The sequence below is a fragment of the Variovorax sp. J31P207 genome (assembly GCF_030316965.1).
In the GTDB taxonomy this organism is placed as follows: domain Bacteria; phylum Pseudomonadota; class Gammaproteobacteria; order Burkholderiales; family Burkholderiaceae_C; genus Variovorax; species Variovorax ginsengisoli_B.
The window spans coordinates 601,652-656,657 of the sequence record NZ_JASZYN010000003.1 but is presented as its reverse complement, the minus strand read 5'-3'; the positions used below and the strand labels follow the sequence as shown (position 1 = coordinate 656,657).

General features: G+C 69.2%; 55 protein-coding genes (2 of these 55 cut by a window edge). 17 read left to right on the top strand and 38 right to left on the bottom strand.

Annotation, left to right across the window (positions count from 1 at the left end; genetic code table 11):
* From QTI68_RS14420 to QTI68_RS14395, 6 genes are all read right to left on the bottom strand, one after another.
* Window positions 1-794: the 5' portion of a branched-chain amino acid ABC transporter permease gene (locus QTI68_RS14420; RefSeq protein WP_286522224.1), read on the bottom strand. It extends 79 nt beyond the left edge of the window; only the first 794 of its 873 coding nucleotides appear in the window; its start codon is at window positions 792-794; its stop codon lies off the left edge, out of view.
* A gap of 41 nt (window positions 795-835) precedes the next feature.
* Window positions 836-1,552, bottom strand: coding sequence for an ABC transporter ATP-binding protein (locus tag QTI68_RS14415; RefSeq protein WP_286522223.1), 717 nt, complete (start codon window positions 1,550-1,552; stop codon window positions 836-838).
* Entirely contained in the window at window positions 1,536-2,333 is a 798-nt protein-coding gene (locus QTI68_RS14410) for an ABC transporter ATP-binding protein (protein WP_286522222.1), read from the bottom strand. The genes QTI68_RS14415 and QTI68_RS14410 overlap by 17 nt, the downstream gene beginning before the upstream one ends.
* Window positions 2,330-3,538, bottom strand: a complete 1,209-nt coding sequence (locus QTI68_RS14405) for an ABC transporter substrate-binding protein (RefSeq protein ID WP_286522221.1) — start codon at window positions 3,536-3,538, stop codon at window positions 2,330-2,332. The genes QTI68_RS14410 and QTI68_RS14405 overlap by 4 nt, the downstream gene beginning before the upstream one ends.
* Before the next feature lie 85 nt (window positions 3,539-3,623).
* A complete protein-coding gene (locus QTI68_RS14400) occupies window positions 3,624-5,174 on the bottom strand; it encodes an AMP-binding protein (protein WP_286522220.1) in 1,551 nt (516 codons plus the stop codon).
* A gap of 10 nt (window positions 5,175-5,184) precedes the next feature.
* The gene (locus QTI68_RS14395) at window positions 5,185-5,967 is read right to left on the bottom strand and encodes a crotonase/enoyl-CoA hydratase family protein (protein WP_286522219.1); all 783 of its coding nucleotides are present in this window, start codon (window positions 5,965-5,967) and stop codon (window positions 5,185-5,187) included.
* Window positions 5,968-6,041: 74 nt separating this feature from the next.
* On the opposite strand from QTI68_RS14395, the gene QTI68_RS14390 reads away from it, so the two are divergent.
* Window positions 6,042-6,848, top strand: a complete 807-nt coding sequence (locus tag QTI68_RS14390; protein WP_286522218.1) for a PaaX family transcriptional regulator — start codon at window positions 6,042-6,044, stop codon at window positions 6,846-6,848.
* 16 nt (window positions 6,849-6,864) lie between these two features.
* On the opposite strand, the gene QTI68_RS14385 is transcribed toward QTI68_RS14390, so the two are convergent.
* The 10 genes from QTI68_RS14385 to QTI68_RS14340 are packed head-to-tail and all read right to left on the bottom strand — an operon-like array spanning window position 6,865 to window position 15,949.
* Window positions 6,865-7,872 carry an aldo/keto reductase gene (locus tag QTI68_RS14385; RefSeq protein WP_286522217.1) on the bottom strand — a complete coding sequence of 336 codons (1,008 nt, stop codon included), beginning with the start codon at window positions 7,870-7,872 and terminating at the stop codon, window positions 6,865-6,867.
* Window positions 7,873-7,880: 8 nt separating this feature from the next.
* Window positions 7,881-8,837, bottom strand: coding sequence for a Gfo/Idh/MocA family oxidoreductase (locus QTI68_RS14380; RefSeq protein ID WP_286522216.1), 957 nt, complete (start codon window positions 8,835-8,837; stop codon window positions 7,881-7,883).
* On the bottom strand, window positions 8,834-9,688 hold the full coding sequence (locus tag QTI68_RS14375; protein WP_286522215.1) for a class III extradiol dioxygenase subunit beta: 855 nt from the start codon (window positions 9,686-9,688) through the stop codon (window positions 8,834-8,836). Before QTI68_RS14375 ends, QTI68_RS14380 begins: the two co-directional genes overlap by 4 nt.
* Window position 9,689: 1 nt before the next feature.
* Window positions 9,690-10,130 carry a protocatechuate 4,5-dioxygenase subunit alpha gene (ligA, locus tag QTI68_RS14370; RefSeq protein ID WP_286522214.1) on the bottom strand — a complete coding sequence of 147 codons (441 nt, stop codon included), beginning with the start codon at window positions 10,128-10,130 and terminating at the stop codon, window positions 9,690-9,692.
* Complete coding sequence (locus QTI68_RS14365; RefSeq protein WP_286522213.1) at window positions 10,130-11,047, bottom strand: amidohydrolase family protein; 918 nt, start codon at window positions 11,045-11,047, stop codon at window positions 10,130-10,132. Before QTI68_RS14365 ends, ligA begins: the two co-directional genes overlap by 1 nt.
* Before the next feature lie 4 nt (window positions 11,048-11,051).
* Entirely contained in the window at window positions 11,052-12,044 is a 993-nt protein-coding gene (locus QTI68_RS14360; protein WP_286522212.1) for a Bug family tripartite tricarboxylate transporter substrate binding protein, read from the bottom strand.
* A 30-nt stretch (window positions 12,045-12,074) separates the two neighbouring features.
* Window positions 12,075-12,758, bottom strand: a complete 684-nt coding sequence (gene ligK, locus QTI68_RS14355) for a 4-carboxy-4-hydroxy-2-oxoadipate aldolase/oxaloacetate decarboxylase (RefSeq protein ID WP_286522211.1) — start codon at window positions 12,756-12,758, stop codon at window positions 12,075-12,077.
* 20 nt (window positions 12,759-12,778) lie between these two features.
* Complete coding sequence (locus QTI68_RS14350; RefSeq protein ID WP_286522210.1) at window positions 12,779-13,807, bottom strand: amidohydrolase family protein; 1,029 nt, start codon at window positions 13,805-13,807, stop codon at window positions 12,779-12,781.
* Between the two features lie 43 nt (window positions 13,808-13,850).
* Window positions 13,851-15,230 (bottom strand): MFS transporter, encoded by a 1,380-nt coding sequence (locus QTI68_RS14345; protein WP_286522209.1) that lies wholly within the window; start codon window positions 15,228-15,230, stop codon window positions 13,851-13,853.
* Complete coding sequence (locus QTI68_RS14340) at window positions 15,227-15,949, bottom strand: substrate-binding domain-containing protein (RefSeq protein WP_286522208.1); 723 nt, start codon at window positions 15,947-15,949, stop codon at window positions 15,227-15,229. Before QTI68_RS14340 ends, QTI68_RS14345 begins: the two co-directional genes overlap by 4 nt.
* Window positions 15,950-16,090: 141 nt before the next feature.
* On the opposite strand from QTI68_RS14340, the gene QTI68_RS14335 reads away from it, so the two are divergent.
* On the top strand, window positions 16,091-16,999 hold the full coding sequence (locus QTI68_RS14335; protein ID WP_286522207.1) for a LysR substrate-binding domain-containing protein: 909 nt from the start codon (window positions 16,091-16,093) through the stop codon (window positions 16,997-16,999).
* A gap of 81 nt (window positions 17,000-17,080) precedes the next feature.
* Here QTI68_RS14335 and QTI68_RS14330 read toward each other — a convergent pair whose 3' ends face one another.
* The 17 genes from QTI68_RS14330 to QTI68_RS14250 all read right to left on the bottom strand — a co-directional run bounded on the left by QTI68_RS14330 (window position 17,081) and on the right by QTI68_RS14250 (window position 35,230).
* The gene (locus tag QTI68_RS14330) at window positions 17,081-17,983 is read right to left on the bottom strand and encodes an NAD(P)-dependent oxidoreductase (protein WP_286522206.1); all 903 of its coding nucleotides are present in this window, start codon (window positions 17,981-17,983) and stop codon (window positions 17,081-17,083) included.
* A 20-nt stretch (window positions 17,984-18,003) separates the two neighbouring features.
* Window positions 18,004-18,990 carry a Bug family tripartite tricarboxylate transporter substrate binding protein gene (locus QTI68_RS14325; RefSeq protein ID WP_286522205.1) on the bottom strand — a complete coding sequence of 329 codons (987 nt, stop codon included), beginning with the start codon at window positions 18,988-18,990 and terminating at the stop codon, window positions 18,004-18,006.
* Window positions 18,991-19,054: 64 nt separating this feature from the next.
* Window positions 19,055-19,918, bottom strand: coding sequence for an isocitrate lyase/PEP mutase family protein (locus QTI68_RS14320; protein ID WP_286522204.1), 864 nt, complete (start codon window positions 19,916-19,918; stop codon window positions 19,055-19,057).
* On the bottom strand, window positions 19,908-21,338 hold the full coding sequence (locus tag QTI68_RS14315; RefSeq protein ID WP_286522203.1) for an FAD-dependent oxidoreductase: 1,431 nt from the start codon (window positions 21,336-21,338) through the stop codon (window positions 19,908-19,910). Before QTI68_RS14315 ends, QTI68_RS14320 begins: the two co-directional genes overlap by 11 nt.
* A complete protein-coding gene (locus QTI68_RS14310) occupies window positions 21,335-21,949 on the bottom strand; it encodes a cysteine hydrolase family protein (protein ID WP_286522202.1) in 615 nt (204 codons plus the stop codon). The genes QTI68_RS14315 and QTI68_RS14310 overlap by 4 nt, the downstream gene beginning before the upstream one ends.
* Window positions 21,946-24,000, bottom strand: a complete 2,055-nt coding sequence (locus QTI68_RS14305) for a hydantoinase/oxoprolinase family protein (protein WP_286522201.1) — start codon at window positions 23,998-24,000, stop codon at window positions 21,946-21,948. The genes QTI68_RS14310 and QTI68_RS14305 overlap by 4 nt, the downstream gene beginning before the upstream one ends.
* Window positions 23,997-25,697 carry a hydantoinase B/oxoprolinase family protein gene (locus QTI68_RS14300; RefSeq protein ID WP_286522200.1) on the bottom strand — a complete coding sequence of 567 codons (1,701 nt, stop codon included), beginning with the start codon at window positions 25,695-25,697 and terminating at the stop codon, window positions 23,997-23,999. The genes QTI68_RS14305 and QTI68_RS14300 overlap by 4 nt, the downstream gene beginning before the upstream one ends.
* Complete coding sequence (locus tag QTI68_RS14295; protein ID WP_286522199.1) at window positions 25,694-26,191, bottom strand: LeuD/DmdB family oxidoreductase small subunit; 498 nt, start codon at window positions 26,189-26,191, stop codon at window positions 25,694-25,696. Before QTI68_RS14295 ends, QTI68_RS14300 begins: the two co-directional genes overlap by 4 nt.
* Window positions 26,188-27,477, bottom strand: a complete 1,290-nt coding sequence (locus QTI68_RS14290; RefSeq protein ID WP_286522198.1) for a 3-isopropylmalate dehydratase large subunit — start codon at window positions 27,475-27,477, stop codon at window positions 26,188-26,190. The genes QTI68_RS14295 and QTI68_RS14290 overlap by 4 nt, the downstream gene beginning before the upstream one ends.
* Window positions 27,474-28,427 (bottom strand): tripartite tricarboxylate transporter substrate binding protein, encoded by a 954-nt coding sequence (locus tag QTI68_RS14285; protein ID WP_286522197.1) that lies wholly within the window; start codon window positions 28,425-28,427, stop codon window positions 27,474-27,476. Before QTI68_RS14285 ends, QTI68_RS14290 begins: the two co-directional genes overlap by 4 nt.
* Window positions 28,428-28,452: 25 nt before the next feature.
* Window positions 28,453-29,163: an ABC transporter ATP-binding protein gene (locus QTI68_RS14280; protein WP_286522196.1), complete on the bottom strand. Its 711-nt coding sequence runs from the start codon at window positions 29,161-29,163 to the stop codon at window positions 28,453-28,455.
* Complete coding sequence (locus QTI68_RS14275) at window positions 29,160-29,927, bottom strand: ABC transporter ATP-binding protein (protein WP_286522195.1); 768 nt, start codon at window positions 29,925-29,927, stop codon at window positions 29,160-29,162. Before QTI68_RS14275 ends, QTI68_RS14280 begins: the two co-directional genes overlap by 4 nt.
* Window positions 29,920-30,900: a branched-chain amino acid ABC transporter permease gene (locus QTI68_RS14270; RefSeq protein ID WP_286522194.1), complete on the bottom strand. Its 981-nt coding sequence runs from the start codon at window positions 30,898-30,900 to the stop codon at window positions 29,920-29,922. The genes QTI68_RS14275 and QTI68_RS14270 overlap by 8 nt, the downstream gene beginning before the upstream one ends.
* The gene (locus QTI68_RS14265) at window positions 30,897-31,769 is read right to left on the bottom strand and encodes a branched-chain amino acid ABC transporter permease (protein WP_286506771.1); all 873 of its coding nucleotides are present in this window, start codon (window positions 31,767-31,769) and stop codon (window positions 30,897-30,899) included. Before QTI68_RS14265 ends, QTI68_RS14270 begins: the two co-directional genes overlap by 4 nt.
* Window positions 31,770-31,837: 68 nt before the next feature.
* The gene (locus QTI68_RS14260) at window positions 31,838-33,058 is read right to left on the bottom strand and encodes an ABC transporter substrate-binding protein (RefSeq protein WP_286522193.1); all 1,221 of its coding nucleotides are present in this window, start codon (window positions 33,056-33,058) and stop codon (window positions 31,838-31,840) included.
* Window positions 33,059-33,075: 17 nt separating this feature from the next.
* A complete protein-coding gene (locus QTI68_RS14255) occupies window positions 33,076-33,858 on the bottom strand; it encodes a GntR family transcriptional regulator (protein WP_286522284.1) in 783 nt (260 codons plus the stop codon).
* 340 nt (window positions 33,859-34,198) lie between these two features.
* Window positions 34,199-35,230: a LacI family DNA-binding transcriptional regulator gene (locus QTI68_RS14250; protein ID WP_286522192.1), complete on the bottom strand. Its 1,032-nt coding sequence runs from the start codon at window positions 35,228-35,230 to the stop codon at window positions 34,199-34,201.
* 135 nt (window positions 35,231-35,365) lie between these two features.
* Here QTI68_RS14250 and QTI68_RS14245 point away from each other — a divergent pair, with 135 nt between their 5' ends.
* Genes QTI68_RS14245 through QTI68_RS14220 form a run of 6 tightly spaced genes read left to right on the top strand, consistent with a single transcriptional unit; the run spans window position 35,366 to window position 40,323 of the window.
* On the top strand, window positions 35,366-36,232 hold the full coding sequence (locus QTI68_RS14245; RefSeq protein ID WP_286522191.1) for a dioxygenase family protein: 867 nt from the start codon (window positions 35,366-35,368) through the stop codon (window positions 36,230-36,232).
* A gap of 42 nt (window positions 36,233-36,274) precedes the next feature.
* Window positions 36,275-37,039: an SDR family NAD(P)-dependent oxidoreductase gene (locus QTI68_RS14240; protein WP_286522190.1), complete on the top strand. Its 765-nt coding sequence runs from the start codon at window positions 36,275-36,277 to the stop codon at window positions 37,037-37,039.
* Window positions 37,036-37,923 (top strand): beta-keto acid cleavage family enzyme, encoded by an 888-nt coding sequence (locus tag QTI68_RS14235; RefSeq protein WP_286522189.1) that lies wholly within the window; start codon window positions 37,036-37,038, stop codon window positions 37,921-37,923. Before QTI68_RS14240 ends, QTI68_RS14235 begins: the two co-directional genes overlap by 4 nt.
* Window positions 37,920-38,918, top strand: a complete 999-nt coding sequence (locus QTI68_RS14230) for a quinone oxidoreductase family protein (RefSeq protein ID WP_286522188.1) — start codon at window positions 37,920-37,922, stop codon at window positions 38,916-38,918. The genes QTI68_RS14235 and QTI68_RS14230 overlap by 4 nt, the downstream gene beginning before the upstream one ends.
* A gap of 11 nt (window positions 38,919-38,929) precedes the next feature.
* Window positions 38,930-39,286 (top strand): cupin domain-containing protein, encoded by a 357-nt coding sequence (locus QTI68_RS14225; protein WP_286522187.1) that lies wholly within the window; start codon window positions 38,930-38,932, stop codon window positions 39,284-39,286.
* A 56-nt stretch (window positions 39,287-39,342) separates the two neighbouring features.
* Window positions 39,343-40,323, top strand: coding sequence for a tripartite tricarboxylate transporter substrate binding protein (locus QTI68_RS14220; RefSeq protein WP_286522186.1), 981 nt, complete (start codon window positions 39,343-39,345; stop codon window positions 40,321-40,323).
* 164 nt (window positions 40,324-40,487) lie between these two features.
* Here QTI68_RS14220 and QTI68_RS14215 read toward each other — a convergent pair whose 3' ends face one another.
* The 3 genes from QTI68_RS14215 to QTI68_RS14205 are packed head-to-tail and all read right to left on the bottom strand — an operon-like array spanning window position 40,488 to window position 42,837.
* Window positions 40,488-41,339, bottom strand: a complete 852-nt coding sequence (locus tag QTI68_RS14215) for a fumarylacetoacetate hydrolase family protein (protein WP_286522185.1) — start codon at window positions 41,337-41,339, stop codon at window positions 40,488-40,490.
* 20 nt (window positions 41,340-41,359) lie between these two features.
* Complete coding sequence (locus QTI68_RS14210; protein ID WP_286522184.1) at window positions 41,360-42,106, bottom strand: SDR family NAD(P)-dependent oxidoreductase; 747 nt, start codon at window positions 42,104-42,106, stop codon at window positions 41,360-41,362.
* Window positions 42,103-42,837: an SDR family oxidoreductase gene (locus QTI68_RS14205; RefSeq protein WP_286522183.1), complete on the bottom strand. Its 735-nt coding sequence runs from the start codon at window positions 42,835-42,837 to the stop codon at window positions 42,103-42,105. The genes QTI68_RS14210 and QTI68_RS14205 overlap by 4 nt, the downstream gene beginning before the upstream one ends.
* A gap of 162 nt (window positions 42,838-42,999) precedes the next feature.
* Between QTI68_RS14205 and QTI68_RS14200 the strand changes: the two genes are divergently transcribed.
* The 8 genes from QTI68_RS14200 (at window position 43,000) to QTI68_RS14165 (ending at window position 50,851) form a co-directional block, all read left to right on the top strand.
* On the top strand, window positions 43,000-43,707 hold the full coding sequence (locus QTI68_RS14200; RefSeq protein WP_286522182.1) for a FadR/GntR family transcriptional regulator: 708 nt from the start codon (window positions 43,000-43,002) through the stop codon (window positions 43,705-43,707).
* A gap of 51 nt (window positions 43,708-43,758) precedes the next feature.
* Window positions 43,759-44,754: a sialic acid TRAP transporter substrate-binding protein SiaP gene (locus tag QTI68_RS14195; RefSeq protein ID WP_286522181.1), complete on the top strand. Its 996-nt coding sequence runs from the start codon at window positions 43,759-43,761 to the stop codon at window positions 44,752-44,754.
* 7 nt (window positions 44,755-44,761) lie between these two features.
* Window positions 44,762-45,319 carry a TRAP transporter small permease gene (locus QTI68_RS14190; protein ID WP_286522180.1) on the top strand — a complete coding sequence of 186 codons (558 nt, stop codon included), beginning with the start codon at window positions 44,762-44,764 and terminating at the stop codon, window positions 45,317-45,319.
* Between the two features lies 1 nt (window position 45,320).
* Window positions 45,321-46,715, top strand: coding sequence for a TRAP transporter large permease (locus tag QTI68_RS14185; RefSeq protein WP_286522178.1), 1,395 nt, complete (start codon window positions 45,321-45,323; stop codon window positions 46,713-46,715).
* A gap of 95 nt (window positions 46,716-46,810) precedes the next feature.
* The gene (locus QTI68_RS14180) at window positions 46,811-48,337 is read left to right on the top strand and encodes a UxaA family hydrolase (RefSeq protein ID WP_286522177.1); all 1,527 of its coding nucleotides are present in this window, start codon (window positions 46,811-46,813) and stop codon (window positions 48,335-48,337) included.
* Between the two features lie 2 nt (window positions 48,338-48,339).
* Entirely contained in the window at window positions 48,340-49,281 is a 942-nt protein-coding gene (locus QTI68_RS14175) for an SMP-30/gluconolactonase/LRE family protein (RefSeq protein WP_286522175.1), read from the top strand.
* Window positions 49,282-49,286: 5 nt separating this feature from the next.
* A complete protein-coding gene (locus QTI68_RS14170; RefSeq protein ID WP_286522173.1) occupies window positions 49,287-50,357 on the top strand; it encodes a malate/lactate/ureidoglycolate dehydrogenase in 1,071 nt (356 codons plus the stop codon).
* Window positions 50,358-50,446: 89 nt separating this feature from the next.
* Window positions 50,447-50,851 carry a DUF2501 domain-containing protein gene (locus QTI68_RS14165; protein ID WP_286522172.1) on the top strand — a complete coding sequence of 135 codons (405 nt, stop codon included), beginning with the start codon at window positions 50,447-50,449 and terminating at the stop codon, window positions 50,849-50,851.
* A gap of 167 nt (window positions 50,852-51,018) precedes the next feature.
* Here the strand turns inward: QTI68_RS14165 and katG are convergent, their stop codons facing one another.
* On the bottom strand, window positions 51,019-53,262 hold the full coding sequence (gene katG / locus QTI68_RS14160; RefSeq protein WP_286522171.1) for a catalase/peroxidase HPI: 2,244 nt from the start codon (window positions 53,260-53,262) through the stop codon (window positions 51,019-51,021).
* A gap of 197 nt (window positions 53,263-53,459) precedes the next feature.
* Here katG and QTI68_RS14155 point away from each other — a divergent pair, with 197 nt between their 5' ends.
* The gene (locus tag QTI68_RS14155) at window positions 53,460-54,383 is read left to right on the top strand and encodes a glycosyltransferase domain-containing protein (RefSeq protein WP_286522169.1); all 924 of its coding nucleotides are present in this window, start codon (window positions 53,460-53,462) and stop codon (window positions 54,381-54,383) included.
* Window positions 54,384-54,428: 45 nt separating this feature from the next.
* Here the strand turns inward: QTI68_RS14155 and slmA are convergent, their stop codons facing one another.
* A protein-coding gene (gene slmA / locus QTI68_RS14150; protein WP_286522167.1) for a nucleoid occlusion factor SlmA crosses the window boundary here: on the bottom strand, window positions 54,429-55,006 show its 3' portion. It continues 73 nt past the right edge of the window; 578 of the gene's 651 nt are visible here — the last part of the coding sequence; its start codon lies beyond the right edge, outside the window; its stop codon occupies window positions 54,429-54,431.

Below are 55,006 nucleotides of genomic sequence, written 5' to 3'. Positions count from 1 at the left end.
ACCGTGAGCTTGAGTTCGGTGCCGACCACGTAGCTGCCGATCAGGTTCTCGAGCACGCCGACGATGAAGCCGCCGAGCACCGCGCCCGCGGGGCTGTCGATGCCGCCGACCAGCGCGCCGGCGAAGGCGTAGAGCAGCACGCCGCCCATCATGCCGGGGTCGAGGAAGACCACCGGCGCGACCAGCATGCCGGCCACCGCGCCGACCGCGCCGGCCAGGCCCCAGCCGAGCATCAGCATCCACCCGACGTCGATGCCGACCAGCCGCGACGACACCGGGTTCTGTGCTGCCGCCCGCATCGCGAGGCCGAGCGCGGTGAAGCGGAAGAAGCCGAAGATCAGCGCCATCACCGCGAGCGTGATCGCGATCGCGCCGACCTCGTGCGCGGACATCAATGCCGAGCCGTACCAGGCGCGCTCAGGGAACGGGCTCGGGAAGCGCTTGATCGTGTAGCCGAACAACCAGCCGGCCAGGCTGTGGAAGATCATCAGCAGCGCGATGAAGACGACCACCACCGACAGCACCGGCGCCTGGCGCATCGGACGGATCACGATCCGCTCGACCAGCGCGCCCATCACGAAGGACAGGCCCACGGTGAGGCCGAACATCGCCCAGTAGGGCAGGCCGGCCTGCAGCATCGCCCAGCCGAAGTAGGTGGAGAACATCGCCATCTCGCCCTGCGCGAAGTTCACCTGGTGGGTCGACTGGTAGATCATCACCAGCGCCAGCGCGACGCTGGCGTAGATGCCGCCGGTGGCCAGGCCGGCCAGCAGCTGGTGCAGGAATGCTTGCATGTCGTCTCCCTTGGTTTGTGTGGCAAGCGTGGGGGCCACATTCAGCCGCCGAGGTACACGCGGCGCACCGCGTCGTTGCCGCGGACCTCTTGCGGCGCGCCGTGCAGCACGATGCGGCCGCTCTCCATGAGGTAGACCGAATCGGCGATGTCGAGCGCCAGCGCGGCGTTCTGCTCGACCAGCAGGATCGAGACGCCCTGCTCCGCGTTGATGCGCCGCATGATCTCGAAGATGTCGCGCACGACCAGCGGCGCGAGCCCGAAGGAGGGCTCGTCGAGCAGCAGCAGGCGCGGCCGCGACATCAGCGCCCGGCCGATCGCCAGCATCTGCTGCTCGCCGCCGGACAAGGTGCCGGCCTGCTGGCCGCTGCGCTCCCTGAGCCGCGGGAAGTAGCCGTAGACCCGCTCGAAGTCTTCGGCGACGCCCGCGCGGTCGCGCCGGCCGTAGGCGCCCAGGCGCAGGTTCTCCTCGGTGCTCAGCGCGAGGAAGGTGCCGCGGCCATCGGGCACGTGGGCGACGCCGAGCCGCACGATCCGCTCGGTCGGCCGGCTGTCGGCGCGCTCGCCGCCGATGCGGATCGTGCCCGTGGTGCGCACCGCCATCTGGCACAGCGCGCGCAGGGTCGTGGTCTTGCCGGCGCCGTTGGCGCCGAGCAGCGCGGTGACCGAGCCGGCCCGCATCGACAGGTCGATGCCGTGCAGCACGCGGCTCGCGCCATAGGCCGCATGCAGCCCCTCGACTTCAAGCAGCATCGGCATGGGCGCCTCCCAGGTAGGCTTGGATCACCTCGGGGTGCTGCCGTACTGCGGCCGGCGTGCCCTCGGCGATCTTGCGGCCGAAGTTCAGCACCACCACCTGGTCGGAGATCGCCATGACCAGGCCCATGTGGTGCTCGACCAGCAGCACCGTGACGCCCAGCCGGTCGCGGATCTCTCGGATCAGCGCGGCCAGGCCTTCGAGCTCTTCGTGGTTGAGCCCGCAGGCCGGCTCGTCGAGCAGCAGCAGGCGCGGCCGGCCGCAGAGCGCTCGGCCGAGCTCGACCCGCTTCTGGGTGCCGAAGGGCAGGTCGGCCACGATGCGCTCGGCGCAGTCTTCGAGCGCCAGGAAGCGCAGCAGGTCGTCCGCCCTCGCCTGCGCCTCGCGCTCCATGCGCCGCTCGCCGGGCAGGCGCAGCAGGGCGCCCGCGAAACCAGCCGGCTGCCGGCCATGGCAGCCGACCAGCAGGTTCTCGCGCACGCTCATGCTGCCGAACAGCGCGAGGTTCTGGAAGGTGCGGCCGATGCCCTCGCCCGCCATGCGGTGGCGCGGCATTGTCGAGATGCGCCGGCCATCGAACTCGATGCTGCCGGCGCCGCAGTCGTAGATGCGCGAGAGGCAGTTGAAGACGGTGCTCTTGCCGGCGCCGTTGGGGCCGATCAGGCCGCAGATCTGGCCCGCCTCGACGCTGAACGACACCGCATCGAGCGCCAGAATGCCGCCGAAGCGCACCGACACCGCCTCCACGCGCAGCAGCGGCGCGCCGGTTGAAGGCGTGTTCACGGCCCGAGCAGGTCGCCGAATTTCTCGTAGCCGGTGCCGTCGAAGCGCACCAGCTGCATCTGCCGAATTGGGTAGAAGTTGTCGGACCCGGTCTTCAGGCGGATGCCCGGATAGAGCATCGGCAGCGTCATGTCGAGGCTCGCGGCCTGCTTCATGAGGTTGGCGCGGGTCAGGTCGTCGCCGGCCTGGGTCAGCAGCTGCACCAGCGCCTGCGCCATCGAGTAGCCCGTGACGTTGAGCGCGTCGTTCGGGTCGCCCTCGGGGTAGTGCTGCTTCATGAAGGCCGCGAAGTCGCGCCCTTCCGGGGTGTCGCGGGCATCGCTCGGATCGCGCAGGTAGGTAGCGGTGAGGATGCCCTTCGCATGCTCGGCGCCGGCCGGCTTGAGTACCGCCGCCACCGAGTTCGACACATTGGTCAGGTAGTGCGCTGGCTTCCAGCCGACCGCGGCCATCTTGCGGATGGTCTGGGCCGCGAACTTGGGCTGCGAGAAGTTCATCAGCGTGTCGGCGCCCGAGCTCCTGAGGCTGATGATCTGGCTGTCGACCGTGGGGTCGCTGACCTCGTAGGTGGCCTGGGCCACGACCATCGATTTCGCCTTGTCGCCGAGGCCATCGAGGAAGCCGCGCACGATGTCCTTGCCGAACTCGTCGTTCTGGTAGAGCACCGCCACCTTGGCATCGGGCTGGCTGGCCAGGATGTGCGCGGCATAGATGCGGCCTTCGGTCACGTAGGTGGGGTTGAAGCCGATGCTCCACGGGAACTGGCGGTGGTCGCCCCAGCGCTCGGCGCCCGAGCTCACGAAGAGCTGCGGCACCTTCTTGATGTTGAGGTACTTCTGGGTCGCTGCATTGGTGGGCGTGCCGAGCGGGCCGAAGATCAGCAGCACTTTCTGCTGCTCGACCAGCTTGCGGGTCTGCTCCACGGCCACCGGCGGGCTGTAGGCATCGTCGAGCGAGATGAACTCGATCTTGCGGCCAGCGATGCCGCCCTCGGCGTTGACCTTGCGGAAGTAGGCGGCCGCGCTCTTGCCCACGGTGCCGTAGACCGAGGCCGGCCCGGAGTACGGCATGGTGTTGCCGATCTTGATCGTGGTGTCGGTGGCGCCAGGGTCGTAGCGTTTCTGGGCCTGCGCCAGCAGGGCGCTGCCTGCGAGGGCGGCCACGGCCAGCCAGCGGCCGGCCCTTCGAATGTCGCGTGTCTGCATTGTTCTCTCCCTGGGTGGTGTGACAGTTCGGTGTGGCGGCGGACGGCTTCGGCCGTCTCTTGTTCCGCGCTGACCGGCCGGCGCTTCAGGCCGGCGGGTCGGATGCGGCGCGCAGGCGGTCGCGCAGGGCGCGGCGGTTGAGCTTGCCCACCGCGGTCTTCGGAATCTGCTCGGCGAAGATCACGCGCCGCGGCTTCTTGTAGGACGCCAGCCGGGCCGCGACGTGCGCGATCAGCGCGGCCGCCAGCGCATCGCTTTCGGCGTGGCCGGGCGCGAGCGCCACCACCGCGGTGACCGCCTCCACCCACTTGTCGTCGGGCAGGCCGACCACCGCGCACTCGCGCACGGCGGGATGGGCGAGCAGCGCCTCTTCGACCTCGCGCGAATAGACGTTGTAGCCGCCGCTGACGATCATGTCGGAGGTGCGGTCCTTGAGGAACAGGAAGCCGTGCTCGTCGAACACGCCGACGTCGCGCGTGAGCACCCAGCCGTCCGGCTTGAAGGTCTCTGCCGTGAGTTCGGGCGCCGCGTGGTAGCCGGCCACCGCCGACGGCGCGCGCACCGCGATCTCGCCGGGCTGGCCCGGCGGCACGTCGTGGCCGGACTCGTCGAGCAGGCGCACTTCGACCTCGATGGCCGGCTGGCCGCAGGCGCCCAGCCGCTCGCCATGGTGGTCTTCGGGCCGCAGCACCGCGAGGCACAGCGGCACCTCGGTCTGGCCGTAGTACTGCCAAAAGCGGTGTTGGCCCCAGACCGCCATCGCGCGTTCGATCACGGGGCGCGGCATCGGCGACGCGCCGTAGATCACGTAGCGCAGCGCATCGACCTTGCAGGTCGCCATGGCCGGCGTCTCGACCAGCATCTGCAGCATGGTCGGCACCAGGTTGATCGCGGTCGCGCGTTCGCGCTCGATCGCGGCCATGAAGGACTCGGGCTCGAAGCCCGGCAGGATCACGGTGCGGCCGCCGCGCAGCCAGAAGGGCAGCACGAAGACGCCGCTGGCGTGGATCAGCGAGGCGGCATGCAGCATCGCGTCGTCGGGCGTCGCGGGCAGCAGGTTGAGCAGCACGTTGCGGCAGATCGCGGCATAGGAGCCCTGCGTGTGCTGCGCGGCCTTGAGCGTTCCGGTGGTGCCGGAGGTGAACAGGGTCAGGATCACGTCGTCGGCGCTCACCTGAAGATCGGGATCGCGCGCCGGATGCTGCGCGGCCGCGGCGATCAGGTCGGCGCCGCCGGGCAGGCTGGCATCGAGGCCATGGCAGTCCAGGCCCGGCAGGGCCTCGCGCAGGGCGGCGGCGCGCTCGGCCAGGTCGGCCCCGAACACCAGCAGGCGGCAGCCGGTGTCTTGCAGCATGCGCACGTGCTCGGGCAGTGACAGCCGGGCATTGAGCGGGACGCGGTTGAGCGCCGCCTTCACGCAGGCGAAGTCGAGCGGCACGCTGTAGAGGCTGTTGTTGACCAGCAGCGCGATGCGCGTGCCGGGCTCGGCGCCGAGGGCGCGCAGTGCGTGGGCCAGGCGGGCGCTGAGCGCATCGACCTCGGCGAAGCTCAGGCTGCGGCCGCCGAAGCTGACGGCGGTGCGGGGCCCGTGCTGGGCGGCACCGCGGCGGATCAGGTCGAGGGTGGTGGGGGCCATGTTCGGGTTCCTATCTGCCAAAGCTGCCGTGGCGGCCGGCGCCCTGGACGAAGCGGGCGGCACCCGCCACGGCTTCCTCGAACACCACCGGGACGCCTTGGGCGCCTTCGGCGCGCAGCGCCTCTGCCAGCGGGAGATCCCACTGGCCATAGGCCGACGCGCGATCGGCCAGCATGCAGCGGCTCGGGAAGGCAGCGATCTCGCGCGCCAGGGCCTCGGCGGCCTCGCGCGCAGTGCCTGGGTCGACCAGGCGGCTGGCCAGGCCCATCGCGAGCGCTTCGTCGGCCGCCACCGGACGGCCGGTCAGGATCATGTCGAGCGCCCGGCCCATGCCGACGATGCGCGGCAGCCGTACCGTGCCGCCATCGATCAGCGGCACGCCCCAGCGGCGGCAGAAGACGCCGAACACCGCATCGCGTTCGACCACCCGCAGGTCGGCCAGCAGTGCGAGTTCGAGGCCGCCGGCCACGGCATAGCCGCTGACCGCGGCGATCAGCGGCTTGGCCAGCGCCATGCGGGAAGGGCCCATCGGGCCGCTGCCGCCGCCCTGGGGATCGAGTTCGTGGCGGCGCGAAGCATCGCCGACGGCGCTCAGGTCGGCACCGGCGCAGAAATGGCCGCCGGCACCCCACAGCACCGCCACCTGCTGCGCGTCGTCGGCCTCGAAAGCCTCGAAGGCGCGGCGCAGATCGAGCGCCATCGGGCCGTCGACCGCGTTGCGCACCGCGGGGCGGTCCAGGATGATCGTGCACACTGGGCCGTCGACCTCGGTCCGGATGAAAGAACCCGCCATTCGCTTGCTCCATTGATATTTCAATGAAAATGATATCGGCGGCAAAATAAGAAAGATTACACGTTTTCACCTAGATGGACATAATTCATAACATCGAAGAAGGCGAACCTTCGGCTGCGGACCTGGTGCTCGACCTGCTGATCACCCATCCCGAGCCCCACATGACTGTGCAGACGCTCGCGCGTGCGGGCGAGATCATGGGACTCAGCACGCCCAGCGTGCGGGTGGCGCTGACGCGCCTGTTGGGCCAGGACCGGATCGTCAAGACCGGGCGGGGCTGCTATGCCGTGCAGTTGCAAGGCAATTCGGTGCACTACGAGGTGCAGCACTGGTTCGAGAAGGAGAGCCGGATGGGCCATTGGGCCGGCGGCTGGTTGCTGGTGCATGACGGCGACGTGCCGCGCAGCGACAAGACCGCCTGGCGGCACCACGTTCGGGCGCTCGATTTGAACGGCTTCCGCACCTTGGCGGCGGGCCTCTCGGTGCGACCCGACAACCTCGACGGCGGTGCCGAGGCGATGCGCGCGGCGCTGGCCCGGCTCGGCCTGGCGGCGGGCAGCCTGGTGTTCGGCGGCAGCGGCTTCGACGCCGATGCCGCTGCGCGGATGCGGGCGCTGTGGGACGTGCCGGCGCTGTCGGCCGCCTACCGCGGCGCGCTGAAGCTGATCGAGGACAGCAACGCGCGCCTGCCGCGCCTGGCGCCCGAGGCCTCTGCCCGCGAGACGCTGCTGGTCGGCCGCACCGTGATCCGCGGCATCGTGCGCGATCCGCTGCTGCCCGAGGCGATCCAGCCCGGCGCGCCGCGGCGGGCGCTGATCGAGGCGACCCGCAGCTATCAGGCGCGGGCGCGTGAGCTTTGGCGGGAGGTGCTTGCCGGCTGATCGGCCAGCTCGCCTCTCACTCCTCGAACACCTCGGTATCCACCTCGGTGCTGCTCTGCGCGCCATAGCGCGCCCCGCTCACGGTGCGCTGGTTGATCACCGCATCGACCCGCGCAAGCAGTTCGGGCGACAGCCGGATCTGCTCGGCCTGCAGGTCTTCCTGCAGGTGGTCGAGGCGGGTCGTGCCGGGAATCGGGATCACGTGCTCGCCGCGCGACAGCAGCCAGGCCAGTGCCAGCTGCGCCGGCGTGCAGCCGGCCTCTTTTGCCAGCGCGGTGTAGGCCGGCAGCAGCGCGAGGTTGCGCGGGTAGTTCTCGGCCGAGAAGCGCGGCATCGCGCGCCGGATGTCCTTGGCGTCGAGCGTCGACACGTCGTGCAGCACGTCGCACAGGAAGCCGCGCGCCAGCGGGCTGAAGGCCACCAGCGCCGCACCCAGCTCGCGGCAGGCCTGGAGCACGGCGATCTCAGTGTTGCGGCTCCAGAGCGAATATTCGTTCTGCACCGCAGCGATCGGGTGCACCGCATGCGCGCGCCGCAAGGTCGCCGCCGAGACCTCCGACAGGCCCAGCGCGCGCACCTTGCCCTCTTCGACCAAGCGCGACATCTCGCCCACCGACTCTTCGATCGGCACCGACTTGTCCCAGCGATGCAGGTAGTAGAGATCGATGACCTCGGTCTGCAGGTTCCGCAGGCTGTCTTCGCAGTTGCGGCGCAAGGTGGCCGGGCGGCCGTCGATCACGCGGCGCAGCGTACCGTCGTCGCCGCGCACACCCGCCATGCCGCCCTTGCTGGCCAGCGTGAAGGCGCTGCGGTGCGGCTTCAGCACCCGCCCGACCAGCTGCTCGTTGGCGCCGAAGCCATACAGCGCCGCGGTGTCGAACAAGGTCACGCCGGCATCCAGCGCCGCCAGCAGCAGGCGCTCGCCCTGCTCCGCCGACGGCGGCACGCCATAGGCATGGCTCAGGTTCATGCAGCCGAGGCCGATGGCGCTGACCGAGAAGGGGCCGAGTTGACGCTTGTGCATGGCGCGGCTCAACTCTGCAGTTGCTGTTCCAGCTGCTGCAGCACCTGGTAGCAAGGCAGCACCTGCGCCACGCTCGAATTCGGCTCGCGGCCTTCGCGGATCGCGGCGAAGAACTCGCGGTCTTGCAGCTCGATGCCGTTCATCGACACGTCCACCTTCGAGACGTCGATCGCTTCTTCCTTGCCGGTGAAGAGATCGTCGTAGCGCGCGATGTAGGTGCCGGTGTCGCCGATGTAGCGGAAGAAGGTGCCGAGCGGGCCGTCATTGTTGAAGGACAGCGACAGCGTGCAGATCGCGCCATTGGCCGCCTGCAGCTGGATCGACATGTCCATCGCGATGCCCAGCGTCGGATGGATCGGGCCCTGCACCGCATTGGCCTTCACGATCGGGCTGCCGGCCTGGTAGGCGAACAGGTCGACCGTGTGCGCGGCGTGGTGCCACAGCAGGTGGTCGGTCCAGCTGCGCGCCTGGCCCAGCGCGTTCATGTTGGTGCGGCGGAAGAAGTAGGTCTGCACGTCCATCTGCTGGATGTTGAACTCGCCGGCCTTGATCTTCTTGTGCACCCACTGGTGGCTGGGGTTGAAGCGGCGCGTGTGGCCGCACATCGCGACCAGGCCGGTTTGCTTCTGCAGGTCGACCACCGCCTGCGCATCCTTGAGCGAATCCGCCAGCGGGATCTCGACCTGCACGTGCTTGCCGGCCTTGAGCGCCGCGATGCTCTGCGAGGCATGCATCTGGGTCGGCGTGCAGAGGATGACGGCGTCGACCTCTTTCAGCGCCAGCGAGTCGGCGAGGTCGGTCGTGACGTGGCCGATGCCGTACTTGGCCGCCACTTCGCGGGTCTTGTCGAGTTCGCGGCTGACCAGCGAGACGACTTCGACGCCGTCGATGTTCTGGATGCCGTCGAGGTGCTTGATGCCGAACGCGCCGGCACCGGCGAGCGCGACTTTGATGGTCTTGGTCATTGGTTCTCCAGGATGAGGTGGCCCACGGCCGTGTTGGACGCGGGAACGTGGAAGAAGCGGTGCGCGACCTTCGGCGGCTTGCCGCCGGCGACGTCGGCCATCGCGCCGCGTGCGATCAGCCACATCACGAGCTCGATGCCCTCGGAGCCGGCTTCGCGCACGTAGTCGATATGCGGCACCTTCGAGAGGCCATCGGGGTCGGCGATCAGGCGGTCGAGGAACTTGTTGTCCCAGTCGGCGTTGATCAGTCCGGCGCGCGGGCCCTGCAGCTGGTGGCTCATGCCGCCGGTGCCCCAGATCTGCACGTTCAGGTCTTCATCGAAGGACTCGACGGCGCGGCGGATCGCCTGGCCGAGCATGAAGCAGCGGCGGCCGCTGGGCACGGGGTACTGCACCACGTTCACCGCGAAGGGGATCACCGGGCAGGGCCAGGCCTCGGGCTGGCCGCACATCAGCGACAGCGGCACCGTGAGCCCGTGGTCGACGTCCATCTTGTTGACGATGGTGAGGTCGAAGTCCTGCTGGATCACGCTCTGCGCGATGTGGGAGGCCAGCGCCGAATGGCCTTTCACGACCGGCACCGGACGCGGGCCCCAGCCTTCGTCGGCCGGCTGGTACGAGTCGGCGGTGCCGATCGCGAAGGTCGGGATCATGTCCAGGCTGAAGGCCGTGGCGTGGTCGTTGAAGACCAGGAAGACGACGTCGGGCTTGTTGTCCTTCATCCATTGCTTGGAGAAGTCGTAGCCGGCGAACAGCGGCTTCCAGTAGGGCTCGTTCGACTTGCCGAGGTCGAGCGCCGCGCCGATGGCGGGCACGTGCGAGGTGTAGACGGATGCGGTGATACGTGCCATGTCAGTGTCCTTTGCGGCCGGCCGCGCCTTGCGGCTGGTGCTGCGCCTGCGCGTCGCCATCTTCGCCGACGTAGCGGTTGCCTTCGGCCGAGCGGCCGCCCTTGATCATCATGTCGCGGTATTCCTCTTCGGTCATGCCGGTCATGCTGCCGGCCATCTGCTGGAAGCTCTTGCCGTCGGTGGCGCCGATCTTGGCCAGGAAGTAGATGTTGCCGCCGAGCGCGATGCAGCGGTTCAGGTCGCGTGCCAGCACGGCCTGCTTCTGCTCCTCGGTCATCGGCCACTCGTCTAGGTAGGCCCGCTCGTTGGCCTTGAAGCGCTCGCGGTTGGCGGCCTTCATGAGCGACATGCAGAACTGGTTCAGGTGGTAGCCGAGGCGCGATTGCTCGGCGTCGAAGATGGTCGTGCCGGGCACGTCCTTGTAGGGTTTGTCGAGGGACATTACTTCAGCTCCGGCCAGTACAGGCGCGTCGGGTTGTCGACCAGCAGCTTGCGCTGCAGCTCGGCCGTGGTCGCGATCTGCGGGATGAAATCGACCAGCAGGCCGTCGTCGGGCATGTGGTCCTTGAGGTTCGGGTGCGGCCAGTCGGTGCCCCACAGCACGCGGTCGGGAAAGCTCTCGACCACCTTGCGGGCGAAAGGCACAACGTCCTGGTAGGCCGCCTGCTCGCCGTTCAGCGCCTTCGGGCCGCTGAGCGACAGGCGCTCGGGGCAGCTGACCTTGCTCCAGACGTTGGTGTGCTCACGCATGAACTTCAGGAACAGCTCGAACTCGGGGCCGTCGATGGGCTTGCTCACGTCGGGGCGGCCCATGTGGTCGACCACCACGGTGGTCGGCAGCGCGGTGAAGAAGTCCCACAGCTCGGGCAGGTCGACGGCCTCGAAGTAGATCACCACATGCCAGCCCAGCGGCGCGATGCGGCTGGCGATCTCGAGCAGTTCGTCCTTGGGCGTGAAGTCGACCAGCCGCTTGACGAAGTTGAAGCGCACGCCGCGCACGCCGGCGTCGTGCAGTTCCTTGAGCTCGGCGTCGCTGATGCTGCGCTTGACCGTGGCGATGCCCTTGGCACGGCCGTTGGAGGCCCTAAGCGCATCGACCATGGCGCGATTGTCGGCGCCGTGGCAGGTGGCCTGCACCACCACGTTCTTGTCGAAGCCGAGGTGGTCGCGCAGCGCGAACAGCTGGTCTTTGGAGGCGTCGCAGGGCGTGTACTTGCGCTCGGGCGCGAACGGGAACTGGTCGCCGGGGCCGAACACATGGCAGTGCGCGTCGACGCTGCCGGGCGGCACCTTGAAGCGCGGCTTCGACGGGCCTGCGTACCAGTCGAGCCAGCCGGGGGTCTTGGTGAAAGTGGTCATGGTCTCAGTCCAGGGTGATGTTGGCCTTGCGGATCACGTCGCCGAAACGCTGGGTCTCGGTCTTGACGAACTGGTTGAACTGGTCGCGGGTCGTCGGGAAGGGCTCATAGCCGAAGCTCTTGAACTTCTCCTGCACGTCGGGGCTCGCCAGCGCGGCCTCGATGTCCTTCCTGATCTTCTCGGTGACGGCCGCGGGCAGGCCCGGCGGCACCGCGATCGCGTTCCAGCCCGTGACCTCGAAGCCCTTCGGCCCGCCCGACTCGCCCACCGTCGGCACGTCCGGGAAGCTGGAAAGGCGCTGCGGTGCGGCCACGGCCAGGAAGCGCAGCTTGCCGGCGCGCTGCAGCGGGCCCGCGGTGGCGGCGCTGCCGAGCGCGAAGGAAAGTTCGCCGGTCGACACCGAGGTGTAGAGCTGCGTGGTTTCCTTGTAGAGCACGTGCTCCATCTTGATGCCGGTGGCGGAGGCGAACATCTCGGAGCCCAGGTGCACCGGATTGCCGATCGACCAGGAGCCGAAGTTGAGCTTGCCCGGATGGGCCTTGGCGTCGGCAATGATGTCGCCGACGGTCTTGTACTTGCTGTCGGTCGCGACCGTGAAGAAGAAGTAGGTCTTGAACAGCGGCAGCAGCGTGTCGAAGTCCTTCACCGGGTCGTAGGGCAGCTTCTTGAACAGCGCCGGATAGGCCGCCAGGTGCACGTTGTCGAGCACGATCATGTCGGTGCCGTCCTTGGCGCCGCGCTTGAAGGCGTCGATGGCGATGAAGCCGTTGCCGCCCGGACGGTTCTCCACCACCACCGGCTGGCCCCAGGCGCGCGAGAGCTTGTCGGCCACCAGGCGGGCGACGCCATCGGGGCCGCCGCCGACCGGGAACGGCGTGATGATGCGCACCGGCTTGGTCGGGAACTGCTGCGCGAGGGCACCCATCGGAAGCGCCGCGGCGGTGAGTGCGCCGGCGGCCAGAGCGAGGGTCGTCAGGGAGCGTCGTGTGACTTGCATGGTTGGAATCCGGAGGGAGAAAAAAGAAAATCAGTCGATGTAGCGCAGGCCGGCCTTCTCGAGGGGCTCGCGCATCTTGTACATGTCGAGGCCGAGCACGCCGGAGGCCAGCTTCTCGCGCTTGGCGCCCTCGTTGGCCTCGCGCGCCACGGCCGCTTCGAGCGCCTTGGCGGCCATCGCCTTCGGCACGCAGACCACGCCGTCGTCGTCGGCCACGATCACGTCGCCGGGCGTGACCAGCATGCCGGCGCAGACCACCGGGATGTTGACCGAGCCGAGCGTGGCCTTGATCGTGCCCTTGGACGAGATCGCCCGGCTCCAGACCGGGAAGTTCATTTCCTGCAGCGTCTTCACGTCGCGCACGCCGGCGTCGATGATCAACGCGCGGGCGCCGCGGGCCTGGAAGCTGGTCGCCAGCAGGTCGCCGAAGTAGCCGTCGGTGCATTCGGCCGTGACCGCCGCCACCACGATGTCGCCGGGCTGGATCTGCTCGGCCGCCACATGCATCATCCAGTTGTCACCGGGCTGCAGCAGCACGGTGACCGCGGTGCCCGACACCTGCACGCCGGGATAGATCGGCCGCATGTAGGGCTTGAGCAGGCCGACGCGGCCCATGGCCTCGTGCACCGTGGCCGAGCCGAGCTTGGCCAGGGCGTCGGCCGTGGCGCGGTCGGCGCGCTCGATGTTGCGATAGACGACTCCGAGTTCGTACATGGTCATGTCTCCTTGAGGTGTCAGAGGCCCTTGGCCTTCAATGCGGCGTCGAGCCGCGGGAACACGCGGCGCGCATTGCCTTCGTAGATCTGGAACCGGTCGGCGTCGCTCAGGATCTTGCTCGACGCGATGTAGCGCTTGGTGTCGTCGTAGTAGTGGCCGGTGGTCGGGTCGATGCCGCGCACGGCGCCGATCATTTCCGAGGCGAACAGCACGTTCTTGACCGGGATCACCGTGTTCAGCAGGTCGATGCCGGGCTGGTGGTAGACGCAGGTGTCGAAGTAGATGTTGTTGAGCAGGTGCTCGTCGAGCAGCGGCTTCTTGAGCTCTTGCGCCAGGCCACGGAAACGGCCCCAGTGGTAGGGCACCGCGCCGCCGCCGTGCGGGATCAGGAAGCGCAGGGTCGGGAAGTCCTTGAACAGGTCCGAGGTCAGGCACTGCATGAAGGCCGTGGTGTCGGCATTGAGGTAGTGCGAGCCGGTGGTGTGGAAGGCCGGGTTGCAGCTGGTGCTGACGTGGATCATCGCGGGGATGTCGTACTCGACCATCTTCTCGTAGATCGGGTACCACTGGCGGTCGCTCAACGGCGGGCTGGTCCAGTGGCCGCCGCTCGGGTCCGGGTTCAGGTTGATGCCGACGTTGCCGTATTCCTTGACGCAGCGCTCCAGCTCGGGGATGCAGGTCTTGGGGTCGACGCCAGGCGACTGCGGCAGCATCGCCGCCGGGATGAAGTGGTCCGGGAACAGCTGGCTCACGCGATAGCAGAGCTCGTTGCAGATCGCCGCCCAGGTCGACGAGGTGTTGAAGTCGCCGATGTGGTGCGCCATGAAGCTGGCGCGCGGGCTGAAGATGGTCAGGTCGGAGCCGCGCTCCTTCATGAGCTTGAGCTGGTTGCTCTCGATGGTCTCGCGGATGTCGTCGTCGCTGATCTTGAGATCTGCGGCCTTGGGCGCCTTGGACGGGTCCTTGAGGCCGGCGATCTGCAGGTCGCGCCAGGCGCCGAGTGCAGCGGGTGCGGTCGTGTAGTGACCGTGGACGTCGATGATCATGTCGTGTGCTCCTGGGACTGAAAGGTCGATGACTGTGAAGGAATCAATGGGCCGCGGGTCCGGCGGCGGCATCGCGCAGACTCAGTTCGCGCGGCGCTTGCGGATGGGTCCACTGCTTGACGACGAGCGCCGCGGTGGCGACCAGGCCCGGAATGGCCACGATGGTGAAGATGCGGTCGAAGCCCAGGCTGCGGGCCGCCAGTTCGGCCACCAGGAACGAGCCCGCGATGCCGCCGAAGCGGCCGATGCCCAGCATCCATGCGACCCCGGTGGCCCGCCCCTGCGTGGGATAGAAGGCCGCGGCCAGCGCCGGCATCGACGACTGCGCCGTGTTCATGAGGGTGCCGGCGACGAACACCATCGCCACCAGCAGGCCGTCGTTGCCCACGGCCTGGCCGATCAGGTAGACCGACAGGGCCGTCAGCGCATAGCCCACCGCGATGATCCGGTTGGCGTTGAAACGGTCCATCAGCCAGCCGAAGAACACGGCCCCCACGCCGCCCAGCGGGAACAGCGCCGACACCAGCACGGCCTTGTGGGGATCCATGCCGGCATCCTTGAGCAGGATCGGCATCCAGTTGATCAGCGCATAGAAGATGACCAGCCCCATGAAATAGGCCAGCCACAGCATGAACGAGCCAATGCGGTGGCTGCGCCCCAGCACCACCGCCATGCCGCTGCCGGCCACCGGGCCTGCGGCCTGGCGCTCGGTCAGCACGAAGGAGGTCGCCGCGGCCGCGGTCGCCGAGATGCGCACCAGCACCCGGCGGATGCGTTCGGCCGGCTGGCCCCTGGCCACCATGTAGCGCACCGATTCGGGCAGCGCCACGAGCATCAGCAGCGCCAGCACCACGGGCACCGTGCCGCCCAGCAGCAGCACGCTGCGCCAGCCCCAGTGCGGAATCATCCAGGCGGCCAGGAAGCCGCCGAAGGCCGCGCCCAGCGGAAAGCCGCAGAACATCGCATTGGTCAGCATCGCGCGCCGCTTGTCCGGGCAATATTCGCTGGTCAAGGTCACGGCATTAGGCATCGCGGCACCCAGACCCAGGCCGGTCACGAAGCGCAGCACGGTGAGGCTGTCCAGGCTGCCCGAGAAGCTCGACGCCAGGCTGGCCAGGCCGAACACCAGCACCGAGGCGGTCAGCACGGCGCGGCGGCCGAACTTGTCGGCCAGCGGACCGGCGCTCAAGGCGCCCGCTGCCAACCCGAACAGCGCTGCACTGAGCACCGGCGCCAGCGCGGGCTTGGCCACGCCCCACTCGCCGATCAGCGACGGCGCGATGTAGCCGATGGCGGCGGTGTCGAAGCCGTCGAGCAGCACCACCAGGAAGCACAGGCCGAAGATCAGCCACTGGTAGCCGGAGAAGCCTTGCGCGTTGAAGAACGCCTGGACGTCGAGCGGCGCGTTGTCTTGCTTTTTCATGATCCCGAGATTTCCTGCGAGTTGCGTTGAGCCGGGTCCATGCCCTGGGCGCGCTTCGCCGCGTCGGCCTCGGGCGAGGCCATGAAGGCCAGCATGGCACGCGCGGTCTCGGCCTGGGTCGATCCGCTGCAGACGCCGCCTGAAAAAGTCGTGACGATCTGAATCGCGGCCGGCATCGGACCGAGCAGGTCGATGCCCTGGACATGGATCAGCTCGCTGAGCTGCTGGAAGCCCAGTTCGACCTCGCCGCGGGCCACCAGCGTGCCGACCGGCACGCCCGGCGGCGCCTGGACGATGCGGGGCTTGATCTCTTCGGCGATGCCCCAGCGCTCGAACAGCGCGGCCAGCGCGACGCCGCTCGGGCCGGTGGAGTAGCTGAGGCTGCGGGCGGCCAGCACGGCGCTGCGCAGCGCTTGCTCGGAGCCGATGTCGGGGTGCGGCGCGCCGGCCTTCACGGCCACCGCGACGCCGGAGCGCACCAGGTCGGTCTTGCTGGCGGCATCGATGCGGCCGGCGGCGATCAGCTTGTCGATCGCGTCGGAGGCCAGGATGACGAGGTCGAAGGCCTCGCCCGCCTGCACCCGCTTGGCGGCATCGACGCCGCCGACCGATTCGATCGACACCGAAGCGCCCGAACGGCCCTCGAACGCGGCCACGAGGTCGGCCAGCACCTGGCGGGTGGCCATCGACGAAATACCCTTGATTGCGGCTTTCTGCATGCTTTTCGCCTTGTCTCCACGGCCCATTGGCGGGCTCGATCGGCGGATTGTGCGGCGGGATCGCTCTACTGGATCCGCCATAGGCCACTAGCAGCTAGAACAAAACGGCATATCATGCTAGACCGAGCCTGGAGACGACCCTTGGACCTGAAACAGCTGGCGTATTTCGTGCGCGTCGCCGAACTGGGCAGCTTCACGCGGGCCGCGGTGGCGCTCAAGGTGGCGCAGCCGGCGCTCAGCCGCCAGGTGCGCCTGCTCGAGGTCGAGCTGCGGCAGAACCTGCTGGTGCGCAACGGCCGCGGCGCGACGCCGACCGAGGCCGGCCAGGTGCTGCTGGCCCATGGGCGCGGAATCCTGCACCAGGTGGAGCGCGCCCGCGAGGAGCTCGACCGGGTGCGCGGCTCGCTGGCCGGGCGGGTGGCCGTGGGGCTGCCGCCGAGCATCGCGCGGGTGTTGACCGTGCCGCTGACCCGTGCCTTCCGCGAGCAGATGCCGCAGGCCCAGCTGTCGATCAGCGAGAACCTCTCGACCGCCATGCAGGACCAGCTGCTGCATGGCGGGCTGGACATCGCGGTGCTCTACGACGCCCGCCCGATGCCCGGGATCGACGTCCAGCGGCTGCTGGACCAGGCGCTGATGCTGGTCGGGCGCCGGCCGCCCGGCCTGCAGGAAGATCCGCCGCCCGCCCCCCTGACACTGGCGGAGGTGGCACGGCTGCCCCTGGTGATCCCGAGCCGGCCAAACGCGATCCGGATGTATGTCGAATCGGAGATGGCCGGCGTCGGCTGCACGCCGAGGGTCGCGCTCGAGATCGACGGCGTCTCGGCGATGCTCGACCTGGTCGCCGACGGCGCCGGCTTCGCGATCCTGTCGCGCAACGCGGTGATCCGCTCGATCAATCCGTCGGCCTACACCCTGCGCGAGATCGTGTCGCCGCCGCTGCGCATCCCGGTGTTCACCGCGGTCAGCGCACTGCGCCGCGCCACCCTGACGCAACACGCGACGCTCGAGCTGATCCGCAAGACCGGCGAGACGCTGCTACGGGGTTGAAAGGTCCGCCGCCGGGCCGCCCCAAGGCGGACCGCTCCCCCTCGGGGGGCAGCGAGTACACGAAGTGACGAGCGTGGGGGCTCAGTCCTTGCCTCGTTGCGCGAGCAGCCGGTCGGCGTAGTCCTGCCACGTCGCCTGCTTGTCGAGCCCGTCGAACACGCCGGCCTTCGCCTGGTCGGCCACCCACTGCTGCTTCTCGGCGATGGCCGCGGCCATGGTCGGCGCAAAGCCGGCTTCGCGCACCGTGTTGGCGGCCTCGCGCATCTCCTCGGCCCGGCGCTGGCCGTGCTGGACCACGCGGCTGAAGAAGTAGGCGCCCTGCCGGCTCCAGTCGATGCTCGGGAAGGTCTCCTGCAGGGTCGGCAGCACATGGTCCTCGACGCCATAGGCGCGCGCCGTGGCGTAGCTTTCGATGACCAGCGCCTCAAGGCCCTTGATCATCACGCTGCGGCTCATCTTGATCGCGCTGGCGACGCCGAGCCGCTCGCTCACCGCCTTGGTGTCCAGCCCCCAGGCGGCGAGCGCTTCGGCCAAAGCCGCGGCCCGCTCGCCGCCGAGCAGCATCGGCACGCGGATGCCGTAGGGCGGCACCGAGGTCATCACGCCGGCTTCCACATAGTGCGCACCGGCCGCGTCGACCAGCGCCGCGCAGCGCTTCTTGGTGCCCGGCGAGGCCGAATTGAGGTCGAGGAACAGCGTGCCCGGGCGCAGGTGCGGCGCCGCCTCCTCGGCCACGCGGAGGGTGTTCGACGCCGTGACGGCGGAGATCACCAGCGTGCTGGCCTGGCACAGGGCGCGCATCGACGCCTGCGCCACCACGCCGGCGCGCGCCGCGTGCGCCTGCTCGTCCGCCTGGCGCGCAGGGTCGATGAAATTCAGGTCCCAGGCGCCGACGGATTGAACGCCGGGCTTGTCCTTGAGGCCCGAGGCGAAGGTCTTTCCCACTTCGCCGTAGCCGACGACTCCGATGTGTTCGAGTTGCATGTCAGTCCTCGCCAGGAAAGCTATTGCCGGGGGATGCCCGCGGCGGCGATCACGCCGCTCCAGCGGTGGATCTCGCTGTCGAGCAGCGTCGCCAGTTCTTCGGGGCTGCCGGCACGCGGCTGCACGTTCAGCGTCGCCAACTGCTGCTGGACTTCGGGCGACGCCAGCGCCGCGCGGACTGCGCGGTTGAGCCGGTCGATGCGCTCGCGCGGCGTCTTTCCAGGAGCGGCCAACGCGTTCCAGGAACGCACGTCGAAGCCCTTGAGCCCGGCGCCCTCGGCCGCCGTGGGCACATCGGGCAAGGCCGGGTTGCGCTTCTCGCCCATCACGGCCAGCACGCGAAGCGCCTTGCCCGTGATCTGCGGCATGACGGGCGACAGGATCTCGACGCCGGCGTCGATCTGGCCGCTGCGCAGGGCCGTCACCACGGCCGGGGTGCCGTTGAAGGGCACCACCTGGGCGTCGATGCCGGCGCGGCTCTTGAACAGGGTGGCCGCGAGGTGCTGGGTGCTGCCGATGTTGACCGTGCCGATGTTCAGCGCGCCCGGCCGCGCCTTGGCGGCCGCCACCAGGTCGGCCAGGCTGCGGAGCGGCGACTTCTCGGGCACCACGATCGCGATGTCGAAATAGCCCAGCAGCGAGACCGGCGCGAAGTCCTTGCGGGTGTCGAACGGAAGCTTCTGGAACAGGCCCTCGCTGACCGCCGTGCCGTTGCTCATCAGCAGCAGCGTCAGGCCGTCGGGCGCCGCCGAGGCCACCATCGTGCCGGCCACCACGCCGCCGGCACCGGGGCGGTTGTCGACGATCACGGGCTGGTTCAGCTGGCTGGACATCGCCTTGCCGACCACCCGCGCCGTGAGGTCGGCGACGCCGCCGGCACCGAAGGGGACGACCAGGCGGATCGGCTGGGTGTCGCGGCTGTCGGCGGCGTGGGCAACGACCGGCAGGACGGCGGCAAGGCCGAGCGCGGCCGGAAGCAGGAGGAAGGGACGACGGGTGGATCGCATGTCGAACGCACAGGCTTGGAAGGGGCGGCCAGTGTAGGCCGAAGCGCGCGGGCCGTGCCGCCGCTCACTCGTAGCGCTTGCCCGCCGCCATCAACTCGGGCGTCCCGATCACCTCGTTCAGCCCGTCGAAATCCAGCATCCGGTCGCGCCACGGCAGCGTCGTGCGATTCGCATGCAGGCTCGCGTAGTAGCCCTGCAGCGTGTGCACCACCGCACGGGCGGTGCCGCCCGGGAAGATCGCGATCCGGAAGCCGTGCGCCTGCAGCGCGTCCGCGTCCTGCACCGGCGTCTTGCCGCCCTCGACCATGTTGGCGAGCAGCGGCACGCGATGGGCGAAGCGCTGGCAGGCGGCATCCATCTGTGCGGGCGAACGCAGCGCCTCGATGAAGAGCGCGTCGACGCCGGTCTCGAGATAGGCTTGCGCCCGGTCGAGCGCGGCATCGAGTCCCTCGACCGCCACCGCGTCGGTGCGCGCGAGGATCAAGGTCTGCGCCGACGCGCGCGCATCGAGTGCGGCCTCGAGCTTGCCGACCATCTCGCGCACCGGCACCACGGTCTTGCCGTCGAGGTGGCCGCAGCGCTTCGGAAAACCCTGGTCCTCGATCTGGATCATCGCCGCGCCCGCACGCTCGAAGCCGCGCACCGTCCGCTGCGTGTTGAGCGCATTGCCGAAGCCGGTGTCGGCATCGACGATCACCGGCAGGCCGACGCGCTCGGTGATGCGCGCCAGCGTGTCCTCGACCTCGGTGAAGGTGGTGAGCCCGACGTCGGAGCGCGCGAGCCGCGTGTAGGCGATCGATGCGCCCGACAGGTACAGCGCCTCGAAGCCGGCCTGCTCGGCCACCAGGGCGCTCAACGCGTCATAGACGCCGGGCGCCAGCACGATGTCGTTGCGCGCCAGGCGCGCCTTGAATGTCTCATCGGCCATGGGAAGCCTTCCTTTCATCGATCAGCGCGGCGGCCGTGTGCGCCGCGATGTAGCCGCCGGCGACCGCGCTCAAAAGTCCGTTGCCCGAGAGATAGCCCCAGACCGCATCGCCCGACACGCCGCCCGCGGCGCCGCCGGCGGCCAGCAGGTTGGGCAGCGGGGTGCCGTCCTGGCGCAGGACCCGCATGTCGGGTCCGACGTCGAGGCCGCCTTGCGTATGGAACAGCGCACCCGTGACCTTGACCGCGAAGTACGGCGCAGCCAGTGGACGCGCGAACACACGGCCATCGGCCTGCACGGCGCCGGCGCGAAGCCCGTCGAGCGTCGATTGCAGCGTGGCCGCGTCGCAGCCGATGCAGGCCGCCAGCTCGGCCATGCCGTCGCAGCGCCTGAGCGCGCCGGCCGCCTCGGCCTCGCAAAAATCGGGAAAGCCGCGCGCCAGTTCCAGCAGCGGCGCATCGAAGACATTCCAGGCCACGCCGCCCGGCTGCGCCAGCACATGCACCGCGGCTTCGGAGTAGCCCTGGGTCTCGTCGTGGAAGCGACGGCCCTCGCGGTTGAGCTGCACGCCGCCTTCCATCATGACGGCCCAGGACATCAGCGCGCCCTGCGGCGTGACCCAGGAGCCGTGCCCCTGGTAGCCGCCGAGGTCGCGCAGCCGGGCACCGATCGCCTCGCCCCAGAGGATGGCGCTGCCGTCGTTGCCGACGTGGCCACCGAAGGCGGCCTCGGCCATCTCGGGCAGCAGCGCGCGCACCATCGCCGCATTGCCGCCGAAGCCGTTGCAGCCCAGCAGCAGCGCGTCGCAGCCCAGCGTTTCCTCGCGGCCGTCGGGGCGGCGGTAGCCGACGCCGATCGCTCGGTCAGCTTCATCGAGCCACAGCGTCTCGACCAGGGCCTGCGTCAGCACCGGGATGCCGGCGGCTTCGACGGCCGCCTGCAAGCCGGCCATCAGGGCCGCACCGGTCTTCTGCCGCAGCGCGTGCATTCGATGGACGCTGTGACCGGGATAGAGAAAGCCGTCGAGCACGATCCAGTCGAGGCCATGCCTGGCCTGCAGCGCATCGAGGGCCGGGCCGACGGCTTGCGCGTACGCCTGCACCAGCGTCGGCGCAGCCCGACCATGGGCCTTGGCCTGGATGTCGGCCGCAAAGCGGGCAGGACTGTCGCCCTCGATGCCCTGCCGGCGCTGGGCGAGCGTGCCGGGCGCCGGAATGAAGCCCGAGGACAGCGCGGTCGATCCGCTCGGCACGGCGTCGCGTTCGAGCACAACGCATTCGACGCCCGCGTCGTGCAGCATCAGCGCCGCCGTGAGCCCGCAGGCACCGGCGCCGACGATCGCGACGCCGACCTGCATCTCGGCATCGATCCGTGACGCGCGCCGGACCCGGCGCTCAGGCGCTGCGCTCGAGACGCTCATGCCAGCCCCTGCACGAACGCCGCGCAGTCCGTCACCTCGGCCACGTTGGCCATGTCGGCCAGCGAGGTCCGGTGCCGCTCCTCGCCAAAAGCCGCGCAGCCGTCGGCCAGCACCAGCGTGCGGTAGTCGCGCATGTGGGCATCGCGCACCGTGCTCGCCACCCCGCCGTTGGTGACGATGCCGCACACGGCCACGGTGTCGATGCCGGCGCGGCGCAGCACCCAGTCGAGCTGGGTGTTGAAGAAGGCCGAGTAGGCGACCTTGCTGACCGCCACGTCGACCAGGCCGGCCAGCGCGTCGACGTTGGCCTGGCCCCAGCTGCCCGGTGCGAAGTCGCCCTTGCGCAGGTACGGGCGCAGCGCCTTCAGGTGCGGCGAGACCATCGGCTCGCCGGCGGCATCGGGCCACAGCGTGAACTGGCTCGCGGCGACCAGGCCGCCGACGGTCTTGAGCGCGCGCGCGACCGCCGCCACGCGGTCGGGCAGCAGCAGCGCGGGCGGGTTGCTGTCGCCGCCGCGCGCATAGGCACCGCGGGCATCGAGAAAGTCGTTCTGCAGGTCGATCACGATCAGCGCCGTGGTCGCGCCGACGACGGGCGCCCCGCCGGTCATGACAGCCTCACCAGCAAGTTGCCATGGGCATCGACATCGGCATGGAAGCCGGGCTCGAGCCAGACGGTGGTGTCGGCCTGCTCGAGGATCGCCGGACCGTCGACGCGGGCACCGACCGGCAGCGCCAGCCGCGCGAAGCGCAGCGCCTCGTGCCACTGCCCGGCGTGGAACACGCGCTGCGTGCCCAGCGGCGCGACGCTGCCCTCGCCTTCGGGCGCCAGCACGGCGAGGTCGAACTTGGGCCGCACGCCGATGCGCGCATAGCGCAGGTTCATCACCCGGATGCCGATGCCGTCGAGCACCCGGCCGAAGGCGGCGCTGTAGCTGGCCTCGAAGGCGGCACGAATGCCTTCACGCGTCAACGCCTGCGCGGTGGCGGCCGTGAGCACCACCGGCAGCGTATGGGTCTGGCCGGCATAGAGCATGTCGAGCGCGATCACCTCGCGCACTTCGTCGAAGCGCACCCCCGAGGAATCGAGCCGCTGCTGGCAGGACGCCGCGAGCTCAGCGATGCGCTGCGCCAGTTGCGCGACGTCGAGTTCGTCGAGCGGGCGGTTGAGGGTCTGCACCGCATCGTGCCGCATGTCGGCGATCACGCAACCGAGCGCCGAGGTCACGCCGGGGTAGCGCGGCACGATGCCAATGGCGACGCCGACCTCGCGCATCATCGCGCACACGTGCAGCGCGCCGCCGCCGCCGAAGGGCATGTAGGCGAAGCGGCGCGGGTCGTGGCCGCGCTCGATCGACACCAGCCGGATCGCGCCGGCCATGCGCGCGTTCGCGACCGTGAGGATCGCCTCCGCCGCCTGGTGGACATCCAGGCCCAGCGGCCGGGCGACATGCAGGTCGATCGCCTCGAAGGACTTGGCCGCATCGAGCGCCGCCAGCAGCCCGCCGCCCAACGGCCGGTCGGCAGCGATGCGACCGAGCAGCACGTTGGCGTCGGTCACGGTCGGGCGCATGTTGCCGCGGCCGTAGCAGGCCGGGCCCGGGATGCTGCCGGCCGATTCGGGGCCGACCTGCAGCATGCCGCTGGCGTCGACCGAGGCGATCGAGCCGCCGCCGGCGCCGATGGTCTCGATCTGGATCATCGGCGAGCGGATCACCATGCCGAACTCGATCGCGGTCTGCGCCGCCAGCGCGGCCTCGCCGTTGGCGACCAGCGAGACATCGAAGGAGGTGCCGCCCATGTCGCCGGTGATCGCATTCGGGAAGCCCGCCGCCCGCGCGATTGCCGCGCAGGCGATCACGCCGGCCGCCGGGCCCGACAGCGCGGTGCGCACCGGCAAGTCGCTGGCGGTCTGGCGCGACATCACGCCGCCGTTGCTCTGCACCACCAGCAGTTCGCCATCGAAGCCCTGGCCGCGCAGGTCGGATTCCAGCCGCTCGAGGTAGCTGCCGACCACCGGCTGCAGCGCCGCATTGAGCGTGGCGGTCGAGCAGCGCTCGAATTCGCGGATCTCGGGCAGCACTTCGCAGGCCGAGGTGACATGGGCGTTGGGCCACAGTTCGCGCACCGCGGCGACCGCCAGCCGTTCGTTCTCGGGGTTGGCGTAGGTGTTGATGAAGAACACGCACACCGCCTCGCAGCCGGCCTCCAGCAGCGCGCGGGCTTCGGCGCGGACCTGGTCGAGGTCGACCGGCGTGTGCAGCGTGCCGTCGGCCAGCACGCGCTCGTCGACCTCGCGCCGCAGGTCGCGCGGCACCACCGGCACGAAGCTGCCGCGCAGGCCCCAGGTCTGGGGCCGGTCACGCCGGCGCATCTCGAGCACGTCGCGGAAGCCCCGCGTGGTGATGATGCCGGTGCGCGCCACCTTGCGTTCGAGCAGCGCGTTGGTGCCGACCGTGGTGCCGTGCACGATGGTGGCGATGGCGGCGGCCGAGTCGGCCACGCGGGCCACGCCGTTCATGAAGCCGCGGGCTTCCTCGCCGCGGGTCGACGGCACCTTGACGATGCGCGCCGTGCCGTTCGACTCGTCGAGCACGAACAGGTCGGTGAAGGTGCCGCCGACATCGACGCCGACGACCAGGGATTGGCTTGGGGAAGTCATTCGGAAGCTTTCTTGGTTGCATCGGCGGCGGCGCTCACGTAGCCCATGGCCAGGTCGCGCTCGCGCTGTTCGGGCGCGCGCTCGGCGGCGCTGCCCCAGCCACCGCCGCCGGGGGTTTCGAGGCGCACGCGCTGGCCCCGCACCAGCTGGATGCCACGCATCTTCGACACCATCGGCGGCTCGTGCCAGGCGCCATCGTTCTCGTAGCGGAAGACGTTCACTGCGCCGGCGCCGCCGCCCGCGATGCCCTTGGGCGGCGAGGTGCCGCGCTCGCCGAAGACGAAGGCTTCGGCCTCCTGCTCCAGCAGTTCGATCTCGTAGACCGCGCCGAGGCCGCCGCGATGGCGGCCATCGCCGCCCGAATCGGCGCGCAGCGACCATTCGGTGAAGCGCACCGGATAAGCCGCCTCGAGGATTTCGAGCGGCGGGATGGTGGCGGTGGAGATCGGCGCGTTGCCGTGCGAGAGCCCGTCGCCGCCGGCATGGCCGCCATGCCCGCCGCCGAAGAAGCTGAACATCACCCAGCGCTGGCCCTCGCGCCCGGCGTCGCTGCGGTGGCCCGCGATCGACAGCGCGTTGATGGTGCCGTAGGCCTGCGCCACCGCACGCGTCGGATCGGCCTGGGCGGCGGCGCTGAAGATCACGTCGATCATGCGCAGGATGGTCTCGGTGTAGCCGCCGACCGGCCGCGGCCGTTCGGCGCTGATCACTAGGCGGTCAGGCAGGACGAAGTCCACCGCATCGAGCACGCCGGCGTTCGCCGGCACGTCCGGGAACAAGTGCTTCAGCGCCACGTAGCAGGCCGCGATCGCGGTCGCGCGCGAGATGTTCACCGGCCCCGCGCACTGCGGCGAGGTGCGCGAGAAGTCGAGCAGCAGCCGGTCGCCGGCCACCGTCATGTCGAGCGCGATGGTGAGCGGCTCGTTGACGATGCCGTCGTTGTCGAGCACGTCCTCGAAGCTGTAGCGGCCGTCGGGCAGCGAGGCGATGTGCGAGCGCATCAGGCGCAGCGCGCGGCTGCGCAGCTCGCCCATGGCCTGCAGCACCGGCGCGTCGCCGTACTCGTCGAGCAGGCCGTGCAGGCGCCTGGCACCGAGTTCGAGCGCGGCGAGCTGGCCGTTCAGGTCGCCCCAGAGGCTTTCGGGCAGCCGCGTGTTGGCGCGCAGGATCGCCAGCACGTCTTGGTCGAGCACGCCGTCGCGCACGATGCGCACCGGCGGGATCTGGACCGCCTCCTGCCAGCACTCGGTGGCGGCCGGGTTGTAGTTGCCGGGCACCGCGCCGCCGACATCGTGCCAGTGGGCGGCCGAGGCCATGTAGCAATAGAGCCGGCCGTCGCGGAAGAAGGGCCGCACCAGCTTGAAGTCGTTGGCGTGCGTGCCGCCGTCGTAGGGGTCGTTGCTGATCCAGATGTCGCCGTCCTTCATGCCGCCGCGCGGCGCCGCGGCGGCGGCGGTCGCGCGCACCGCGAAGGCCATCGCGCCGACGAACACCGGCAGGCCCGACTTGCCCTGCACCAGCGTGTCGCCGCTGTCGGCGTCGTAGAGGCCGTGGCAGGCGTCGTGGGCCTCGGCAATGATGGGATTGAAGGCGCTGCGGTAGAGCGTCGCATCCATCTCGTCGGCCACCTGTTCGAGGCGGCCGCGCAGCACCGCGAGCGTGACCGGGTCCATCGGGGTCGTGGGGGAGTCGTTCATGATTGGGATCTTTCTTTGCCGAAGCGCTGCCGCAGCTGCTTCATGAGGCCGCCTGCGCGGACCATGTCCATCAGGAATCCGGGCACCGGCTCGCAGGCCAGCGTCCGGCCATCGGGCGCCGCCACCGAGGGGCGCACGACGTCGAGGGTGACGCGGTCGCCGTCCTGCAGCGTCTCGGCCTCGGGGCAGGTCAGCAGCAGCAGGCCGAGGTTGAAGGCATTGCGGAAATAGAGCCCGCCGTACGAAGGCGCGATCACCGCCGCCACGCCCAGGTGCACCAGCACCGCGGCCGCCTGCTCGCGCGACGAGCCGATGCCGAAATTCGGCCCGGCCACGATCAGGTCGCCGGGCCGCACCTCGCGGGCGAACTCGGGCCGCACGGCCTCGAGGCAATGGCGGGCGATGACGTCGATGCCGTGCTTCATCGCATGGCCCGGCGCCAATGCGTCGGTGTCGACATCGGCGCCGAGGCGCCAGACGCGGTGCGCCGTCATGCCAGCACCTCGCGCGGGTCGGTGACGCAGCCGCGCAGCGCCGCCGCCGCCACGGTGTACGGCGAGCCCAGGTAGACCTGCGCCGTGGGCGAGCCCATGCGGCCCTTGAAATTGCGCGCCGTGGTCGAGATCACGGTGATGTCGTCGCCCATCGGGTCGCCGTAACCCGAGCAGGCGCCGCAGGCGGTGGGAAAGAGCTCGGCGCCGGCGTCGAGCAGCGACTGCAACACACCCTCGTCACGCGCCCGCTGCTGGTCCTGCAGGCTGGCCGGCGCGACGATCAGGCGCACGCCGGCCGCCACCTTGTGGCCGCGCAGCACCTGGGCGGCGGCCCGCAGGTCCTCGAGCTTGGCGCCGGTGCAGGCGCCGACATAGGCGACATCGATCGGCGTGCCGAGGTAGTGGCTCACGCCATGCGCATTGGCCGGGCTGTGCGGCGCCGCCACGTAGGGTTCGAGCGCCGATGCGTCGAAGCGATGGCGCGTCAGGTCGGCGCCTTCGTCGGTGAACCACGGCGCCGTGTCGATCGCCGGCGCGCCGGCTTCGGCGAGGAAGGCCGAGGTGGTCGCATCGGGCGCGATCAGTCCGACCTGCCCACCGAGTTCGGCGCTCATGTTCGACAGCGTCATGCGCTCCTGCATCGACAGTGCCGCAACCGCCGGCCCGCAGAACTCGACCGCCTGGTAGCGTCCGCCGTTCATGCCGAAGCGCGCCAGCATGTGCAGCATCATGTCCTTGGCCGTGACGCCGGCGGGCAGCCGGCCGTCCCACCACATCTGGAGGGTCTCGGGCACCCGCAGCCAGATCTCGCCGCTGACCACCACGCCAAGCATCTCGGTGCTGCCGATGCCGAACATGTAGGCACCGAAGGCGCCGCCGGTCGGCGAGTGCGAATCACCGCCCACGCACAGCATGCCGGGCCGGATGTGGCCGTGCTGCGGCACCACCACGTGGCAGATGCCCTGGCTGTCGTAGACATGCGGCAGCCGCTGGTCGCGGGCCCAGTCGCGGGCGATGCGCACGATGCGGCGCGAGTCGTCGTCGCGCTCGGGCACGTAGTGGTCCATCACCAGCACGATGCGCGAGCGGTCCCAGATCTGCGCCCCGAGTTCCTCCAGCATCGGCTGCAGCCGGCGCGGCCCCGAGGAGTCGTGGAACATCGCCAGGTCGACCTTGCAGGTCACGATCTCGCCGACCGCGACCGCCGCGCGGCCGCAGGCACGGGCGATGAGCTTCTGCGCCAGCGTCTGCGGCGCCGGCTGGAGGGTGACGGTGGGCGTGGTCATTCCGGCCTCGCGCCCGAATACTTGACCACCTGGGCCCAGCGCTTGATCTCGCTCTGGACGAAGGGGCCGAACTGCTCGGGCGTATTGCCGACCGCGATCACGCCCTCGCTGTCGAAGCGCTTGCGCATCGCCGGCTCGGCGATCGCCTGCCGCGCGGCGTCCGCCAGGCGGCGCGTGGTTTCGGGCGGCATGCGCGCCGGCCCGAACAGGCCGAACCAGGCGCTCGATTCGTAGCCGGGCAAGGTCTCGGCGATGGCCGGCAGGTCGGGAAACTCGGGCAGGCGCTTGGCCGAAGTCACGCCCAATGCCTTCAGCTTGCCGGCCTTGATGTGCTGCTGCACGTTGCCGACCGCCGCGAACATCAGCTGCACCTGGCCCGCGAGCACGTCCTGCACGGCCGGCGCGGTGCCCCGGTACGGGATGTTCACGATGTAGACGCCCGACTGCATCTTGAAGGCCTCGCCCGCCATGTGCAGCGACGAGCCCAGCGCGCCGATGGCGAAGTTGAGCTGGCCCGGCTTGGCCTTGGCCAGCGCGATCAGCTCGCGCACGTTGTCGGCCGGCACCGACGGATGGGCGACCAGGATCGACGGCGATGTCGCGACGCAGCTCAGCGCCGTGAAGTCCTTGACCGGATCGAAGGGCAGCGTGGGATAGAGCGCCGCATTGATCGCATGGCTGGTGAAGCTCAGCAGCAGCGTGTTGCCGTCGGGCGGGGCCTTGGCGACGACCTCGGCGGCGATGTTGCCGCCGGCGCCGGGCCGGTTCTCGACGATCACGGTGCGGCCCAGCACCGGGCCCATGCCGGCCGCCAAGGTGCGGGCGATGGTGTCGGTCGAGCCGCCGGCCGGCGCGCCGACCAGCAGGCGGATCGGCGTGTTGCCGATCTGGGCCCGGGCGGTGCCGGCCAGCGCTGTCACGGAGGCAATGAGGATGTCTCTGCGTTTCATGGTCTTTCCTTGTGGGATCCCTGGCTCAGAGCCCGAGATAGGCGCGGCGCAGTTCGTCGCTGCCGAGCAATTCGTCCGGCGCGCCCGAGAAGCGCACGCTGCCGTTCTCCAGCACGTAGGCGCGGTCGGCGATCTCCAGCGACTGGCCGACGTTCTGCTCGACCAGCAGCACCGCGAGGCCGTCGTCGCGCAGCTGCCGGATCAGCGTGAACATCTCCTCGACCAGCAAGGGCGACAGGCCCAGCGACGGCTCGTCGAGGATCAGCAGCACCGGCTCGGCCATCAGGCCGCGGCCGATGGCGAGCATCTGCTGCTCACCACCGCTCATGGTGCCGGCGTTCTGGCGGATGCGCTCGCGCAGCCGCGGGAAGATGCCGAACACCTTCTCCAGGTTGCTGGCCCGGCGTTCGCGGGCCCGCGTGAACGAGCCCAGCTCGAGGTTCTCCAGCACGCTGAGGTTCGGGAACACCTTGCGGCCCTCGGGCACCTGGATCAGGCCGGCCTTGACGACCTCGCGGTAGTGGGCGCCGCTCAGGTCCTGGCCGTCGAAGCGCACGCTGCCGCTCCAGGCCGGGCACAGGCCGCAAACCATCTTGTTCAAGGTCGACTTGCCGGCGCCGTTGCTGCCGAGCAGCGCGACCATCTCGCCGGCGTTCACCTGCAGGTCGACGCCGCGCAGCACCTCGACCCGGCCGTAGCCGCCGCGCAGGCCCTTGATTTCCAGCAGCGCGGTCATGCCTTCACCCCCTTCGCCGCAGCCGCCTTGCGCAGCCGCGCCGCGGTGCCATGGCCCAGGTAGGCCTCGACCACCTTGTCGTTCGACGTCACCTCGGCCGGACTGCCCTCGGCGATCAGCTGGCCCTGCGCCAGCACCCACACATGCTCGGCCAGGTTCATCACGGCCTGCATCACGTGTTCGATCATCAGCACGGTCACGCCGCCGTCGGCGATGCCGCGCACCACCGGCATCATCTCGGCGATCTCCTGCGGGTTCAGGCCGGCCAGCACTTCGTCGAGCAGCAGCAGGCGCGGCTCGGTCGCCAGCGCACGCGCCAGTTCGAGCCGCTTGCGGCCGGCGACCGTGAGGTCGGAGGCCGGCTTGTCGAGCTGCGCCGCGAGGCCCACGCGCTGCGCCACCTCATCCGCGCGCCGCAATGCCGCCCCACGGCTGCGCTCGTGCAGGTGGACGCCGACCGCGATGTTCTCGCGCACGGTTTGCGCCGCGAAGGGCTTGACGATCTGGAAGGTGCGCGTCATGCCGAGCAGGGCGTTGCGATGCGGCTCGCGGCCCGTGATGTCCTGGCCGGCGAAGCGCACCGTGCCGGTGTCCGGCTTGAGAAAGCCCGACATCAGCGCGAACAGCGTGGTCTTGCCGGCGCCGTTGGGGCCGATCAGCGCGCTCAGGCTGCCTTCGGCGACGGACAGGCTCACGCCCTGCACCGCCTTCAGGCCACCGAAGGAACGGGAGATGCCATTCAGCACCAGCAGCGGTTCAGCCACGGGGACCTCCCTTCGCGGACGCCCAGAGCTGCCGCACCGAGAGCCCCAGGCCGGCGATGCCGCGCGGCAGGAAGATCACGATCAGCACCAGCACCGTGCCGTAGATCACCATGTTGATGCCCGGCAGCTCGCCGAACAGGTTGCGCGTCAGGTCGGCCAGCAGATGCAGCACCACCGCACCCAGCACCGGCCCCCACAGGGTGCCGACACCGCCGACGATGGCCCCGACCAGCGCCTCGACCGAGGTCGACGAGCCATAGGCGATGCCCGGATCGATGTACTGGAACACCTGCACGTAGAAGGCACCGGCGGCGCCCATGAAGGCGGCCGAGAGGCCGATCGCACCGAGCTTGACGCGGAACGGGTTCACGCCCACGGCGCGCGCCGCGTCCTCGTTGTCGCGCACCGCCTGCAGCCAGGCACCGAAGCGCCCGTTGCGCAGCCACCAGGTCACCAGCAGCGCCGCGACCACGAAGGCCAGCACCACCCACAGGTAGCCGGCGCGGGTGGCGAACTGCAGGTTCGACGGCGCCTCGCGCAGGGGCAGCATCAGGCCGACGCCGCCGCCGGTGAAAGGCACCGAGAGCGCGACGATGCGAAACACCTCCGCGAAGGCCAGGGTGACCAGCGCGAAGTAGGAGCCCTTGAGCCCGTAGCGAAAGCTCAAGCCACCGATGAACAGGCCGACGCATGCGGCACCGATGACCGCCAGCCCGAGCGCGGCCCAGGCGTTGAGGCCGCCCTGCAGCTGCGCGATGGCCTGGATATAGGCGCCGCTGCCGAAGAACAGCGCATGGCCGAAGGAGAACTGGCCGCCGAAGCCGCCGAGGATGTTCCAGGCCTGCGCGATCAAGGTGGCGTAGAGCGCCATCATCACGAAGTTGAGCGTCGCGCCCGACGCCGTGACCAGCGGCACGCAGGCCACCGCCGCGGCGAACAGCGCGATGCCCGCGAGTTGACGAGGACCGCTCATGCCTTCGCTCCGAACATGCCCTGCGGGCGAAACAGCACGACCCCGATGAAGATCGCGAAGATGCCGATCTGCCCGAGCGATTCGCCCAGGTAGAGGCCGCCGAGCGATTCGACGATGCCGACCAGGAAGCCGCCGATCAGCGCGCCGACGAAGCTGCCCATGCCGCCCAGCACCACGATCGTGAAGGCCACCAGCACGAAACCACCGCCCACCTGCGGGTTGACGTAGTAGGCCGGCAGCAGAAAGCAGGCGGCGGCGCCGAGGCAGGCCAGTCCGATGCCGAAGCTCATCGCATAGACATGGTCGACATCGATGCCCATCAGCTTGGCGCCCTCTTTCTCCTTGGCGACCGCGCGGATCGCGCGGCCCAGGTCGGTGCGCCCCATGACCCAGAACAGCAGCGCCGACACCACCAGCGCCCCGGCGAAGGCGACCAGCTTGGGCACCGCGATCATTGCCGGCCCGATGGCGACCGTGCTGAGCGCGTAGGCGGTGTCGATGTTGCGGGTGTCCGACTTGAAGAACAGCAGCGCCAGGTTCTCCATCACGATCGCGATGCCGAGCGTGACCAGCAGGATGTTCTCGTCCTTGCCGTGGCCGGCGCGGTTGATGACCAGGCGCTGCAGCCCGTAGCCGAGCGCGAACATGCCGGGGATGACGATCGGCAGCGCCAGGTAGGGGTCGATGCCCCAGCGCTCCTTGAGGAAGTACACCGCATAGAGGGCCAGCATCAGCGAAGCGCCATGCGCGAAGTTGATGATGTGCAGCACGCCGTAGATCAAGGTGAGGCCGAGCGCGATCAGGGCATAGACCGCGCCGGTCGTCAGGCCGTTCAGGACGGACGAGAAAAGGATGCTGGGGTCGAACATGGGCGGTATCGGTGGGGCTGCCCGCACCGCGGGGCGCGGCCGGGCAGCTGGCGGGCCTGGATCAGGGCTCAGGCGTTCAAGGGGAACATGGGTTCGACTTCGCGGAACTCCCGCGGGATGATGACCTTGATATCGTTCTTCACGACCTGCGTCATCAGCGGCTGCGCGCCCTCGTTCTGGCCGTTGACGAACTTCGTCGGGCCGTACGGCATGATGTGGTTCGAGAAGGTGCTCTTCTCCAGCGCGTCGATGATGGCGGCGCGCTCGCTCGACTTGGCGCGCTCCAGCGCGTCGGCCAGCAGCATCATCGCGGTGTAGGTCATGAAGACCTCGTAGCTGAAGAACTGGCCCTGGGCCTCGACCCGCTTGCGCAGCTCGGCCGAGCGTTTGTCCTTCGGGTTGAACCAGTGGTTGCAGTCGATGATGCCGTTGGCAGCGTCCGGAAACTCCTTGACGAACTTGTAGCTCGACGCCGCGCCGCCGAGCACCGAGAAGATCGCCTTCGGCTGCACCTTCTGCTGCTGCATGGTGCGCACCAGCAGCGCGTACTCGTTGTAGTAGTTGGCCGGGATCACGATGTCGGGGTTGATCGACTTCATGCGCAGCACGATGTTGTTGAAGTCGCGCGTCGGGTTGGCGTGCTTCACGACCTCCTTCACCTCGAAGCCGTAGCCCGGCAGCTCGCGCGACAGCAGCGCCGCCGTGCCGGAGCCGAACAGCGAGTCCTCGTGGATGATCATCACCGTCTTGGCCGGATTGCCCGCGGCCTTGTTGAGCACCAGCAGGTTGGCCATCGCGACCTCGGTCGACTTCTTGTAGCCGGGGCCGAAGCGGAAGGTGTTCTTGAGGCCGCGCTCGACGATCTGGTCGGCCACGCCGACATCGACCACGTGCGGCAGGTTGTACTTGGCAGCGGCCTGCGTGGTGGCCAGGCAGATCGCCGACGCGAAGGCGCCGACGATGGCCGAGACGCCGGCCTCGTTCATCTTCTCGACCTCGGCGGCGCCGGCCTGGGGCTGCGATTGGGCGTCGCCGAGCAAGGCCTCGATCTTGGCGCCGCCCAGCGACTTGATGCCGCCGGCCTTGTTGATGTCCTCGATCGCCATCAGCGCACCGAGCCGGCACTGCTGGCCCGAATAGGCGAGTGCGCCGGTCACGGGATGCAGCACCCCGACCTTGATCGGCTTGGGCTGGGCGCCAGCCACCAGCGGGAAGGCGATGGCGGAGGCCACGGCGGCGGACTGCGACATGAAGCGGCGGCGGTCCGGGCGATCGAAGCGATGGGGCATGGTGCTTTCCTTTTTCTTCAGTTGAACTGGGCTGACACGTCTTTGCTGACCCACACCTTGGCGTCGATGCTGCCGACGCGCGACAGTTGCATCTCGTAGGTGTAGCGGTCGGGCCGGTAGAAGCCGTGCAGCCACTGCACCGGGCGCTCGGCTTCGTCGTAGATGAGGCGGCGCACGGCCAGCAGGGCCGAACCGACCGAGACTTCGAGGTGCTCCGCAAGCACGTTGTCGGCCAGCCGCGCCGTGATGGTCTGGTGTGCGCGGCCGACCTTGACGCCGGACTCTTCGAGCAGCACCAGGATCGGTTTCTTGGCCAGTTCGCGGCGGCCGAATTTGCGCGCGATGTCGTTCGGCACGTAGGTCGTGATGTGCGACAGCGGCCCCTCTCGCGTCGAACGCACGCGCACCGCCTTCTGGACCGCGTCGCCGAGCTTGAGCTGCAGGGCGTCGGCGACCTGGGTCGAAGCCGAGATGGTCGCCACGTCGATCACCTTGACCGAGGTGTGCAGGCCCATCGTGACCAGGTTCTCGAGCAGGCCGCGCAGGTTGGCGCGCGCCATGCCGTCGGCGGCACGTGGCTCGCCGCTCGCCGCCGGCGGCACCGGGCGCGTGCGCCGGCCTGGGTTGCGCGAGATCAGGCCCTCGGACGACAACTGGCCAAGGGCCCGCCGCACCGTGACGCGGGCGACGCCGAACTGCTCCATCAGGGCCAGTTCACCGGGCAGGCCGTCGGCGAAGCGCCCTTCTTCGAGTTGCTCGCGCAGCACCAGATAGATCTGGTGGTACTTCGGCAAGGGCATCTGCGACATGCCCGCGATGGTTGAGCACTTCTATTGTTCTGTCAATGGGACATTTGCTGCCAATTGCATTGATACGCCGGGGCGGGGCTCACGCCGACGGTGTGCTCTGCTCCGCGAATGTCCCCCGGCCTTCGGCCTCCTCCTTTATTTCGCTGCGCAGAGCACACCATCGGCGTGAGCCGTCAAGTCGGTGGTTCATCCTCGGCCAGCACCCCGCGGCGCTACCCGTGCCGAGGGCACCGGGTGGCCCCCGCAGCGAAATAAAGGAGGAGCCGAAGGCGGGGGACATTCGCGGAGGGGGCCACCCGGTGCCCTCGGCACGCCCCCTGAAGACCAGTCCTCAAGACTCGCCAGCAACGTCCCGCGTCGACTCGCGCACCACCAGTTCCGGCCGCAGCACCACCGTGAAGGCCGACGGCGCCCGGCCCTCGATGCCGTCGAACAGCATTTCGGCGGCGCGCCAGCCGAGCTCGCGGTGCGGCAGCCGGATGGTGGTGAGCGGCGGGTTGACCATGTCGACCAGCGGCATGTCGTTGTGGCCCGTGATCGAGATGTCCTGCGGCACGCGGATGCCGCGCTCGCGCAGCACGTCGTAGGCGCCGAGCGCGACCAGGTCGTTGCAGCACACCACGGCCTGCGGCCGTTCGTGGCCATCGAGCAGCCGCTGCATGGCGACGCGGCCGGCCTCGCGGCTGTAGCCCTCGCATTCCTCGACGCTGGCCAGTTCGAGCCCGCGGTCGCGCAGCGCCTGCTCGACGCCCTGGCGCCGGCCAACGCCGGTCGGCACGTTCTGCGGGCCGGCCAGGTGGGCGATGCGGCGATGGCCCAGCGACACCAGGTGGTCGACCGCCAGCTTCATCGCCAGCCGGTCGTCGCTCACCACGGCGGGCAGGCGCCCGGTCTCGTCGGCCCGGTTGACCAGCACCGCCTGCAGGCCGGCCTTGCCGATGTAGTCGACCAGCGGGTCGTCGCGGGTGGCGATCGCCAGCACCAGCCCGTCGACCCGCTGCGCCAGCATCCGCTCGACGATCGGGCGCGCCAGGGCATGGTCGACCACGTTGGTCACGAAGACGAAGTAGCCGCGCGCCGCCGCGCTGGCCTCGATGCCCTGCAGGATTGGCGGGAACACCGGGTTGGTGATGTCGGGCACCAGCACGCCGATGGTGTGGGTGCGGCCGGTCCGCAGCGCCGACGCCGCGCGGTTGGGCCGGTAGCCGAGCTTGCGCGCAGCCTCCTCGACCACCTTCAGCACCTCGGCGCTGATCAGGCTGCGCTTGTCCGGATTGAGCGCGCGCGAGACCGTCGAGACATGCACGCCGGCGGCCAGCGCGACATCGCGGATGGTGACGGTGGACGAGGGTTGGGGGTTCATGGATGCAAACGATTGAATACCCGAATCGGGACAACTCGGCGATTTTCCACGATGAGCGCATGGATATGCTGATTTTACTTTTCCGAGAAATGGAGGAATAATTTGCAAACGTTTGCATAAAAGGCCAGACACCCCATGAACATCGTGACCACCCCCGAATCCGTGCTGCAGATCACCCTCCAGGCGATGGAGCGCACGCCCGACCCGCGCCTGCGCAGCGTGATGGCCGCCCTCACCCGCCACCTGCACGCCTTCGTGCGCGAGGTCGAGCTGACCGAGGACGAGTTCGAGCGCGCGCTCGAATTCCTGGTCGCCATCGGCCAGGCCAGCGGCGAGACCAAGAACGAGGTCGTGCTGGCGGCCGACCTGCTGGGCGTGTCCACCCTGGTGGCCTTGCAGAACAACCAGGACCCGCAGGGCGAGTCGCCGGCCGCGCTGCTGGGCCCGTTCTGGCGCGCCAACGCGCCGTTCTGCGACGGCGGCGAGAGCATCGCGCGCTCGGAGACGCCGGGCGTTCCGCTCGAGGTCGCCGGCACCGTGCGCGACACCGCGGGCCGTCCGGTGGCGGACGCCACCCTCGATGTCTGGCAGGCCTCGCCGGTCGGCCTCTACGAGAACCAGGACCCGGCGCAGCAGGACATGAACCTGCGCGGCCGCTTCAGGACCGATGCCGAGGGCCGCTTCCATTTCCGCAGCGTCCGGCCGGCCGGCTATCCGGTGCCGACCGACGGCCCCTGCGGCGACCTGCTGCGGGCCCAGCTTCGGCATCCCAACCGGCCGGCGCACCTGCACTTCATGGTCAGCAAGCCGGGCCACAAGGTGCTCGTCACACAGGTCTTCGCGGACGACGACGAGAACCTCGAGAGCGACCCGGTGTTCGGCGTGACGCGCCGGCTGATCGGCCGCTTCGAACCCCAGCAGGGCGGTGGCCAGGCGACGCTGCAGTACGACTTCGTGCTGGAGCCTGGCGAGATGAAGTTCCCGCGCCCGCCGATTCCATGAACACCTCGATCGATCGCCTTCAACCTTTGCCTTGGACACCCCATGAGTTTTGATCCCACACCTCGACTGGACGGCAAGGTCGCCGTCATCACCGGCGGCCTCGGCGCCATCGGCCATGCGAGCGCACGCCGGCTCGCCGCGCTCGGCGCCAGCTGCGTGCTGGTGCACCGCAAGGGCGAGGACGCCGACGCCCGCGCCGCCGCCTTGCCGCATGCCGACGGGCAACGCCATTCGGCGCTGCGCGCCGACATCGTCGACACGCCCAGCCTGCAGCGCGCCGCCGCCGCCGTGCAGGCGAGCTACGGACGCTGCGACATCCTGGTCAACAGTGCCGGCCACACGCAGCCGGTGCCCGCCGCCGACCTCGATGCCTTGACCGACGAATTGATCGACGACCTGCTGCGCGCCAATTTCCGCGGCGTGTTCGCCACCATCCGGGCCTTCGCGCCGATGCTCAAGGCCAGCGGTGACGGCCTGGTGGTCAATGTCTCGTCGATCGCCGGCTTCACCGGGGTCGGCAGCAACCTGGCCTATGTCGCGGCCAAGGCCGGGCTCGACGTCGTCGGCGACGCGCTGGCCAAGGCCCTGGCGCCGGCGGTGCGCGTGGTGTCGGTGTCGCCGGGCGCGGTCGAGTCGGGCTTCGTGCCGGGCCGCGGCGCCGAGTTCGCCGACAAGATGGCCGCCACCACCCCGCTGGGCCGCATCGGCCGGCCGGAGGACGTGGCCGCCACCATCGAAGCGCTGGCGACCACCCTGCGCTTCGTGACCGGCACCCGCATCGTGGTCGATGGAGGGCGCCACCTGTGAACACCAAGACGCTGATCACCTGCGCGGTCACGGGCAACCTCGTGAAGCCCGAGCAGACGCCGCACCTGCCGATCACGCCGGCGCAGATCGCCGACGAATGCCTGGCCGCAGCCGAGGCCGGCGCCGGCCAGGTCCACATCCACGTGCGCGACCCCGAGACCGGCAAGCCGTCGATGCAGGTCGAGCTCTACCGCGACGTGGTCGACCGCATCCGGCGCCAGAACCGCGAGCTCATCATCAACCTGACCACCGGCCCCGGCGGACGCTTCATTCCGAGCGAGGACGACCCGAAGGTCGCCGCGCCGGGCAGCACGCTGCTGCCGCCCGAGAAGCGGGTCGAGCACATCGCGCTGATCAAGCCCGACGTCTGCTCGCTGGACCTCAACACCATGAACTCCGGGCCCGACGTGGTCATGAACACGCCGAAGAACGTGCGCCGCATGGCGCGCGTGATTCGCGAGGCAGGCGTCAAGCCCGAGCTCGAAATCTTCGACTCGGGCGACATCAACCTGGCGCTCGACCTGATCGCCGACGGCACGCTCGAAGGACCCGCCATGTGGACCTTCGTCCTCGGCGTGAAGTACGGCTTCGCGCCGACGCCCGAGACGCTGCTCTATGCCCGCAACATGCTGCCGCGCGGCGCCTTCTGGAGCGCCTTCGGCATCGGCCGGATGGAGTTCCCGATCGTCGCGCAAGCCTGGCTCATGGGCGGCCACGTGCGGGTCGGCATGGAAGACAACATCTACCTCGAGCGCGGCGTGCTGGCCGAAAGCAACGCGCAGCTGGTGGCCAAGGCCGGGGACATCATCCTGAGCCTGGGCGGCGAGGTGGCTTCGGCGCGCGAGGCGCGCGCCACGCTGGGACTGGAAGGAGGCCGCGCATGAACGCCATCACTGTCGACGACAGCGCCCGCGCCTTGCGGCTGGCCGAGAAGGCCGCGGACATCGCCGGACTGCGGCTCCAGGCCGCCGCCCAGCCCGAACCGGTGGCCAGGCCCGGCTTCTCGGTGGTGCGGGTCGGCGCCGCGGCGGTCAATCCGAGCGACGTCAAGGCGGCACTGGGCCTGATGCCGCAGGCCGCCTGGCCGCGCACCCCGGGGCGCGACTTCGCGGGCGTGGTGGTCGACGGCCCGAACGACTGGATCGGCCGCGAGGTCTACGGCTCCGGCGGCGACATCGGCATCACGCGCGACGGCTCGCATGCGCGCTTCCTGGTGCTGCCGGTGGCCGCCCTGCGCGACCGGCCGCTCAGCATCTCGATGGACGAATCGGGTGCGGTCGGCGTGCCCTTCGTCACGGCCTACGAGGGCTTCCGGCGCAGTGGCATGCCGCGGGACGGTCAGACGGTGCTGGTGCTGGGCGCCAACGGCAAGGTCGGCCAGGCGGCGGTGCAGCTGGCCGCCCAGGCCGGGGCGCGGGTGATCGCGGTGCAACGGCGCCCCGGGCCCTTCGAGGGCTTCGCCTGCGCAGCGGTCGAGACGGTCGATGCCACGCAGGGCGACATCGCGGCGCGGGTGCGGGAGCTCACCGGCGGACGCGGCGTCGACATCGCCTACAACACGGTGGGCAGCGCCTACTTCGACGCCGCCAACAAGTCGATGGCCAAGGGCGCGACGCAGATCCTGATCTCGACCCAGGACCGCGCGGTGCCCTTCGACATCTTCGCCTTCTACCGCGGCATGCACACCTATGTCGGCATCGACTCGCTGGCGATGGACTGCGTGGCCGCCACCGGCCAGCTCGACGCGATGCGCGAGGGCTTCGAGCGCGGCACGCTGAAGCCCTTCCCGGTGGCCCGCGCCTTCACGCTCGACCAGGCCGCGGATGCCTACCGGCTGGTGCTGTCGGGCAGCACCGACCGCGTCGTGCTGCGGCCCTGAGGAGCACCGCCATGCACCTGACCCGATTCGAGCAGGCGCCGGCCTACGAGGCGCCCAACCATTTCGACATGCGCTGCCTGCGGCTGCAGGGCAAGGAGGCCGGGCCCTCGACCCAGATGTGGATGGGCATGAGCCAGATCCTGCCGGGCGGCCACACCACGCTCGACGGCTCGCCGATCGAAAAGCTCTATCTGGTGCTCGAAGGGCGCCTGACCGTGGTCTCCGAACTCGACGGCCGCCAGGAAGAGCATGAGCTCGGCCCCTACGACAGCTGCCGCTTCGCGCCGGGCGAGAAGCGGCAGCTGCTGAACCGCAGCCAGCAGCCGGTGCTGGTCGCGCTGGTCATGGCCAACGCCGCACCCGGCTGAGCGTCTTTTCGCCTTTCGTTCCTCGACACACACATCATTCCAACGGAGACAAACCCATGACGACATCCTTCTTCGGCCGGCGCCAGCTGCTGGCGGCCGCCATCGCCCTGTGCGCCTTCCCGGCCGTCCAGGCGCAGGGCGACTGGCCGCGCGGCCAGACGATCCGGATGGTGGTGCCCTTCACCGCCGGCAGCGGCACCGACATCGTGGCCCGGCTGGTGGCCGAGCGGCTCGGGCCGGCACTCGGGACCAGCGTCATCATCGACAACAAGCCGGGCGCGGGCGGCACGCTGGGCGCTGCCCAGGTCGCCAAGGCGGCACCCGACGGCTACACGCTCCTGGTGCATTCGGCGGGGCATCTGGTGAACCCGTCGATCTATCCGGGCCTCAGCTACGACACGCTCAAGGACTTCGCCGGCATCACGCCGCTGGCCAGCCTGCCCAACGTGCTGGTCGCCCCGCCCGGGCGCTTCGCCGACGTGAAGGACCTGGTCGCGCAGGCCAAGGCCAAGCCGACGGGCTTCAACTACGCCTCGGCGGGCAACGGCTCGGCGACCCACATGAACGCCGAGGTGTTCCGGCTCGCGGCCGGCCTCCAGGCCCAGCACGTGCCGTTCCGCGGCACGCCCGAAGCCATGACCGAGGTGATGGGCGGGCGGGTCGACTGGTTCTTCGCGCCGATGGTCTCGGCGCTGCCGCTGATCAAGGACGGGCGGCTGAAGGCGCTGGCGGTCGGGACCGGCAAGCGCTCGTCCGTGATGCCGCAGGTGCCCACCACGGTCGAGGCCGGCGTGCCCGGCTCGGAGTACCTGTTCTGGGTCGGCCTGTTCGCGCCGGCGAAGACACCGCGGCCGGTGGTCGACCGGCTGCAGGCCGAGGTGGCGAAGATCATGGCGGCGCCCGACCTCAAGGAGCGGCTCGACAAGCTCGGCGCCGAACCCTTCACGATGCCGTCGGCGGACTTCGACAGGTTCCTGGCCGACGAGACCGCGAAAGCCCAGCAGGTGGTCAAGGCGGCCGGGATCAAGGCGGACTGAGCCGACTCGCTTTCTCAGTGATCGCCACGCGATCGCGTGACCCGCGACGCATGAATCAGGCGCAGTCGAACGCCAGGGATACCGCGGAACCGGCTTTGCCGGGCCGCTGGTATCGCCCCCCTTGAGGGGGGAGGCGCCGCAGGCGCTTCGGGGGGTGTTTCGTTTCAGAGCTTGAACGGCACCACTTCCTGGCGCTGTTCGCCGAGGCCCTCGATGCCGAGGGTCATCACGTCGCCCTTCTTGAGGTACACCGGCTGCGGCTTCTTGCCCATGCCGACGCCCGGCGGCGTGCCGGTGGTGATGATGTCGCCGGGCTCCAGCGTGTTGAGCTGGCTCACGTAGCTCACCAGCTTGGCGACGTTGAAGATCATGGTCTTCGTGTTGCCGGTCTGCATGCGCTCGCCGTTGAGGTCGAGCCACATCGCGAGCTTCTGCGGATTGGCGACCTCGTCGCGCGTGACCAGCCAGGGACCGATCGGGCCGAAGGTGTCGAAGCCCTTGCCCTTGTCCCAGGTCAGGCCGCGCTCGAGCTGCCATTCGCGCTCGCTGACGTCGTTGACGACGCAGAAGCCGGCCACGTAGTCGAGCGCGTTTTTCTGCGAGACGTAGCGTGCGCGGGTGCCGATCACCACGCCGAGCTCGACCTCCCAGTCGCCCTTGACCGACCCCTTGGGCAGCATGACCGGATCGTTCGGCCCCTGGATGCAGCTGTTGGCCTTGGTGAACACCACCGGCTCCTTGGGGATCGGCATGCCCGACTCGGCCGCGTGGTCGGCGTAGTTGAGGCCGATCGCGATGAACTTGCCGACCTTGGCCACCGGGCAGCCGTAGCGCGGCTTGCCCTTGACCAGCGGCAGCTTGTCGACCTTGAGCTTGCGCAGCTTGGCCAGCGCGGCGTCGCCGAGCTGGTCGGGGCCGATGTCGCCGACCACCGCGCTCAGGTCGCGCAGCTTGCCCTCGGCATCGATGAGGCCAGGCTTCTCCTTGCCCGGGTTGCCATAGCGAACGAGTTTCATGAAGGTCCTTTGTTGTGGGATCAGTAGGTGGAGCGACCGCCCGAAAGATCGAAGGTCGCGCCGGTGGAAAAAGAGCAATCCTCGGTGCAGAGCCAGGCCACCATCGCGGCCACCTCCTCCACCGTGCCGAATCGCCCCATCGGGATCTTCGACAGCATGAAGGCGATGTGGTCGGGCGTCATCTGGTCGAAGATCGCGGTCTTGACCGCCGCCGGGGTGACGCAGTTGACGCGGATGCCAGTATCGGCGAGTTCCTTGCCGAGCGACTTGGTGAGCGCGATCACGCCGGCCTTGCTCGCACTGTAGGCACTGGCGTTGGGGTTGCCGTCCTTGCCGGCGACCGAGGCGATGTTGACGATCCGGCCATAGCCCTGCGAGCGCATCTGGCCGACCACCTCCCGGCAGCAGATGAAGAGGCCGGTCAGGTTGACCTCCATGACCTGGCGCCAGGCATCGACCGGGTAGTCCCACAGCCGCGTGTTGGGCCCGGTGATGCCGGCGCTGTTGACCAGCGCATCGATGCGCCCGGCCTGCGCCAGCGTGGCCGCCACGGCCTTGGCCACCGAAGGCTGCTGGGTCACGTCGACCGCCAGCGCATAGGCCTTGGCGCCGAGCGCCCAGGCGGCCTTGGTCGCGGCCTCGCCGTCGCGGTCCCACACGGTGACGCTGCCACCCGAGGCCAGCAGCCGCTTGGCGATGCCGAAGCCCAGGCCGGTGGCGCCGCCGGTGACGACCGCATGGCGGCCGTTGAAGTCGAGCTGGTTCATATCATGATGCCGCCGTCGACCGTGAAGGCCTGGCCGGTCGCGAAGACGGATTCGTCGCTGGCCAGGAACACCACCACCGGCGCGATCTCCTCGGCCCGCGCGAGCCGGCCCATCGGCTGGCGCGCGATGAAGGCCTTGCGTGCTTCCTCGGGGTCGGCGTTGGCGTTGATGCGGTCGCCGAGCGAGGGCGTGTCGACCGTGCCGGGGCACACCGCATTGCAGCGGATGCCCTTGGTCACGTAGTCGGCGGCGACGCTCTTGGTGAGGCCGAGCACCGCCGCCTTGGTGGTGCCGTAGACGAAGCGGTTCGGCAGGCCCTTCATGCTGGAGCAGACGCTCGCCATGTTGATGATGCTGCCGCGCCCGGCCGCGAGCATGCCCGGCAGCACCGCCTGGATGGTCCAGAACTGGGCCCGCACGTTGAGGTTGAAGGCGAACTCGAGGTCGGCGTCGGCGGCGTCGAGCACGCTGCCGTTGTGGACCACGCCGGCGCAGTTGAAGAGCACGTCGAGCGCCGGCAGCGTCTGCACGAGTGCGCCGATGGCGGCCTTGTCGAGCACGTCGAGCTTCGCGGTCCTGACGTTGGCGACGCCGCCGAAGCGCGCCAACAACTTTTCGTTGACGTCGGTGGCCCACACCGTCGCGCCCTCGGCCGCGAGTGCGAGCACGCTCGCATGGCCGATACCCTGTCCGGCCGCGGTGACGAGCGCGGTCTTGCCCTGAAGTCTCATGGGATGTCCTCTCGAAGCTGATGGCGATGGTGATGCCGCGAAGGCCGCGCCGCATTCAGGGTTTCGCCCGATGGCCCGGCTCCGGTGCGGCTCGTATTCTGAATTGGCCTTACCACTTGTCCAATTCAGGACAACCCTTAACCCCCTCCCCCTGCCCTGCACGTGCCGCTGCAAACCGTCGAGCCCCAACGCCTCTATCGGCAGATCGCCGACCAGCTGCGCGCGCTGATCGCCCAGGGCGAATTCGCGGTCGGCGCGCGGCTGCCGGCCGAGCGCGATCTCGCCAGGCAGCTCGGCGTCAGCCGGCCTTCGGTGCGCGAGGCCCTGATCGCGCTCGAAGTCGAGGGCTGGGTCGAGGTCCGCACCGGCTCGGGCGTCTACGTGCTCGACCGTTCGCACCGGACGGCGGCGCCGGTGGCGGCGGCCGAATGGGGCCCGCTCGAACTGATCCGAGCCCGCCGCGTGGTCGAGGGCGAGACCGCGGCCCTGGCGGCCGCGCTGGGCCGGCGGCGCGACGTCGACACCCTGACCCGCGCCATCGAGAGCATGCGCGAGATGGCCGATCGCAACATGATGCCGCTCGAGGGCGACCGGGCCTTCCACCTGGCGATCGTCGAGGCTTGCGGCAACGTGGTGCTGTCGGAGACGGTGCAGGGCTATTGGGATTCGCGCAACGGCCCGATCTTCACGCGGCTCGGCGGCTACTTCGAGACCGTCAAGTCGTGGCGCAGCGCGATCGCCGAGCACGAGGCCATCCGCGACGCGATCGCCGCGCGCGACCCCGACGCCGCCCGTGCCGCGATGCACGCGCACATGGACAAGTCCCATCAGAGATTCAGCGCGAGTTGGCGCCGCGCGAAGGCCTCCTGATCCCAGCCAAGTCAGTCCGCTTTTCTTCCCAACCACAACGGAGACAAATCGATGACCAGCAAACGCTTCGCCCTCAAGACCTTCGCGGCCTGCGTCCTAGCGGCCAGCGCGCTCGGCGCCTTCGGCCTCGCGCAGGCCCAGACCAAGCTCAAGTGGGCCCATGTCTACGAGACCTCCGAACCCTTCCACAAATACTCGCTGTGGGCCGCCGACGAGATCAAGAAGCGCACCAACGGCAAGTACGAGATCCAGGTTTTCCCGGCCTCCAGCCTGGGCAAGGAGTCGGACATCAACCAGGGCCTGACCCTGGGCACGGTCGACATCATCCTGACCGGCGCGAGCTTCGCGGGCAACACCTACAAGCCGCTCGCCGTGACCTACTTCCCGTTCATCTTCCGCGATTCCGAGCACCTGCTGAAGTACGCCCAGAGCGATGTCTTCAAGGAGCTCGCCAAGGGCTACGACGACAAGAGCGGCAACCACATCACGGCGCTCAACTACTACGGCGCGCGCCACGTCACCTCGGCCGCCGCCAAGCCGGTGACCAAGCCTGAGGACATGAAGGGCCTGAAGATCCGCGTGCCCGACGCACCGGCCTACCTGGCCTTCCCGAAATCGCTCGGCGCCAACGCGACGCCGATCGCCTTCGCCGAGGTCTACCTGGCGCTGCAGAACGGCACGGTCGACGCCCAGGAGAACCCGCTGCCGACCATCGAGGCCAAGAAGTTCTTCGAAGTGCAGAAGAACATCTCGTTGACCGGCCACATCATCGACTCGCTGCTCACCGTGGTCTCGGGCCAGACCTGGGAGAAGCTGTCGCCGGACGAGAAGAAGATCTTCGCGGAGGTGATGCAGGAAGCGGCCGAGAAGACCGGCCGCGAGATCATCGCTTCGGAAATCCGCCTCACCGACGACTTCAAGAAGAAGGGCAACAACGTGATCGTGGTCGACAAGGCCGCGTTCCGCGAGGCCGTGCTCAAGAACACCAAGCCGACCGACCAGGGCTACCGCCAGCAGGACTACGACCGCATCCTGGCTATCAAGTGAGGCCGCCATGACCGAGCAGAAGATCATCGACGACGAGGGCCACTTCCATGCCGAGGACGAAGTGGTCGACCTTTCGGACACCATCGCCGAGGGCTGGATCGCGCTGGCGCTGTTCTGGCTGCTCGGCCTCACCGTGTTCTACCAGTTCGTCACGCGCTACGTGCTGAACGATTCCGCGGCCTGGACCGAAGAGGTGGCGCGCTACATGCTGATCGGCGTGGTCTTCATCGGGGCGGCGATCGGGGTCTCGAAGAACAACCAGATCCAGGTCGACTTCTTCTACCGCCACATCCCCAAGGCGATGGGCGTATGGATGTCCAAGGCGGTCGACCTGGTGCGCATCGCCTTCTTCGCCGGTGCGGTGATCATGACCGTGCAGATGATGCTCAAGATCGGCAGCCGCACGCGCATGACCATCGTCGACCTGCCGATGAACATCGTCTACGGCGTCTGCCTGTTCGGCTTCGCGGCGATGGCCTGGCGCTCGCTGCAGGTGGCGCGCATCCACTGGCGGCGCGGCTACAGCGTGCTCGAACGACCCGAATCCACTCTGTCAGACCACTAACATGCTCAAGATCTTCTTCCTGGTCTTCATGGCCGGCGGCATCCCGGTGGCGATCGCGATGGCGGGCGCCTCGCTGGCCTACATCCTGATGTCGGGCGGCCTGCCGCCCTTCGTCGTGATCCACCGGATGGTGAGCGGCATCGACAGCTTCCCGCTGCTCGCCGTGCCCTTCTTCATCCTGGCCGGCAACCTCATGAACAACGCCGGCATCACGACCCGCATCTACAACTTCGCGCTGGCGCTGGTCGGCTGGCTCAAGGGCGGGCTGGGCCACGTCAACGTGCTCGGCTCGGTGATCTTCGCCGGCATGAGCGGCACCGCGATCGCCGACGCCGCCGGCCTCGGCACGATCGAGATCAAGGCCATGCAGGAGCATGGCTACGAGACCGAGTTCGCGGTCGGCGTCACGGCCGCCTCGGCCACGCTCGGGCCGATCATCCCGCCCAGCCTGCCCTTCGTGATCTACGGGATGATGGCCAACGTCTCGGTGGGCGCACTGTTCCTCGCCGGCATCCTGCCGGGCGCCATGATGGCGATCCTGATGATGCTCACGGTGGCCTACTACGCCCACAAGAACAAATGGGGCGGCGACGTCAAGTTCTCGAGCACGCGCCTGTTCAAGGCCTTGAGCGAGCTCGCGGTGGTGATCGGCTGGCCGCTGCTGATGTGGCTGTTGATCAGCCAGCTGGGCACGCCGCCGCAGCTGACGGTCTTCGGTGGCCTGGCGGCGCTGTTCGTGCTCGACCGGATCTTCCGCTTCGAGGCGCTGCTGCCGATCATGACGCCGGTGCTGCTGATCGGCGGCATGACCACCGGCCTCTTCACGCCCACCGAGGGCGCGATCGCCGCCTGCGTATGGGCCATGATCCTCGGCTTCGCCTGGTACCGCACGCTGTCCTGGAAGATGTTCGTCAAGGTCTGCCTCGACACCATCGAGACCACCTCGACCGTGCTGTTCATCGTCGCCGCGGCGTCGATCTTCGGCTGGATGCTGACCGCGACCGGCGTCACGGCCGAGATCGCCAGCTGGGTGCTGGGCTTCACCGACCAGGCCTGGGTTTTCCTGCTGCTGGCCAACCTGCTGATGCTGTTTGTCGGCTGCTTCCTGGAGCCCACCGCGGCCATCACGATCCTGGTGCCGATCCTGCTGCCGATCGCGACCCACCTGGGCATCGATCCGATCCACTTCGGCCTGGTGATGGTGCTCAACCTCATGATCGGGCTGCTGCATCCGCCGATGGGGATGGTGCTGTTCGTGCTCGCGCGGGTCGCCGGACTGAGCTTCGAGCGCACCACCATGGCGATCCTGCCATGGCTGGTGCCGCTGCTGGTGAGCCTGGCGATCATCACCTACATGCCGTCGCTGGTACTGTGGCTGCCGAAAATGTTCTTCTGAGACCTTGCGGGACAGACCAACAAGCCGCGCAGCGGTTTTTGCTCTGGCCCCAACTGACCAGATCCAGTGCCGCACAAGACAAAGGACCCCCAACGATGAACCCCTTCATTCGACTCCATCCCGCCGACGATGTCGTGATCGCGCGCGGCCAGCTGGTCGGCGGCACGCCGGTCGAGGGCGTGACGGCCCGCGGCCTGATCCCGCCCGGCCACAAGATCGCGGTGCGCGCCATCGCGCAAGGCGACCCGGTGCGCCGCTACAACCAGATCATCGGCTTCGCGAGCAAGCCGATCGCGCCCGGCGAGCACGTGCATACGCACAACCTCGACATGGGCCCCGACAAGGGCCACTTCGAGCGTGACTACGCCTTCGGGGCCGACGTGAAGGCGCCGCCGCCGAAGCGCGAGGCCACCTTCATGGGCATCAAGCGGGCCGACGGCCGCGTCGCCACGCGCAACTACATCGGCGTGCTGACCAGCGTCAACTGCTCGGCCACCGCGGCACGCGCCATCGCCGACCACTTCTCGCGCAAGACCAATCCGGCGGCGCTGGCCGACTACCCGAACGTGGACGGCGTGGTCGCGCTCACCCACGGCACCGGCTGCGGCATGGACACCGGCGGCATGGGCATGCAGTTGCTCGAGCGCACGCTCACGGGCTACGCGACGCACCCCAACTTCGCCGCCGTGCTGGTGGTCGGGCTGGGCTGCGAGGCCAACCAGATCAACGCCTGGCTCGCCACCGGCCACCTGAGCGAAGGCGAGAACTTCCGCGTCTTCAACATCCAGGACACCGGCGGCACGCGCAAGACGGTCGAGAAGGGCGTCGCGCTGATCAACGAGATGCTGCCGCGCGCCAATGCCGTGCGGCGCGAGCCGCTGAGCGCGGCCCACATCACGATCGGGCTGCAGTGCGGCGGCTCCGACGGCTACTCGGGCATCAGCGCCAACCCGGCGCTGGGCGCCGCGGTCGACCTGCTGGTGGCGCACGGCGGCACCGCGATCCTGTCCGAGACGCCGGAGGTCTACGGCGCCGAGCACCTGCTGACCCGCCGCGCGGTGCGGCGCGAGGTCGGCGAAAAGCTGGTCGAGCGGATCCGCTGGTGGGAGCACTACACCGCCATCAACGAGGGCGAGATGAACAACAACCCCTCGCCCGGCAACAAGGCCGGCGGGCTCACGACGATCCTCGAGAAGTCGCTCGGCGCGGTCGCCAAGGGCGGCACCAGCAACCTCGAGGCGGTCTACGAATACGCCGAACCCGTGACCGCGCACGGCTTCGTCTACATGGACACGCCGGGCTACGATCCGGTCAGCGCCACTGGCCAGGTGGCGGGCGGCGCCAACATCATCTGCTTCACCACCGGCCGCGGCTCGGCCTATGGCTGCGCGCCTTCGCCGTCGCTCAAGCTGGCGACCAATTCCGCGCTCTGGCAGCGCCAGGAAGAAGACATGGACATCAATTGCGGCGAGATCGTCGAAGGCACGGTGTCGATCCAGGAGATGGGCCAGCGCATCTTCGAGATGGTGCTGGCGACCGCCTCGGGCGAACCCTCGAAGAGCGAGCGCCATGGCTACGGGCAGAACGAGTTCGTGCCCTGGCAGGTCGGCGCGGTGATGTAGCCATGTCGCATTTCACTCAACCACCCTTCGGCACGCTGGACGGCACCAGCGTCGAGAAATTCGACGCCCGTTTCAACCGCCTGGTGCCCGGACCCGAGAAGGTCGAGCGGCTCTGGACCGGCGCCCGCTGGTGCGAGGGGCCGGCCTGGTTCGGCGCCCACCGCACACTGGTGTGGTCCGACATTCCGAACAACCGCATGATGCGCTTCGACGAGCGCAACGGCGGCGTGGCGGTGTTCCGCGAACCGTCCAACAATTCCAACGGCAACACGGTCGACAGGCAGGGCCGGCTGGTCAGCTGCGAGCACCTGACGCGGCGCGTGACGCGCACCGAGCATGACGGCAGCCTCACCGTGCTGGCCTCGCACTGGCAAGGCAAGCGCCTCAATTCGCCGAACGATGTCGTGGTGCACTCCGATGGCGGCATCTGGTTCACCGACCCGAGCTACGGCATCCTGAGCGACTACGAAGGATTGAGCGCCGACAGCGAGATCGGCGCCTGCAACGTCTACCGCATCGACCCGGCCAGCGGCGCGGTCGACCTCGTCGCCGACGACTTTGTCAAGCCCAACGGATTGGCCTTCTCGCCCGACGAATCGATGCTCTACATCGCCGACACCGGCGCCAGCCATGCGGACGACGCGCCGCGCCACATCCGCCGCTTCGCGGTCGCGAGCGATGGCCGGCGGCTGGGTGCCGGCAGCCTGTTCGCGGAATGCACGCAGGGGCTGTTCGACGGCTTCCGGCTCGACACCGAGGGCCGCATCTGGACCAGCGCCGCCGACGGCGTGCATGCCTTGCACCCCGACGGCAGCCTGATCGGCAAGATCCTGCTGCCCGAGCGCGTGGCCAATGTCTGCTTCGGCGGCCCCAAGCGCAACCGGCTCTTCATCTGCGCCACGAGTTCGCTCTACGCCATCACCCTCAACGCCAAGGGAGTTTGAATCACATGTCCCAAACACTGGAGCCGGGCAGCCTGAGAAACCAGGTCGCCCGCATCCTGGCCGCCGCCGGCAGCGCGCCGGCCGAGGCCGAGCAGGTCGCCGCCAACCTGGTGCTGGCCAATCTGAGCGGCCACGATTCGCACGGCGTCGGCATGCTGCCGCGCTATGTCGACGCCATCGCCGAGGGCGGCCTGGTGCCGAATGCCGCGGCCCGGATCATCCTCGACACCGGCGCCCTGCTCTCGCTCGACGGCCAGCACGGCTTCGGCCAGATCGTCGGCGTGCAGGCGATGGAGCTCGGCATTGCGCGGGCCAAGCAGCATGGCAGCTGCATCGTGTCACTGGCCAGCGCGCACCACCTGGGGCGCATTGGCCATTTCGCCGAGATGGCGGTGGCCCAGGGGCTGGTGGCGATGCACTTCGTCAACGTGCTGTCGCGGCCGGTGGTCGCGCCCTGGGGCGGCGGCGACGGCCGCTTCGGCACCAACCCCTGCTGCATCGGCGTGCCGCTGGCAGGGGCCGAGCCCTTCATCCTCGACTTCGCGACCAGCCGGGTGGCGCAGGGCAAGATGCGGGTGGCCTACAACAAGAGCGAGCGCGTGCCGCCGGGCCACCTGATCGACGAGCATGGCGCACCGACCGACGACCCGGGCGTGGTGGTGGTGCCGCAGAGCAACGGCCTGTTCGGCGCCCTGATGACCTTCGGCGAGCACAAGGGCTATGGCATGGCGGTGGCCTGCGAGCTGCTCGGCGGCGCACTGACCGGCAGCGGCACCTGGCACCGTCCGGCGGACACCGCGCGCACCGTGCTCAACGGCATGCTGGTGGTGCTGATCGACCCGGCCCGGCTCGGCACGCAGGCGAGCTTCGCGCAGGAGGCGACGGCTTTCGTCGACTGGCTGCGCCAGAGCCCGCCGGGCGCCGGCTTCGAGGCCGTGCAGATCGCGGGCGAGCCCGAGCGCAAGGCGCGCGCGGCGCGCGAGCGCGAGGGCATCTGGCTCGACGATGCGACCTGGGGCGAGATCGTGGAGGCGGGACGCAAGGTCGGTGTCACGGTCGGTGCGACCGGCGGTTAGGGCCCACCAACTGTTTCAATGTCGTCTTCGCCCGGCCTTGGGCTTGCGCTATGGTTTCCTCAACAGTTCGCAAATCACAAGGAGCCGACATGAACACCACACGACAACGCTTCATGCGCGTCAGCGCGATCGCCCTGCTGCTCGGCAGCGCCGGCTTCGCCCAGGCCCAGTCGCTGGACATGCTCAAGGGCCTGGCCGGCGGCGGCGGCGGCATGGCCTCGGGCAGCCTCGGCAACGCCGCCGGCGTGATCGAGTACTGCCTCAAGAACAACTACCTGAGCGCCGACAGCGCCACCACGGCCGTGAAGGACCAGCTGATGGGCAAGATTCCGGGCGGCAAGCCCGCCTCCGATCCCGGCTACGTGGACGGCGCGCAGGGCATCCTGACCGGCACCGACGGCAAGAAGATGGACCTGACCGGCGGCGGCCTGAAGCAGGAAGTCACACGCAAGGCCTGTGACTTCGTGCTTAAGCAAGCCAAAGGAATGTTGTAGGCCCCCACGCTCCCCCACTGCGTGTGGGTCGCTGCCCCCCGAGGGGGCCGCAGGCCGCCTTGGGGCGGCCCGGCGCCGGCCTGGGTGGCCCCCACGCTCCCCCACTGCGTGTGGGTCGCTGCCCCCCGAGGGGGCCGCAGGCCGCCTTGGGGCGGCCCGGCGCCGGCCTAGACGTCGAAGCGGTCCAGGTTCATCACCTTGGTCCAGGCCGCCACGAAGTCGTCGACGAACTTCTTCTTCGAGTCAGAACTGGCGTAGATCTCGGCGAGGGCGCGCAGCTGTGCGTTCGAGCCGAAGACCAGGTCGACCCGGGACCCGGTCCACTTGAGCTCGCCCGTCTTGCGGTCGCGGCCCTGGAACGCGGCGCCGGCCGTGTCCGCGTTCCACTCCGTGCCCATGTCGAGCAGGTTGACGAAGAAGTCGTTGCTCAGCTTGCCCGGCTTGTCGGTGAAGACACCGTCGCGTGACTGGCCGGCATTGCCACCCAGCACGCGCAGGCCGCCGACCAGCACCGTCATCTCGGGCGCCGTCAGGGTCAGCAGTTGCGCCTTGTCGACCAGCAGCACCTCTGCCGGCACGGCCAATCCGGCCTTCACGTAGTTGCGGAAGCCATCGGCGACCGGCTCCAGCGGCGCGAACGACTCCGCGTCGGTCTGCGCCTGCAGTGCATCCGTCCGCCCCGGCGTGAAGGAAACCCGGACCTCGTGGCCGCCGTCGCGCGCCGCCTGCTCCACGGCCGCGCCGCCGGCCAGGACGATCAGGTCGGCCAGCGAGATCTTCTTGCCGCCCGTCTGCGACCCGTTGAACTCGGTGCGGATGCCCTCCAGCACCTGCAGGACCTTGGTCAGCTGCTCCGGCTGGTTGACGTCCCAGTCCTTTTGCGGCGCCAGGCGAATCCGGGCGCCATTGGCGCCGCCGCGCTTGTCGGAGCCGCGGAAGGTGGAGGCCGACGCCCAGGCGGTCGAGACCAGCTGCGCCGGGGTGAGCCCCGAAGCCAGCACCTTCTTGGCCAGCGCCGCGACGTCCTTCTCGTCGACCAGCGGATGGTTGACCGGGGGAACCGGGTCCTGCCAGATCAGCTCTTCGGCCGGCACCTCCGGCCCCAGGTAGCGGGCGCGCGGCCCCATGTCGCGATGGGTCAGCTTGAACCAGGCGCGGGCGAAGGCATCGGCGAACTGGTCGGGATGCTCCATGAAGCGGCGCGAGATCTTCTCGTAGGCCGGGTCGAAGCGCAGCGACAGGTCGGTGGTCAGCATGGTGGGGACCAGCTTCTTCGACGGGTCGTGGGCATGCGGAATGGTCGCGCCGGCGCCCTTGGCCACCCACTGGTTCGCACCGGCCGGGCTCTTGCTCAGCTCCCATTCATAGCCGAACAGGTTCCAGAAGAAGTTGGTGCCCCACTTGGTCGGCGTGGTGGTCCAGGTGACTTCCAGGCCACTGGTGATCGTGTCGCCGCCGCGGCCGGTGCCGAAGCTGTTCGCCCAGCCGAGGCCCTGGGCCTCGAGGCCGGCGGCCTCGGGCTCGGCCCCGACGTTGGACGCAGGGCCGGCGCCATGCGTCTTGCCGAAGGTGTGGCCGCCGGCGATCAGCGCCACGGTTTCCTCGTCGTCCATCGCCATGCGTCCGAAGGTGTCTCGGATGTCGTAGGCGGCGGCGATCGGATCGGGGTTGCCGTCCGGACCTTCGGGATTGACGTAGATCAGGCCCATCTGCACGGCGCCGAGCGGGTTCTCGAGCTTGCGCGAGTGCGGCACCTTGCTGTCGTCGTCCTTCACGAGCACGCCGTGCGCCTCGTCGACGCCGGGCGAACCCTGTGCGTAGCGGATATCGCCGCCGAGCCACTTGGTCTCGCGACCCCAGTACACGTCCTGGTCAGGCTCCCACACGTCGGCACGGCCGCCGCCGAAGCCGAAGGTCTTGAAGCCCATGGTTTCGAGCGCGACGTTGCCGGCGAGGATCATCAGGTCGGCCCAGGAGATCTTCTTGCCGTACTTCTGCTTGACCGGCCAGAGCAGCCGGCGCGCCTTGTCGAGGCTGACGTTGTCCGGCCAGCTGTTCAGCGGCGCGAAGCGCTGCTGGCCGCGGCCGGCGCCGCCCCGTCCGTCGCCGATGCGATAGGTGCCGGCGCTGTGCCAGGCCATGCGGATGAACAGGGGCCCGTAGTGGCCGAAATCCGCCGGCCACCAGTCCTGCGAATCGGTCATCAGGTCGGCGAGGTCCTTCTTCAGCGCCGCCAGATCGAGGGTCTTGAACTCGGCGGCGTAGTCGAAGCCCTCGCCCATCGGGTCGGACTTGGACGAATGCTGGTGGAGCAGATCGAGCCGCAACTGCTGGGGCCACCAGTCACGGTTCGTCGTGCCGCCCGCGGCCGGGCTGAACGGGCACTTGGCTTCGGTCTTTTCGCTGCTCATGGGGTTCTCCTACGTTCTACGATGAGGGTCGGAGGAGCATTCTGTGGCAGAACCGGCCGGCTGCGAATAGGGCGCGTCTATGCCGCGCATAGTCGGCGCTTGTTACCCAGGTTTGCGTGGCGTTAACAAACTTGTCAGGAAACGCTAATTCCACGCGGTCAAGCTCGCCGACCTGGCACGGCTGAACTCGGGACCCCATGGCAAGCGAAAAGAACACCTGCGTCTACACGGTGCTGATCGGCAACTACGAGGCACTGAACGAACAACCCGTGGCCCATCGCTCGGACATTCCGTTCATCTGCCTGACCGACGACCCCTCTCTGACCAGCGACACATGGAAGATTGTCCAGCTGACGCCCGCATTCAAGATGGACCCGATCCGCAGCCAGCGGATGCTGAAGATCTGTCCGCATTGGGTCGACGCACTCGATGGCTTCGACCAGTCGCTCTACATCGACAACTCGGTCGTCCTGCATCAGGCGCCGGAGCTGATCATCGAACGCCATGGATGGGCCCAGGGCATCGGCCTTCCGGCGCACAGTTTCCGCCAGAGCGTGATGGATGAATTCATCGAGGTGGCGCGCAACGGACACGACGACCAGAACCGGATCTTCGAGCAGCTGAACCACTACCTGACGTACGGCGAGCCGACCTTGAGCGAGCCGCCGTACTGGACGGCCATCATGCTGCGCGACCACCGCGACGAGGCGGTGCGCGCGGCCATGCTGCGCTGGGTCGAACACGTGCTGCGCTATTCGCGGCGCGACCAGCTTTCGCTCAACGCGGCGCTGCGGGAATCCGGCATCGTCCCGGCGCGCTGGGAGCTGGACAACCACGAATCCTGGTTCCACACCTGGCCGCACGCGCACCGGCGGGATCGTTTCAGCGGTGGGCGAGATCCTGCCGCATCGATGACGCCGCCGCTGGCCCAGATGCGGGCGGAGAACCTGAAGCTGCAATTGAGGCTGGCCCATGCGCTGCAGCAGACGAACGCGTCCATCGCAGCCATCCATGCCAGCACCAGCTGGCGGCTGACCTCGCCGCTGCGCCGCTTGAAGCAATGGCTGCAGCGCGCCGCGGATGCCGCCGCCACGCGACCTGCCAATCCATCCGGGCACTGAGACCGGAGCGGCCCCCAGCGCCGGGCGGTCGGCTGCGCCCAGCGTTCAATCTCGCAGCATCAGCGCCACCGAGGCATCCAGATGCTCGGACGGCGCCCGGCGAAAGCCCGAGCGCGCGAAGCGCTGCAGCCGCCCGACCACGAAAGCCGTGAGCGCCGAGGCGCGCACCTGCGCGTCCAGGGTGGGCGTGGCAGAGCCGTCGACCTGCGCCCCGTCGCGCAAGGACTGGCGCAGGGTGGCTTCGATCTTGTCGAAGAACTGGTTCATCCGGCTCTGCAGCCGCTCGTTCTCGAACACCAGCGCGTCGCCCACCATGACGCGGGTCATGCCGGGGTTCTTCTCGGCGAACTGGACCAGCATGGCGACGATGCGCGCGGCCTGCTCGTGGCCCGGGGCCTCACGCTCGACGATCTGGTTGACCAGCGTGAACACGCTCTGCTCGATGAAATCGATCAGGCCCTCGAACATCTGCGCCTTGCTGGCGAAATGACGGTACAGCGCGGCCTCGCTGACCTCCAGCCGGGCGGCCAGCGCGGCCGTGGTGACGCGCTCGGCACCGGGCTGCTCGAGCATGGCGGCCAGGGCCTGCAGGATCTGCACGCGCCGCTCGCCCGGCTTGGGGC

Excerpts from the sequence above, each read along its gene's own strand:
- QTI68_RS14255 (WP_286522284.1), bottom strand. The coding sequence starts at position 33,858 with ATGCCCTTGCCGAAGTACCACCAGATCTATCTGGTGCTGCGCGAGCAA.
- QTI68_RS14325 (WP_286522205.1), bottom strand. The coding sequence starts at position 18,990 with ATGCGATCCACCCGTCGTCCCTTCCTCCTGCTTCCGGCCGCGCTCGGC.
- QTI68_RS14165 (WP_286522172.1), top strand. The coding sequence starts at position 50,447 with ATGAACACCACACGACAACGCTTCATGCGCGTCAGCGCGATCGCCCTG.
- QTI68_RS14320 (WP_286522204.1), bottom strand. The coding sequence starts at position 19,918 with ATGGCCGATGAGACATTCAAGGCGCGCCTGGCGCGCAACGACATCGTG.
- QTI68_RS14230 (WP_286522188.1), top strand. The coding sequence starts at position 37,920 with ATGAACGCCATCACTGTCGACGACAGCGCCCGCGCCTTGCGGCTGGCC.
- QTI68_RS14350 (WP_286522210.1), bottom strand. The coding sequence starts at position 13,807 with ATGATCATCGACGTCCACGGTCACTACACGACCGCACCCGCTGCACTC.
- QTI68_RS14155 (WP_286522169.1), top strand. The coding sequence starts at position 53,460 with ATGGCAAGCGAAAAGAACACCTGCGTCTACACGGTGCTGATCGGCAAC.
- QTI68_RS14395 (WP_286522219.1), bottom strand. The coding sequence starts at position 5,967 with ATGGCGGGTTCTTTCATCCGGACCGAGGTCGACGGCCCAGTGTGCACG.
- QTI68_RS14330 (WP_286522206.1), bottom strand. The coding sequence starts at position 17,983 with ATGCAACTCGAACACATCGGAGTCGTCGGCTACGGCGAAGTGGGAAAG.
- QTI68_RS14180 (WP_286522177.1), top strand. The coding sequence starts at position 46,811 with ATGAACCCCTTCATTCGACTCCATCCCGCCGACGATGTCGTGATCGCG.
- QTI68_RS14360 (WP_286522212.1), bottom strand. The coding sequence starts at position 12,044 with ATGCAAGTCACACGACGCTCCCTGACGACCCTCGCTCTGGCCGCCGGC.
- QTI68_RS14210 (WP_286522184.1), bottom strand. The coding sequence starts at position 42,106 with ATGAACCAGCTCGACTTCAACGGCCGCCATGCGGTCGTCACCGGCGGC.
- QTI68_RS14280 (WP_286522196.1), bottom strand. The coding sequence starts at position 29,163 with ATGACCGCGCTGCTGGAAATCAAGGGCCTGCGCGGCGGCTACGGCCGG.
- QTI68_RS14215 (WP_286522185.1), bottom strand. The coding sequence starts at position 41,339 with ATGAAACTCGTTCGCTATGGCAACCCGGGCAAGGAGAAGCCTGGCCTC.
- QTI68_RS14295 (WP_286522199.1), bottom strand. The coding sequence starts at position 26,191 with ATGACGGCGCACCGCGTCTGGCGCCTCGGCGCCGATGTCGACACCGAC.
- QTI68_RS14175 (WP_286522175.1), top strand. The coding sequence starts at position 48,340 with ATGTCGCATTTCACTCAACCACCCTTCGGCACGCTGGACGGCACCAGC.
- QTI68_RS14260 (WP_286522193.1), bottom strand. The coding sequence starts at position 33,058 with ATGCCCCATCGCTTCGATCGCCCGGACCGCCGCCGCTTCATGTCGCAG.
- QTI68_RS14265 (WP_286506771.1), bottom strand. The coding sequence starts at position 31,769 with ATGTTCGACCCCAGCATCCTTTTCTCGTCCGTCCTGAACGGCCTGACG.
- QTI68_RS14365 (WP_286522213.1), bottom strand. The coding sequence starts at position 11,047 with ATGACCACTTTCACCAAGACCCCCGGCTGGCTCGACTGGTACGCAGGC.
- QTI68_RS14415 (WP_286522223.1), bottom strand. The coding sequence starts at position 1,552 with ATGCCGATGCTGCTTGAAGTCGAGGGGCTGCATGCGGCCTATGGCGCG.
- QTI68_RS14315 (WP_286522203.1), bottom strand. The coding sequence starts at position 21,338 with ATGAGCGTCTCGAGCGCAGCGCCTGAGCGCCGGGTCCGGCGCGCGTCA.
- QTI68_RS14300 (WP_286522200.1), bottom strand. The coding sequence starts at position 25,697 with ATGAACGACTCCCCCACGACCCCGATGGACCCGGTCACGCTCGCGGTG.
- QTI68_RS14400 (WP_286522220.1), bottom strand. The coding sequence starts at position 5,174 with ATGGCCCCCACCACCCTCGACCTGATCCGCCGCGGTGCCGCCCAGCAC.
- ligA (WP_286522214.1), bottom strand. The coding sequence starts at position 10,130 with ATGTCCCTCGACAAACCCTACAAGGACGTGCCCGGCACGACCATCTTC.
- QTI68_RS14220 (WP_286522186.1), top strand. The coding sequence starts at position 39,343 with ATGACGACATCCTTCTTCGGCCGGCGCCAGCTGCTGGCGGCCGCCATC.
- QTI68_RS14285 (WP_286522197.1), bottom strand. The coding sequence starts at position 28,427 with ATGAAACGCAGAGACATCCTCATTGCCTCCGTGACAGCGCTGGCCGGC.
- QTI68_RS14340 (WP_286522208.1), bottom strand. The coding sequence starts at position 15,949 with ATGCAGAAAGCCGCAATCAAGGGTATTTCGTCGATGGCCACCCGCCAG.
- QTI68_RS14310 (WP_286522202.1), bottom strand. The coding sequence starts at position 21,949 with ATGACCGGCGGGGCGCCCGTCGTCGGCGCGACCACGGCGCTGATCGTG.
- QTI68_RS14240 (WP_286522190.1), top strand. The coding sequence starts at position 36,275 with ATGAGTTTTGATCCCACACCTCGACTGGACGGCAAGGTCGCCGTCATC.
- QTI68_RS14225 (WP_286522187.1), top strand. The coding sequence starts at position 38,930 with ATGCACCTGACCCGATTCGAGCAGGCGCCGGCCTACGAGGCGCCCAAC.
- QTI68_RS14205 (WP_286522183.1), bottom strand. The coding sequence starts at position 42,837 with ATGAGACTTCAGGGCAAGACCGCGCTCGTCACCGCGGCCGGACAGGGT.
- QTI68_RS14290 (WP_286522198.1), bottom strand. The coding sequence starts at position 27,477 with ATGACCACGCCCACCGTCACCCTCCAGCCGGCGCCGCAGACGCTGGCG.
- QTI68_RS14185 (WP_286522178.1), top strand. The coding sequence starts at position 45,321 with ATGCTCAAGATCTTCTTCCTGGTCTTCATGGCCGGCGGCATCCCGGTG.
- QTI68_RS14305 (WP_286522201.1), bottom strand. The coding sequence starts at position 24,000 with ATGACTTCCCCAAGCCAATCCCTGGTCGTCGGCGTCGATGTCGGCGGC.
- ligK (WP_286522211.1), bottom strand. The coding sequence starts at position 12,758 with ATGTACGAACTCGGAGTCGTCTATCGCAACATCGAGCGCGCCGACCGC.
- QTI68_RS14190 (WP_286522180.1), top strand. The coding sequence starts at position 44,762 with ATGACCGAGCAGAAGATCATCGACGACGAGGGCCACTTCCATGCCGAG.
- QTI68_RS14385 (WP_286522217.1), bottom strand. The coding sequence starts at position 7,872 with ATGCACAAGCGTCAACTCGGCCCCTTCTCGGTCAGCGCCATCGGCCTC.
- QTI68_RS14375 (WP_286522215.1), bottom strand. The coding sequence starts at position 9,688 with ATGGCACGTATCACCGCATCCGTCTACACCTCGCACGTGCCCGCCATC.
- QTI68_RS14250 (WP_286522192.1), bottom strand. The coding sequence starts at position 35,230 with ATGAACCCCCAACCCTCGTCCACCGTCACCATCCGCGATGTCGCGCTG.
- QTI68_RS14390 (WP_286522218.1), top strand. The coding sequence starts at position 6,042 with ATGGACATAATTCATAACATCGAAGAAGGCGAACCTTCGGCTGCGGAC.
- QTI68_RS14345 (WP_286522209.1), bottom strand. The coding sequence starts at position 15,230 with ATGAAAAAGCAAGACAACGCGCCGCTCGACGTCCAGGCGTTCTTCAAC.
- QTI68_RS14380 (WP_286522216.1), bottom strand. The coding sequence starts at position 8,837 with ATGACCAAGACCATCAAAGTCGCGCTCGCCGGTGCCGGCGCGTTCGGC.
- katG (WP_286522171.1), bottom strand. The coding sequence starts at position 53,262 with ATGAGCAGCGAAAAGACCGAAGCCAAGTGCCCGTTCAGCCCGGCCGCG.
- QTI68_RS14195 (WP_286522181.1), top strand. The coding sequence starts at position 43,759 with ATGACCAGCAAACGCTTCGCCCTCAAGACCTTCGCGGCCTGCGTCCTA.
- QTI68_RS14245 (WP_286522191.1), top strand. The coding sequence starts at position 35,366 with ATGAACATCGTGACCACCCCCGAATCCGTGCTGCAGATCACCCTCCAG.
- QTI68_RS14405 (WP_286522221.1), bottom strand. The coding sequence starts at position 3,538 with ATGCAGACACGCGACATTCGAAGGGCCGGCCGCTGGCTGGCCGTGGCC.
- QTI68_RS14270 (WP_286522194.1), bottom strand. The coding sequence starts at position 30,900 with ATGAGCGGTCCTCGTCAACTCGCGGGCATCGCGCTGTTCGCCGCGGCG.
- QTI68_RS14170 (WP_286522173.1), top strand. The coding sequence starts at position 49,287 with ATGTCCCAAACACTGGAGCCGGGCAGCCTGAGAAACCAGGTCGCCCGC.